Annotated in this window: 55 protein-coding genes and 2 pseudogenes; 31 read left to right on the plus strand and 26 right to left on the minus strand. The window is 70.5% G+C overall.

Going from position 1 to position 55,834, the window contains the following annotated elements; genetic code table 11:
• Positions 1-2,928, plus strand: a pseudogene (locus Ari01nite_RS11485) (hypothetical protein); the annotation flags it as partial.
• Complete coding sequence (locus Ari01nite_RS11490) at positions 2,925-3,764, plus strand: hypothetical protein (RefSeq protein WP_203781162.1); 840 nt, start codon at positions 2,925-2,927, stop codon at positions 3,762-3,764. The pseudogene Ari01nite_RS11485 and the gene Ari01nite_RS11490, both read left to right, overlap by 4 nt.
• A gap of 71 nt (positions 3,765-3,835) precedes the next feature.
• Here the strand turns inward: Ari01nite_RS11490 and Ari01nite_RS11495 are convergent, their stop codons facing one another.
• Positions 3,836-4,846, minus strand: a complete 1,011-nt coding sequence (locus tag Ari01nite_RS11495; protein ID WP_203781163.1) for a LacI family DNA-binding transcriptional regulator — start codon at positions 4,844-4,846, stop codon at positions 3,836-3,838.
• 168 nt (positions 4,847-5,014) lie between these two features.
• Between Ari01nite_RS11495 and Ari01nite_RS11500 the strand changes: the two genes are divergently transcribed.
• On the plus strand, positions 5,015-5,656 hold the full coding sequence (locus Ari01nite_RS11500; RefSeq protein WP_203781164.1) for a DUF4360 domain-containing protein: 642 nt from the start codon (positions 5,015-5,017) through the stop codon (positions 5,654-5,656).
• 98 nt (positions 5,657-5,754) lie between these two features.
• On the opposite strand, the gene Ari01nite_RS11505 is transcribed toward Ari01nite_RS11500, so the two are convergent.
• From Ari01nite_RS11505 to Ari01nite_RS11515, 3 genes are read right to left on the minus strand one after another with little or no spacing between them, the layout of a single operon-like run.
• Entirely contained in the window at positions 5,755-6,219 is a 465-nt protein-coding gene (locus tag Ari01nite_RS11505) for a DinB family protein (RefSeq protein ID WP_203781165.1), read from the minus strand.
• A complete protein-coding gene (locus Ari01nite_RS11510) occupies positions 6,216-7,283 on the minus strand; it encodes a glycoside hydrolase family 26 protein (RefSeq protein WP_203781166.1) in 1,068 nt (355 codons plus the stop codon). The genes Ari01nite_RS11505 and Ari01nite_RS11510 overlap by 4 nt, the downstream gene beginning before the upstream one ends.
• Positions 7,280-8,077 (minus strand): polysaccharide deacetylase family protein, encoded by a 798-nt coding sequence (locus Ari01nite_RS11515; protein ID WP_203781167.1) that lies wholly within the window; start codon positions 8,075-8,077, stop codon positions 7,280-7,282. The genes Ari01nite_RS11510 and Ari01nite_RS11515 overlap by 4 nt, the downstream gene beginning before the upstream one ends.
• A 164-nt stretch (positions 8,078-8,241) precedes the next feature.
• Here Ari01nite_RS11515 and Ari01nite_RS11520 point away from each other — a divergent pair, with 164 nt between their 5' ends.
• The 3 genes from Ari01nite_RS11520 (at position 8,242) to Ari01nite_RS11530 (ending at position 10,408) form a co-directional block, all read left to right on the plus strand.
• Complete coding sequence (locus Ari01nite_RS11520) at positions 8,242-8,481, plus strand: hypothetical protein (protein ID WP_203781168.1); 240 nt, start codon at positions 8,242-8,244, stop codon at positions 8,479-8,481.
• 69 nt (positions 8,482-8,550) lie between these two features.
• Entirely contained in the window at positions 8,551-9,210 is a 660-nt protein-coding gene (locus Ari01nite_RS11525) for a hypothetical protein (RefSeq protein WP_203781169.1), read from the plus strand.
• A gap of 16 nt (positions 9,211-9,226) precedes the next feature.
• Entirely contained in the window at positions 9,227-10,408 is a 1,182-nt protein-coding gene (locus tag Ari01nite_RS11530; protein WP_203781170.1) for a metallophosphoesterase, read from the plus strand.
• 45 nt (positions 10,409-10,453) lie between these two features.
• Here the strand turns inward: Ari01nite_RS11530 and Ari01nite_RS11535 are convergent, their stop codons facing one another.
• Entirely contained in the window at positions 10,454-11,356 is a 903-nt protein-coding gene (locus Ari01nite_RS11535) for an aminoglycoside phosphotransferase family protein (RefSeq protein WP_239162664.1), read from the minus strand.
• Positions 11,357-11,467: 111 nt separating this feature from the next.
• Here Ari01nite_RS11535 and Ari01nite_RS11540 point away from each other — a divergent pair, with 111 nt between their 5' ends.
• Complete coding sequence (locus Ari01nite_RS11540; RefSeq protein ID WP_203781171.1) at positions 11,468-14,968, plus strand: ATP-binding cassette domain-containing protein; 3,501 nt, start codon at positions 11,468-11,470, stop codon at positions 14,966-14,968.
• Here Ari01nite_RS11540 and Ari01nite_RS11545 read toward each other — a convergent pair.
• Complete coding sequence (locus Ari01nite_RS11545) at positions 14,889-16,598, minus strand: ATP-binding cassette domain-containing protein (RefSeq protein WP_239162665.1); 1,710 nt, start codon at positions 16,596-16,598, stop codon at positions 14,889-14,891. The genes Ari01nite_RS11540 and Ari01nite_RS11545 overlap by 80 nt on opposite strands.
• A 202-nt stretch (positions 16,599-16,800) precedes the next feature.
• Positions 16,801-17,709, minus strand: a complete 909-nt coding sequence (locus Ari01nite_RS11550) for a S1C family serine protease (protein ID WP_203781172.1) — start codon at positions 17,707-17,709, stop codon at positions 16,801-16,803.
• A gap of 409 nt (positions 17,710-18,118) precedes the next feature.
• On the opposite strand from Ari01nite_RS11550, the gene Ari01nite_RS11555 reads away from it, so the two are divergent.
• Positions 18,119-18,361: a peptidoglycan-binding protein gene (locus Ari01nite_RS11555; protein ID WP_239162666.1), complete on the plus strand. Its 243-nt coding sequence runs from the start codon at positions 18,119-18,121 to the stop codon at positions 18,359-18,361.
• 13 nt (positions 18,362-18,374) lie between these two features.
• Here the strand turns inward: Ari01nite_RS11555 and Ari01nite_RS11560 are convergent, their stop codons facing one another.
• Positions 18,375-18,917 (minus strand): RNA-guided endonuclease InsQ/TnpB family protein, encoded by a 543-nt coding sequence (locus Ari01nite_RS11560; RefSeq protein WP_203781174.1) that lies wholly within the window; start codon positions 18,915-18,917, stop codon positions 18,375-18,377.
• A 59-nt stretch (positions 18,918-18,976) separates the two neighbouring features.
• Here Ari01nite_RS11560 and Ari01nite_RS11565 point away from each other — a divergent pair, with 59 nt between their 5' ends.
• From Ari01nite_RS11565 to Ari01nite_RS11585, 5 genes are all read left to right on the plus strand, one after another.
• Positions 18,977-19,708 (plus strand): TIGR03089 family protein, encoded by a 732-nt coding sequence (locus Ari01nite_RS11565; protein ID WP_203781175.1) that lies wholly within the window; start codon positions 18,977-18,979, stop codon positions 19,706-19,708.
• 719 nt (positions 19,709-20,427) lie between these two features.
• The gene (locus Ari01nite_RS11570) at positions 20,428-20,694 is read left to right on the plus strand and encodes a hypothetical protein (RefSeq protein WP_203781176.1); all 267 of its coding nucleotides are present in this window, start codon (positions 20,428-20,430) and stop codon (positions 20,692-20,694) included.
• Positions 20,691-21,755 carry a nitroreductase family protein gene (locus Ari01nite_RS11575; protein WP_203781177.1) on the plus strand — a complete coding sequence of 355 codons (1,065 nt, stop codon included), beginning with the start codon at positions 20,691-20,693 and terminating at the stop codon, positions 21,753-21,755. Before Ari01nite_RS11570 ends, Ari01nite_RS11575 begins: the two co-directional genes overlap by 4 nt.
• Positions 21,756-22,036: 281 nt before the next feature.
• Positions 22,037-22,978, plus strand: a complete 942-nt coding sequence (locus Ari01nite_RS11580; RefSeq protein ID WP_203781178.1) for a nitroreductase family protein — start codon at positions 22,037-22,039, stop codon at positions 22,976-22,978.
• A 140-nt stretch (positions 22,979-23,118) separates the two neighbouring features.
• Positions 23,119-23,568 (plus strand): DUF5994 family protein, encoded by a 450-nt coding sequence (locus Ari01nite_RS11585; RefSeq protein ID WP_203781179.1) that lies wholly within the window; start codon positions 23,119-23,121, stop codon positions 23,566-23,568.
• A gap of 7 nt (positions 23,569-23,575) precedes the next feature.
• Here Ari01nite_RS11585 and Ari01nite_RS11590 read toward each other — a convergent pair whose 3' ends face one another.
• The 10 genes from Ari01nite_RS11590 to paaN form a co-directional block, all read right to left on the minus strand.
• The gene (locus Ari01nite_RS11590) at positions 23,576-24,316 is read right to left on the minus strand and encodes a maleylpyruvate isomerase family mycothiol-dependent enzyme (RefSeq protein WP_203781180.1); all 741 of its coding nucleotides are present in this window, start codon (positions 24,314-24,316) and stop codon (positions 23,576-23,578) included.
• A gap of 94 nt (positions 24,317-24,410) precedes the next feature.
• Positions 24,411-25,469, minus strand: coding sequence for a 1,2-phenylacetyl-CoA epoxidase subunit PaaE (paaE, locus tag Ari01nite_RS11595; protein WP_203781181.1), 1,059 nt, complete (start codon positions 25,467-25,469; stop codon positions 24,411-24,413).
• Between the two features lies 1 nt (position 25,470).
• Positions 25,471-25,962 carry a 1,2-phenylacetyl-CoA epoxidase subunit PaaD gene (gene paaD / locus Ari01nite_RS11600; RefSeq protein ID WP_438872163.1) on the minus strand — a complete coding sequence of 164 codons (492 nt, stop codon included), beginning with the start codon at positions 25,960-25,962 and terminating at the stop codon, positions 25,471-25,473.
• Positions 25,956-26,834, minus strand: a complete 879-nt coding sequence (paaC, locus tag Ari01nite_RS11605; protein ID WP_203781183.1) for a 1,2-phenylacetyl-CoA epoxidase subunit PaaC — start codon at positions 26,832-26,834, stop codon at positions 25,956-25,958. The genes paaD and paaC overlap by 7 nt, the downstream gene beginning before the upstream one ends.
• 8 nt (positions 26,835-26,842) lie before the next feature.
• Positions 26,843-27,139: a 1,2-phenylacetyl-CoA epoxidase subunit PaaB gene (paaB, locus tag Ari01nite_RS11610; RefSeq protein ID WP_239162667.1), complete on the minus strand. Its 297-nt coding sequence runs from the start codon at positions 27,137-27,139 to the stop codon at positions 26,843-26,845.
• Positions 27,136-28,080 carry a 1,2-phenylacetyl-CoA epoxidase subunit PaaA gene (gene paaA, locus Ari01nite_RS11615; RefSeq protein ID WP_203781184.1) on the minus strand — a complete coding sequence of 315 codons (945 nt, stop codon included), beginning with the start codon at positions 28,078-28,080 and terminating at the stop codon, positions 27,136-27,138. Before paaA ends, paaB begins: the two co-directional genes overlap by 4 nt.
• Positions 28,077-28,949: a 3-hydroxyacyl-CoA dehydrogenase family protein gene (locus tag Ari01nite_RS11620; protein ID WP_203781185.1), complete on the minus strand. Its 873-nt coding sequence runs from the start codon at positions 28,947-28,949 to the stop codon at positions 28,077-28,079. The genes paaA and Ari01nite_RS11620 overlap by 4 nt, the downstream gene beginning before the upstream one ends.
• Positions 28,946-29,689 (minus strand): enoyl-CoA hydratase/isomerase family protein, encoded by a 744-nt coding sequence (locus tag Ari01nite_RS11625; protein WP_203781186.1) that lies wholly within the window; start codon positions 29,687-29,689, stop codon positions 28,946-28,948. Before Ari01nite_RS11625 ends, Ari01nite_RS11620 begins: the two co-directional genes overlap by 4 nt.
• A complete protein-coding gene (locus Ari01nite_RS11630; protein WP_203781187.1) occupies positions 29,686-30,888 on the minus strand; it encodes a thiolase family protein in 1,203 nt (400 codons plus the stop codon). The genes Ari01nite_RS11625 and Ari01nite_RS11630 overlap by 4 nt, the downstream gene beginning before the upstream one ends.
• Positions 30,881-32,587, minus strand: a complete 1,707-nt coding sequence (gene paaN, locus Ari01nite_RS11635) for a phenylacetic acid degradation protein PaaN (RefSeq protein WP_203781188.1) — start codon at positions 32,585-32,587, stop codon at positions 30,881-30,883. The genes Ari01nite_RS11630 and paaN overlap by 8 nt, the downstream gene beginning before the upstream one ends.
• Before the next feature lie 128 nt (positions 32,588-32,715).
• On the opposite strand from paaN, the gene paaI reads away from it, so the two are divergent.
• From paaI to Ari01nite_RS11655, 6 genes are all read left to right on the plus strand, one after another.
• Positions 32,716-33,096 carry a hydroxyphenylacetyl-CoA thioesterase PaaI gene (paaI, locus tag Ari01nite_RS11640; protein WP_203781279.1) on the plus strand — a complete coding sequence of 127 codons (381 nt, stop codon included), beginning with the start codon at positions 32,716-32,718 and terminating at the stop codon, positions 33,094-33,096.
• On the plus strand, positions 33,093-33,689 hold the full coding sequence (locus Ari01nite_RS11645) for a TetR/AcrR family transcriptional regulator (protein WP_203781189.1): 597 nt from the start codon (positions 33,093-33,095) through the stop codon (positions 33,687-33,689). Before paaI ends, Ari01nite_RS11645 begins: the two co-directional genes overlap by 4 nt.
• Before the next feature lie 16 nt (positions 33,690-33,705).
• Positions 33,706-33,912, plus strand: coding sequence for a hypothetical protein (locus Ari01nite_RS49780; protein ID WP_239162668.1), 207 nt, complete (start codon positions 33,706-33,708; stop codon positions 33,910-33,912).
• Complete coding sequence (locus tag Ari01nite_RS49785) at positions 33,909-34,454, plus strand: AMP-binding protein (RefSeq protein ID WP_239162669.1); 546 nt, start codon at positions 33,909-33,911, stop codon at positions 34,452-34,454. Before Ari01nite_RS49780 ends, Ari01nite_RS49785 begins: the two co-directional genes overlap by 4 nt.
• Positions 34,364-34,711 (plus strand): phenylacetate--CoA ligase family protein, encoded by a 348-nt coding sequence (locus tag Ari01nite_RS49790; RefSeq protein WP_239162670.1) that lies wholly within the window; start codon positions 34,364-34,366, stop codon positions 34,709-34,711. The genes Ari01nite_RS49785 and Ari01nite_RS49790 overlap by 91 nt, the downstream gene beginning before the upstream one ends.
• A gap of 258 nt (positions 34,712-34,969) precedes the next feature.
• Positions 34,970-36,124, plus strand: coding sequence for a glycoside hydrolase family 3 N-terminal domain-containing protein (locus Ari01nite_RS11655; protein ID WP_239162671.1), 1,155 nt, complete (start codon positions 34,970-34,972; stop codon positions 36,122-36,124).
• Positions 36,125-36,145: 21 nt separating this feature from the next.
• Here Ari01nite_RS11655 and Ari01nite_RS11660 read toward each other — a convergent pair whose 3' ends face one another.
• A complete protein-coding gene (locus tag Ari01nite_RS11660; protein WP_203781191.1) occupies positions 36,146-37,138 on the minus strand; it encodes a LacI family DNA-binding transcriptional regulator in 993 nt (330 codons plus the stop codon).
• A gap of 98 nt (positions 37,139-37,236) precedes the next feature.
• Here Ari01nite_RS11660 and Ari01nite_RS11665 point away from each other — a divergent pair, with 98 nt between their 5' ends.
• The 3 genes from Ari01nite_RS11665 (at position 37,237) to Ari01nite_RS11675 (ending at position 39,827) form a co-directional block, all read left to right on the plus strand.
• Positions 37,237-38,442: a Gfo/Idh/MocA family protein gene (locus Ari01nite_RS11665; RefSeq protein WP_203781192.1), complete on the plus strand. Its 1,206-nt coding sequence runs from the start codon at positions 37,237-37,239 to the stop codon at positions 38,440-38,442.
• A 16-nt stretch (positions 38,443-38,458) separates the two neighbouring features.
• A complete protein-coding gene (locus Ari01nite_RS11670) occupies positions 38,459-39,460 on the plus strand; it encodes a sugar phosphate isomerase/epimerase family protein (protein ID WP_203781193.1) in 1,002 nt (333 codons plus the stop codon).
• A gap of 82 nt (positions 39,461-39,542) precedes the next feature.
• Positions 39,543-39,827, plus strand: a complete 285-nt coding sequence (locus Ari01nite_RS11675; RefSeq protein WP_203781194.1) for a hypothetical protein — start codon at positions 39,543-39,545, stop codon at positions 39,825-39,827.
• Positions 39,828-39,989: 162 nt separating this feature from the next.
• Here Ari01nite_RS11675 and Ari01nite_RS11680 read toward each other — a convergent pair whose 3' ends face one another.
• A complete protein-coding gene (locus Ari01nite_RS11680; RefSeq protein ID WP_203781195.1) occupies positions 39,990-41,237 on the minus strand; it encodes a vanadium-dependent haloperoxidase in 1,248 nt (415 codons plus the stop codon).
• Between the two features lie 283 nt (positions 41,238-41,520).
• Between Ari01nite_RS11680 and ppk2 the strand changes: the two genes are divergently transcribed.
• The 3 genes from ppk2 (at position 41,521) to Ari01nite_RS11695 (ending at position 44,019) form a co-directional block, all read left to right on the plus strand.
• Positions 41,521-42,387, plus strand: coding sequence for a polyphosphate kinase 2 (gene ppk2 / locus Ari01nite_RS11685; protein ID WP_203781196.1), 867 nt, complete (start codon positions 41,521-41,523; stop codon positions 42,385-42,387).
• An 855-nt stretch (positions 42,388-43,242) separates the two neighbouring features.
• On the plus strand, positions 43,243-43,503 hold the full coding sequence (locus Ari01nite_RS11690) for a hypothetical protein (RefSeq protein WP_203781197.1): 261 nt from the start codon (positions 43,243-43,245) through the stop codon (positions 43,501-43,503).
• A 303-nt stretch (positions 43,504-43,806) separates the two neighbouring features.
• On the plus strand, positions 43,807-44,019 hold the full coding sequence (locus Ari01nite_RS11695) for a hypothetical protein (protein ID WP_203781198.1): 213 nt from the start codon (positions 43,807-43,809) through the stop codon (positions 44,017-44,019).
• Positions 44,020-44,205: 186 nt separating this feature from the next.
• Here Ari01nite_RS11695 and Ari01nite_RS11700 read toward each other — a convergent pair whose 3' ends face one another.
• From Ari01nite_RS11700 to Ari01nite_RS11710, 3 genes and pseudogenes are all read right to left on the minus strand, one after another.
• The gene (locus Ari01nite_RS11700) at positions 44,206-45,582 is read right to left on the minus strand and encodes a PP2C family protein-serine/threonine phosphatase (RefSeq protein ID WP_239162687.1); all 1,377 of its coding nucleotides are present in this window, start codon (positions 45,580-45,582) and stop codon (positions 44,206-44,208) included.
• Between the two features lie 41 nt (positions 45,583-45,623).
• Positions 45,624-45,827 carry a cold-shock protein gene (locus Ari01nite_RS11705; RefSeq protein WP_203781199.1) on the minus strand — a complete coding sequence of 68 codons (204 nt, stop codon included), beginning with the start codon at positions 45,825-45,827 and terminating at the stop codon, positions 45,624-45,626.
• A gap of 183 nt (positions 45,828-46,010) precedes the next feature.
• Positions 46,011-46,345 (minus strand): annotated as a pseudogene (locus Ari01nite_RS11710) (fatty acid desaturase family protein); the annotation flags it as partial.
• 187 nt (positions 46,346-46,532) lie between these two features.
• On the opposite strand from Ari01nite_RS11710, the gene Ari01nite_RS11715 reads away from it, so the two are divergent.
• The gene (locus Ari01nite_RS11715) at positions 46,533-46,757 is read left to right on the plus strand and encodes a hypothetical protein (RefSeq protein WP_203781200.1); all 225 of its coding nucleotides are present in this window, start codon (positions 46,533-46,535) and stop codon (positions 46,755-46,757) included.
• 379 nt (positions 46,758-47,136) lie between these two features.
• Here Ari01nite_RS11715 and Ari01nite_RS11720 read toward each other — a convergent pair whose 3' ends face one another.
• On the minus strand, positions 47,137-47,295 hold the full coding sequence (locus Ari01nite_RS11720; protein ID WP_203781201.1) for a hypothetical protein: 159 nt from the start codon (positions 47,293-47,295) through the stop codon (positions 47,137-47,139).
• Positions 47,296-47,665: 370 nt separating this feature from the next.
• Here Ari01nite_RS11720 and Ari01nite_RS11725 point away from each other — a divergent pair, with 370 nt between their 5' ends.
• The 4 genes from Ari01nite_RS11725 to Ari01nite_RS11740 all read left to right on the plus strand — a co-directional run bounded on the left by Ari01nite_RS11725 (position 47,666) and on the right by Ari01nite_RS11740 (position 52,966).
• A complete protein-coding gene (locus Ari01nite_RS11725; RefSeq protein WP_203781202.1) occupies positions 47,666-48,370 on the plus strand; it encodes a hypothetical protein in 705 nt (234 codons plus the stop codon).
• A 144-nt stretch (positions 48,371-48,514) separates the two neighbouring features.
• Positions 48,515-49,519, plus strand: coding sequence for a diacylglycerol/lipid kinase family protein (locus tag Ari01nite_RS11730; protein ID WP_203781203.1), 1,005 nt, complete (start codon positions 48,515-48,517; stop codon positions 49,517-49,519).
• Between the two features lie 30 nt (positions 49,520-49,549).
• Entirely contained in the window at positions 49,550-51,019 is a 1,470-nt protein-coding gene (locus Ari01nite_RS11735; RefSeq protein ID WP_203781204.1) for a HAMP domain-containing methyl-accepting chemotaxis protein, read from the plus strand.
• Between the two features lie 708 nt (positions 51,020-51,727).
• Positions 51,728-52,966: a PP2C family protein-serine/threonine phosphatase gene (locus Ari01nite_RS11740; protein WP_203781205.1), complete on the plus strand. Its 1,239-nt coding sequence runs from the start codon at positions 51,728-51,730 to the stop codon at positions 52,964-52,966.
• On the opposite strand, the gene Ari01nite_RS11745 is transcribed toward Ari01nite_RS11740, so the two are convergent.
• Together Ari01nite_RS11745 and Ari01nite_RS11750 are read right to left on the minus strand one after the other, a co-directional pair.
• On the minus strand, positions 52,935-54,125 hold the full coding sequence (locus tag Ari01nite_RS11745) for a PP2C family protein-serine/threonine phosphatase (RefSeq protein ID WP_239162672.1): 1,191 nt from the start codon (positions 54,123-54,125) through the stop codon (positions 52,935-52,937). The genes Ari01nite_RS11740 and Ari01nite_RS11745 overlap by 32 nt on opposite strands.
• Positions 54,126-54,318: 193 nt before the next feature.
• Positions 54,319-55,311, minus strand: a complete 993-nt coding sequence (locus Ari01nite_RS11750) for an acyl-CoA desaturase (protein ID WP_203781207.1) — start codon at positions 55,309-55,311, stop codon at positions 54,319-54,321.
• A 142-nt stretch (positions 55,312-55,453) separates the two neighbouring features.
• On the opposite strand from Ari01nite_RS11750, the gene Ari01nite_RS11755 reads away from it, so the two are divergent.
• Positions 55,454-55,693 carry an ANTAR domain-containing protein gene (locus Ari01nite_RS11755; RefSeq protein WP_203781208.1) on the plus strand — a complete coding sequence of 80 codons (240 nt, stop codon included), beginning with the start codon at positions 55,454-55,456 and terminating at the stop codon, positions 55,691-55,693.
• The last annotated feature ends 141 nt before the right edge of the window (positions 55,694-55,834 follow it).

Consider the following 55,834-nt stretch of genomic DNA (forward strand, 5'->3'; position numbering starts at 1 on the left):
AAGGCGAACACCCAGACCCAACCCGACCCGGCCGACCAGGCAGCGGTCACGGCGGAGCCGGACACCCAGACCGAACCGGGACCGGCGGACAAAGCCGACAGCTCGCCGAATCCGGACGTCCGGGACCGGCCGGAAGCGGTCGCGCCCGAGAGCGAGGCCGCCTCCGCGACGCCGGACCTCGCCGAGGATGGGACGAAGTCCGACAAGGACGAAAAATCTGAAGAAGTCGAAGAGCCGGGCCGGTCAAAGGTGGTCGGCCCGGCCACGGACCAGCCGCTGCCGGACCCGCAGGACGACGCCGAACCGGCGAAGCCCGCCGTTTCCGGCACACCGGGTCCGGTGAAGGGGACGGCCCAGGTGCCACCGGCGCCCGCCAAGGCGGTGGCCAGGGTGCCGCAGCCGCCGGCCAAGGCCGCTGCTCAGGTGCCGCCGGCCGCGAAGGCCGCCGCCCAGGTGCCGCCGGCGGCCGCGAAGGGTTCGGCTCAGGTGCCGGCTAAGCCGGCCGGGCAGCAGCCGCCTGCGGTGGCTCAATCCACGCCGACGGCTCCGGCGAAAGCCTCTGCTCAGGTTCCGCGGGCGCCCGCGGGGCCGGCGCCGGCCAAACCGGGTGAGCCGAAAGCCAAGGCCAGCGCCCAGGTGCCCGCCAAGGCCAGCGCCCCGGTCCCGCCGGCCAAGGCGGTGCCGAAGGTCGTGGCCATGCCGATCCGGGAACCGGACATCCGGCTGCCGGAGCCGGCCGCGCCCACCGGGTCGGACACGGCTGTCATCAAGCTGCCCGACAAGCCCCGGAAGGTGACCGGCAAGGCTGCGCCCAAGGCGTTGGGCAAGGCCAAGCCGCAAGCCCCGCCCAAGAAGGAACCGCAGGCCAAGGTCGAGCAGGCACCGCTACGGCAGCCGGACATCCGGCTGCCCGAACCGGCGCCCCCGACCGGCACCCAGACCGCGGTCATCACGGTGCCGGAAAAGACGGCGCCCGGAAAGCCGGAAAAGACAGCGGAAGAGACGGCCGCCAAGGCCAAGGCGACATCGCTGCTCGATCCGCCGAAACCGCCGCGGCCGCTGGACGCGCTCGAGCCCAAGGAGGAACGCCGGCAACGCCCGCGCGCCAGTGGGCTCGGGCAGGCACCGTGGATTCTGGCGCTGTCCAGCCTCGGCGTCGTGCTCGTCGCGCTCGCCTACGCCGGTGGCCGGTACGAGACGCCGTACGCGATCGCCGCGTACTGGGTCGGTCAGGTGGTGGTCTTCACGCCGGTGGTGGTCCGGGTGCTCAGCCGGCGCCTCGCCGGGGTGGCCGAAGGCATCGTGCTGGTGCTCGGGCTCGCGCTCAACCAGTATCTGCTCAAGTGGTTCTACAGTCCGGACCAGTTCCGCTTCCCGGACGAACTGCAGCACTGGCTGGCCACGACGATCATCAACGACACCGGTGAGCTGTTCCAGCCGAACAACGCTCTGCCGCCCGCCGTGCACTTCCCGGGGCTGGCCGAGATGGGCGCGGGCGTCTCACAACTGACCGGGCTCTCGGTGTTCGCGTCCGGGATTCTGGTCGCGGGCGTGGCGCACCTGTGTTTCGTGGCGGCCCTGTTCGTGCTCGTGTTGCGGGCCAGCGGATCGCCGACCATCGCGGGAGTTTCCTGCGTGGTGTACGCGACCACGCTGCACTACCTGTTCTTCAACTCGATGTACCTGTACCAGACCGCCGCGCTGCCGTTCTTCATGATCACCATTTGGGCGGTACGGCGGTGGCGGTCCGGCGCGGGCTGGCCGTTCCTCGCGATCGCGGCCGTCGGCATCGGGCTCACCACGGCCAGCCACCACGTGACGGCGTTCGCGCTGGTGGCGACGCTCGGGCTGCTCGGGGTCACCGAGTTCTTCGTGTCCCGGGGCTGGCCGTGGCGGGCGTTCATCGCGCCGGTCCTGGCCGTGCTGGTGGTGGCCGGCTGGATCCTGCTGGTGGCCCGGGACGTCATCCCCTACCTGGAAGCGCCTCTCGACCGGCTGCTGGCGACCGCCTCCACACTGATGACCGACCACCAGGACGCCGGTGCCGTCGCCACCGACGTGCCGCTCTGGCAGCTCGGCGTACAGGGCCTGGGTCTGGTCTTTTTGCTCGTGCTCTTTCTGGCGCTGGCCCGGGACACCATCGCCCGCGGCGAGCGCGACCCCTGGCGCTGGTCGATCCTGGCCGGCACCGTGGTCTTCTTCGCCGGCAACGGGGTGCGGTTCCTCGGCTCGGGCGGACCGGAGATCGCCGGCCGGCTCTCCACCTTCACCTATGTGCCGATCGCCGTGGTGGCCGCGATCGCGCTGGTGCAGTCGCCCAAGCTCTTCCCGAAGAAGGACGCGCAGGGCAGGCGTTGGCTTGCGGTCTCACCGCTGCCGCCGGCCCGGCCGTCGGACCGGACCTTCACGGTACGCCTGCTGGCCGGCTCCGCGGTCGTGACGTTGCTGATGATCGGCGCTCGCGTCGGCGGGTGGCCACCCTCGGCGCAGGTGCTGCCCGGACCGTATCTGGCCGCCGGATTCGAGCGCTCGGTGGACGCGTACGGGATCACCTCTGCTCTTTATCAGCGGAACACCCTGGGCCCGGGCAATCGCGTCGGCGGCGACATGGTGTCGATCTCGCTGGCCTCCACCTACGGCCGGCAGAACCCGGTGCGCGAGGTGGGCGAGCTGTACTACGCCGACATGTGGACCGACGCCGAGGCCGCCCGGGTGGCCGGCCTCCAGGTCGGCTACCTGGTGGTGGACGAGCGGCTGTCCGAGCACCTGCCGACCAACGGGCAGTACTTCGAGGGCGACCCGCGGGCCGGCCGGATCACCGAGCCGCTCACCCTCGGCCAGCTGCACAAGTTCGACTCGCTGCCGCTGGTGTCCAAGCTGTACGACAACGGCGTGATCCGGATCTACCAGATGGGGGCGTCGTCGTGACCAGGAAGATGTCCGCCGTGCTGGCCGGCCTCACGCTCCTGGCCGGCGCCGGCGTGCTGACCGGCCCGGAGGTGCTGCGGATCGCGGGCGGCCTGGTGCTCGCATTCGTGCTGCCCGGCGTTGCACTGACCGCGGCCCTGTTCCGCAACCGGATCGCGCTCACCCCGGTCGAGCGGATCATGCTGGTGCCCGCGCTGAGCCTGGCCACCCTGGTGCTGGGCGGCCTGCTGGCCTGGGTGGCCGGCCTGCCGCTGGAGCGCGGAACCTGGCTAGGGGTCAGCGGCGTGATCACCATGCTCGCCCTGGCCACCATGCTGATCTGGCCGGTGGCCGCGCCGGTGAAGTCGCGCGGCCCGTCGAAGCTGCCGACGCCGACCGACGCCACCCTGATCCTGCCGGTCTTCCAGGCCCGCGAGGCCGCGGCCGCGGGCTGGTGGCGGCGACTGCTGCCGGCCCGCCCGCAGCACACGGTCCTGCCGCTGGTGCTGGCGGTGGCGATGCTGGGCGGGGCGAGCTGGTATTCGGTGCGCACCTCGGTGGACACCCACGACGTGACGGTGACCGAGCTGTCGGCCGCGCCGCCGTCGCCGGCCAACCCCCTGGGCGAGCGTTCGGTGGCGGTCTCGGCGAGCGGCCTGGCCGCGGGCGCCGGAGCGTACGCCCTGGTGGTGACCTCACCGGTCGGCACCGAGTCGTCCCGGCAGGAGCTGACCGCCGGCTCAGACGGCCGGTGGAGCGGCAACGTGACCGTACCCGGCGGGGAGCGAACCACGATCGGCCTGTACCGGGCCGGCGATTCACTCCCCTACCGCACGGTGATCGTCGCGGCCGGCTGAGCGCCCTTGGCTACCGCAATGCGGCAGCCCAAGAAGTTGCCGCCCGGGTAACGGACGGTGCACCGGGGAAGTCAGCCGGCGGTGCTTTCGCGTACCACCAGACGGTGCTGGACCCGCACCTCGCGGGCCGGTCCGGCGGCCGGCGCGCCGGCGCCGAGCCGCTCGGCGAGCAGTTCCACGGCCAGGTTGGCGATCCGCACCGCGTCCGGCGCGACGGTGCTCAGCGTGGGGGTCGAGAACCGGCCGTCCTCGATGTCGTCGAACCCGATCACCGCCACGTCGCCGGGCACCGCGAGGCCCCGGGACAGCAGCGTGCGCAGGGCGCCGAGGGCGAGCAGGTCGTTGAAGCAGAAGACGGCGTCCGGCGGGTCGCCGGAGTCGAGCAGCCGGGCCATGGCGGCCGCGCCGTCGGCCCGGTGGAAACCCGCGACGGTGGCCTCGATGTCCGGGCCGGGAGGCAACCCGGCCTCGGCCAGCGCCGCCCGGTAACCGGCCAGGCGTTGATGCGCGGTCACCGCCGAGGGCGCGTCCTGCACGCCGATCGCGGCGATCCGCCGCCGGCCGAGGTCGCACAGGTGCCGGGTGGCGTCGGCGGCGCCGGCGGTGTTGTCGATCGCCACGTGGTCGGCCGGCCCGTGCCAGACTCGCTCGCCGAGCAGCACCATCGGGATGTCGGTGCGGTGTTCGAGGTCCTCCCCCGCGAGCGCCAGCGGACTGAAGATCAGCCCGTCGATGGCGTGCCGGCGCAGGCCCGCGACCAGGTGGCGCTCGCGCTCCGCCTGCCCGTCGGTCTGGTCGATCAGCACGGTCCAGGACCGCCGCTCGGCGGCCTGCACGATCAGCCCGGCGAGTTCGGCGAAGTATGGTGACTGGAGCTCCGGCACGGCCACCGCGATCACGCCCGAGCGGCCGCTGCGCAACTGGCGCGCGGCCAGGTTGGGCACGTAGCCGAGTGCCTCGATGGCGGCCTGCACGCGGGCGCGGGTGTCCGGGGCCACGTGCACATAACCGTTGACGACGTTGGAGACCGTCTTGACGGAGACACCGGCCCGCGCGGCGACATCCTTCAGGCCGGGCGGCACGGTACAGGACTCTACAACGTTGAACACCCGTCCCGGAGGTACGCCGTCACGGCCGCGCCGAACGCCATCCGGACGTGGTCATCACATTGTGCCCGGCGGCCGGCCCAGGTCGGGCCGGCGCATTGACTACTATCAATGCCTTGACCGGTTGCACCGGGAGGCATCGTCATGATCTCCATTTCGTCCGCCGCGCGCTGGGCCACGGTCCTGGCATCGACGCTCGCCCTCGGCGCTCCGCCCGCCCCGCCCGCCCCGCCCGCTCCGCCCACCCCGCCGCTGGTCGTGGACGTGCTGGCGATGAACGGCTCGGGCTGCCGGCCCGGCTCGGTGTTCGTGGTCATCCCGCCGGACAACACCGGCTTCGATCTCGCCTACGACACCTTCATGGCCAGCACCGACGGTGTGGTGGAGTTCCGGAAGTCCTGCCAGGTCACCCTCCAGGTCCATCCGCCCGAGGGCATGACCTACGCGCTGACCCGCACCGACTTCCGCGGCTTCGCCCACCTCGAACCGGACGTCACCGCCCGGTTGCGCACCCGCCACAACTTCGCCGGTACGGCACCGGGCCCCTTCTCCGCACACCCCTTCACCGGCCCGATGGACGACGACTGGCAGGTGACCGAGGTCATCGAGCCCGCCGACCAGGTCGTCGCCCCCTGCGGCGAGCAGCCCGCACTCACCGTCTGGTCCGAACTGACAGTCGTCGACGGCACCGCCTCCGACCAGACCAGCTGGATCACGTTGCAGGCACTCAGCTGGCCGGCCTTCTCGACGTTCCACCTCACCTGGAGCGAATGCCCGGCGCCATGACCCCGGCCGACGCGCCCACCCACGGGTGCCGGTGGCCGCCGCGGACAGCGACCTGACGTTCCTACTGCACCGCCCTAATGCACCGCTGCTGAAAACCGTCACCGGCCGGTCGCGCCGTCGATCTGTTCGCGGATTATGTCGGCGTGCCCGGCGTGCCGGCCGGTCTCCTCGATCAGGTGGGTCAGCAGCCAGCGCATTGACGGCGCTGACTTCGCATTCGGCACCGTCCGGCTCAGATCCTGGTACGACTCGATGACCGCGTTAGCCTCGGTGACCGCCTGCCGATAACCGGCCAGCACGCCCTCGGCCGTCTCCTTCGCGGTCGGCTTGAAGGTGGCGGCCCAACTGCGGACCTCGGCACCCAGGAAGTAGTACCGCTCGACGTACGTCAAATGTTTGATCAGCCCCAGCAGGCTGGTGCCGGACGGCACGGCCGGCGCCCGCACCTCGGGTTCCGGCACGCCCTCGACCTTCGCCGCGATCGCGTCGCGCAGATAGTTGAGAAAGCCGGCCAGCGTCGTCTTCTCGTCGGCCTCGAGGCCCGGCGGCTTGCGGTCGGTCACCCGGCGAACCGCCTGCTCCGCGCCATCGCCTTGTACGTCGCCAGCGAGTGCGCATTCGTGTCCACCCGCCACGTCTCCGAATAGTTCCGGTGCGTGTCGGTGTCGAACCAGCAGACCGCCGCGATGTTCGGCCTCGATGCCACGTACTTGCCGAACTGGGTGTTCCAGTCGCCCTTGGAATTGCCGCCGTAGTCGACCGAGCCCACCTCGCTGATCATCATGGGCTTACGGGCCGCGTACTCCCGGTACAGTTCGTCGAACATCGTGGCCGGCCGCTCGCGGTGCAGGTTGTAACCGGAGATCGCCACCCAGTCCACGTGCTGGTCACCGGGATAATAGGCCTGGAACCGGTTGGCCGTGGTGTCCGGTTGCGAGTTCCAGTTGATGCTCCACACCCACGAGATGTTGTCGGCGCCCTCGTCCTTGAACAACTTCCGCAGGTATTTCCAGCACTCGACATACCCGGCCGGATTGTTGCCGTTCTTGGGACCGCTCCAGGCGTACCAGCTTCCGTTCATCTCCCAGCCCCAGCGCAGGAACTTGGGCTTACCGTCGCGGGCCAGCCGGCGCGCATTGGCCCGGATCAGCGAGTCGTGTTTCCCGCTCAGGATGTCGTCGTGATAGGTGCCGCGCCAGGACACCATCGGAATGGAGCCGGCCGGCGCGCCGTCCACACTGGCGGGCAGGCTGTCCGTCCAGGCGTAGAAGACATGGATGATTTTGTAGTCCCGGCCGAGCTGTTTCCTACGCAGGGCGACGGCCTCACGCAATGACATTCCCGACAGTTCCAGGTACGCGCCCAGCATGGTCTTGTTGCTGTATCCGACCACCGGGCCGCCGCCGATTTTCACCGGTGCCGGGAGGGTTTTCGCGGGCGCGGGTGATGCGGACGCCGCGGCGGCGGACGGCTGCGGCGTGGGCGGGCTGCCGGTGGTCGCCGACCGGCCGCCGGTCAGCAGCCGGACCAGGCCGAGCCCACCGGCGGTCATCAGCACGGCGGCGGCGCCACCGGCAAGCGCGGCACGGCGGCTGACCAGTGACTCCGCCCGGTGGGTTGGGCTCACGTGAGGTTCCAGCCGCCCGCGCGCGCGATCCGGCGCACCAGCCGCCACCCGGGCTGCGCGACCTGCTTGAGCCGGGACACCAGGCCGGTCTCGGCGGCCCCGACCAGGGCGACCAGATCGCCGCCGGAGTGCCCGGGGGTGGGCTGGAACCGGGGCACCGCGAACCGCTTCTCGGCCGGCGTGTGCATCCGGCGGCCCACCTCGGTGGCGTTGTCGTGCCCGGTGCTGGCCACCACCCCGCGGACCCGGCGGCTGTGGTAGCCGTGCGGGTAGGCGAACGAGCGCACCTTGAGTTGCAGGCGCTGCTCGAGTTCCTCGTGGCTGCGCACCACCTCGCGGCGCAACTGGTCGGACGGCAGGACGTCCAGCGGGTGGTGGATCATGCCGTGGTTGCCGATCTCGACGCCGGCGGCCGCCACCTCGGCCAGTTCGTCCCAGGTCAGCATCGGCCCGAAGGCGGGTGCCCAGCGGCCGAGCCAGCGGGCCTGGCTGCCGAGGTGGCCGACCGAGGCATAGAGGGTGGCGCCCGCGCCGGCCTTGCGGAGGGCGGGCACGCCGGCGGTGAGGAAGTCCCGGTAGCCGTCGTCGAAGGTGACCGCGAGCAGCTTGTCGGTGCTGCCGGCGTCCAGCAGGTCGAGTGCCTCGCTCAGCCCGACCAGCCGGTATCCCGCCTCGGTAAGCGCGTCCAACTGCTCCGCGAGCAGGCCCGGCGGCACGGCGAGGTCCCGCATCGGGCCCTCGACGGCCGACACGGAGTGGTACATCAGCGCCGGCATGGCGGTCCACACGGTCACGGGATCGTCCTTGTACGCCTCTGGTCCCTGTCGTCCCACGCTAGGCGGAACCCTCGTACGTATTGCGGGTTTTCTCCGTTTTTGGCCCTCTACCGAAAGTCATAGCCGCAGTTCCCGCTCCGGACCGAGGCGCGCCACCACCCCGAACCGGAAGGCTGAAGGGTATGTCACTTGATCAACTCCGGCTAGGTGAGGCGGCCGTCGAATCCGCTCTCGTGCTCGGCGTCAGCACCCTCCCGGCGGCCTGGCACGCGCTCGACTCGACGCTGGCGACGGTCTTCGCGGCGATGTGGCTGCTCCTGGCATCCGGCGTATATGCACTACACGCCGTAACCTTCGACTGCTTCCGGCTCACTGGTCAGCGCCGCAGGAGGATTTTTTCGTTCACTCGCAGTGAGGAGTGAACCGTGGCGTCGCCGTCTTCGTAGTCCCGGTCAACGACGTTGGCGCTTCAACCACCGGGAGCGACGAAGATGTTCCGACTGATCCAACTACACACCGAGAACGGCGTCCCCCGCATCGGGGTGGAGCCCGACGGTTACGTCAGCGCCCGTACCGCGCTCGCCCACTATCGCAGCCGCCCGGCCGCCTACTTCGGCGTTGGCCGCTTCGACCACGAGGGCACCCTCGCCGAGATCATCCTGGACCGGCTGTGCGGCCCGCTCGGCGACTGCCCACGGCCAGCCTCCGTCGTGCACGCCACCACGTACCAGCGCCTCTGCGCCTCCTGCTCGCTCGGCCTCGACGTGCTCACCGTCCCGGAACTGGCCCGGATGCTCGGGATCGCCTGCCGTCTCGCCCCCGTCCTGGCCCGCTCCGGCCGGCACGCGCGGCTGGAGATGGCCTCCCCGTCCGGCAACCGGATCGCCCGCGAGTTCGCCACCCACGTGCACGACCCGATCTGGCGGATGGAACTCTGCGCCGAACTGGCCCGCGACCCCGGCGCGATCAACGGCCTGCTCATCGGTGTCGGCGCGCTGACCCACCGCGACGTGCTCGACCTCTACCCACGCTTGCGCACGCTCGCCGACGAGTTACCGGCGTCGGTCCGCGAGGAACTCAACCGCGCCACCGCCCGTCCGCTCTCCCCCGCCGGTGTGGCGGGCCTGCGCCTGGGACTTGCCCCCGCCTGAGTGGCATGCTTCAACGGTGTCTGTTGGTGAAACGGTGGAGGCCGAACCGCGCCGGCGCCGTCCCCGCGTTGTCAGGTTCGGACTGACCCTGACCGCGATTCTGTTACTGCTGTTCGGCGTGCCGTGGGCGACCCTGATCGCCGGGGGCAACCACTGGCCCACTCCCGTAGTCGTCGCCGGCACGATCCTCTTCGCGCTCGCGCTGGTCCTCTTCCCCGCGCTGATGTTCGCCGGGCACGGCCGCCGCCATCTGGACGGCGCCGCCCGGATCGCCGACGCCATGCTCGGCATCATCTGGGTGTTGTTCGTCTGGTCGCTGCTCGGCCAACTGCTGGCGGTGGTCCTCGGGCTGGCCGGCGTCGGTGAGCCGGCTCGCTACCGCATCGCCACCGCGGTGGTCACCCTGATCGCGCTGGTCCTGCTCCTTTGGGGGTACGCCGAAGCGATGCGTGTCCCGCGCATCCGGCGGGTCGACGTCACGCTGCCCCGCCTCGGCCCCGCCCTGGACGGTCTGCGGGTGGTGCTGCTCACCGATACCCACTACGGCCCGATCAACCGGGCCCGCTGGTCCCAGGGCGTCACCGCGGCCGTGAACGCGCTCGACCCCGACGTGGTGGCCCACACCGGCGACATAGCCGACGGCGAGGTGTCCCAGCGCCGCGAACAGGCCGCCCCACTCGGCGACATCCGCGCCGACTTGGCCCGCGTCTACGTGACCGGCAACCACGAATACTTCAGCGGCGCCCAGCGCTGGGTGGAGCACATGGCCGCCCTGGGCTGGGAGGCCCTGCACAACCGCCACGTAGTGGTCCAGCGAGGCGACGACGCCCTGGTCGTAGCCGGCGTCGACGACCGGACCGCAGCCGGCTCCGGCGTCCCCGGCCACCACGCTGACCACGAGGCGGCCCTGGCCGGCACCGACCCCGACCTCCCGGTCCTGCTGCTGGCCCACCAGCCCGCCCAGATCCAGGGCGCCGTGGCCCACGGCATAGACCTGCAAATCTCCGGCCACACCCACGGCGGCCAGATCTGGCCCTTCCACTACCTGGTCCGCCTCGACCAGCCCGTCCTGCAGGGCCTGACCCGCCACTCCGCCCGGACCCAGCTCTACACCAGCCGGGGCACCGGCTTCTGGGGCCCACCGTTCCGCGTCTTCGCCCCCAGCGAAATAACCCTCCTGACCCTCCACACCGCCTGACCCTCCACACCGCCTGACCAGCCCGGCCCTGCGCGGCCCGCCCGCTCAGGCGCCGCGGCGGCTGATCTCGTCGGCGGCGGCCAGCATGCGGGTGCCGATCGGCTCGACGCCTACGGCGGTCAGGACCAGGCCGCAGCACACCCGTTCGGCCAGGCCCCACTCCCAGACCGCCTGGGCGTCCGTGCCGGTGCGGGCCGCCAGCCATCGGGCCCGGTCGCGCGGGTCGCCCGCCAGCAACTCGTCCGGGTCCTCGCGCATCAGCACGCCGAGGTCGTATTCCGGCTCGGCCCACAGCCCGTCGGGGTCGACCAGCTTGAAGCCGTCACCGGAGCTCATCGCGTTCCACTGGTGGACGTCGCCGTGCGACAGCACCGCACGCCGCGGGTCGAAGGCACGCCGCCGGCTCTCCGCGGCGACGAGAGCGTCGTCGACCGCCCGGCGCGTGCACGGCTCACCCAGTTCCGTCCACAACCGACGAATCTTGTCGATCAGAAACTCGGCCTTTGTCTCCCCATCAGGAAGGCCGGCGCCCACGCTACCCCCGGTTTGCCAGATCGCGCGTGCCAGATCGCAGAGGATCTCCAGGCGGCGCGGTTGCGGCAGGTTGAGCTGCGACATCGCCGGGCCGAGCCGCTCCAGCAGCAGGGCGCCGCGCTCCTCGTCACACCGCAGCAGCCGGCAACAGCTCGCGGCGTGCCGGAGCACGGTGATCTCGTTGCGCGCCGCCGCTCCCCCGCGACGCGGAACGGGCAGCTTGAGCACCCCGGGCGTGCCGTCGCCCTGCGTCACTCGTACGACGTACGCCTCGGTGGCATCGCCGAACGCCTCACCCAGCGTGAGATCCCACTCGCGGGCGAGGTCGCAGACGAGCCCGGGCAAATCGGCGAGCCAGTCGTGGGCGCAAACACCCTGCGCGGTCGCTCGCACCGGAGCCGGAAGATCTCGCACGGGCGACAGGGTGACACACGTGATATCCGGCAGCCACGTAATTCCGTTGAAGACCCTCCGGCCGCCACCGCAGGATGGGGGTACCGCCGATTCCGCCGAGAGGTTGTCTTCATGCGTCTGCTCCGCGACCTGTGGGCCACGTCCCGCAGCCGCACCACGCTGGTGGCAGCGCTGATCGTGCTCGGCGCCGCCGGGCAGGCCGGCGCACTCGCGCTGGCCGGTGCCGTCCTGGTCGACCGGTCCGCCACCCTGTTCGTGGTGCTCGCCGCCGCCCTCGTCGCATCGGTGCTCAGCGATGTCGTGGTCGGCCTCGTCGCCGCCCGTCTCACCGCCGACTGGGCCGCCCGGGTGCGGCGCGGGCTCAACCGGGTGGCGTTCGGTCAAGATCTGCCCACGCTGGAGAACACGCCGGTCGGCGAGTTGCTCGACCGGATCGACTCGGACGTCTACCAGGTCGGTTCGGAACTGCGCGGCAGCGGCATCCGGATCACCCAGTCCATCGCCGTGGCCACGCTCTCCATCGTCACCGCGTTCATCGCCTGGTGGCCGGCCGGCGTCGGCATGGTGATCGTGTCGATCCTGCTCTTCCTGACCATGCACAAGCCGATCCGCCGGATCTCCCCGCTCCGGATCTCGGAGGAGGAGGCGTGGTCCGACCTGGCCGCCGTGATGGAGGAGTCCATCCACGGCCAGGACGACGTACGCACGAGCCTGGCCGCACCGTACGTCCTCAGGTTGTATGCCCAGCGCGCCAGCGCGGTCCTGTCCCGCGGTCGCAAGGTCTGGACGTCCTCGGCCCGGATCACCATGGGCGCCGGCGCCATCACCCGGAGCCTGATCGCGGTGCTCGTGGTGACCGGCGCCTGGGCGCTGATGACCGGGCACATCGACGGCGCCCGGCTGACCGCGGTGTGGCTGCTCGCGCTCGGCTTCGGCGGCACCCTCGAGCACGTCACCCGGATGGTGCCCGAGCTGCAGAACGCGCTCGGTGCCTGGAGCCGGGTCCAGATGCTCCAGGACGTGCCGCAGGAACCCACCGAGGGCGTGCCGCCGGCCGACGGCGACCTGACCGTCCGCAACCTCACGTTCCGGTACGCCGAGTCGGACAACGCCCGCCCGCCGGCGTTGCGCGACGTCAGCCTCACCTTCGCGCGCGGTCGCTCGTACGCGCTCATCGGCCGGACCGGTTCCGGCAAGTCCACTCTCGCCAAGGTCCTCACCCGCGCGGTCGACGTGCCGCGCGGCACCGTGTTCCTCGGCGCCCTCGACCTCAACGACCTGGACGTCGAGGGCCTGCGCCGGTGGACCGCGATCGTGCCGCAGCGCACCGAGATCCTGGCCGGCACGCTGGCCGAGAACATCGCGCTGTTCGACCCCGAACTGCTGCCCAGGGCGGCCGGCGCGCTCGACGAGTTGGGCCTCACCCCGTGGGCGTCCAGCCTGCCCGACGGCATCGACACCAAACTCGGCGAGGGCGGCTACAAGTTGTCCGCCGGGCAGGAGCAGCTGGTCGCGTTCGCCCGCATCCTGGTCCGCGACCCGCAGGTGGTGATCCTCGACGAGGCCACCGCCCGGATGGACCCGGTCACCGAGACCTGGGTGCAGCGGGCCACCGACCGGCTGCTCGACGGCCGGATCGGCGTGATCGTGGCGCACCGGCTCTCCTCGGTGCAGCGCTGCGACGAGGTGGTCGTGCTGGCCGACGGCGAAGTGCTCGAGGCCGGCCCGATGGCCGAGTCGCGCCGGTTCGCCGAGCTGATGGCCAGCAGCAACCTGACCGTGCCGGCCACCGGCGCGAGCAGCGGCGGGGTCTTGGTCGCGGAGCGCGACTGGGCCAATCGATGGGAGCTCGGGGCGGCGCAGGTCGAGCTGGGTGCCGAGGCACTGGCCAACACGCTGACCCCGGTCGACCCGCCGCCGCTGCCGGAACCGCCGCGCGACCGCACCATGCGCGAGATCGTGCGGCTGGCGTTCAACGATCCGCGGTACGGGCTGGCGGCCGTCGGGATCTTCGTGGTGCTGGTGATGCTGGGCCTGGACGGCGCGATCCTGCCGCTGCTCTGGGCGCACGTGGTGGACGGCGTCGGCAACCCGATGCTGCCCGCCATCGGCATCGCGACCGGCCTGATCGTGGCGATCCCGACGCTGTACTACACCAGCGCCTGGTTCCCCGAGTGGTGGGTCCGCCAGATGCTGCGGATCAGCCTGCGCCTGGTGCGCGGGCAGATCGGGCCGCGCCGGGTCAGCAAGCACACCCCGGCCGAGGTGGTCGCCCAGGGCGGCGACACCGAGCGGGTGGTCATGCTGGCCGACAACCTGATCGACAACTTCACCAGCCTGATCCTGATCGGGGTCATGACGGCGGCAGCCCAGTCGATCGTGCCGGCCCTGTTCTTCGTCGGCACCATGGTGGTCTCCGGCCTGGCCGCGACCCTGTTCGGCCCGCGGCTGGAAAAGGCGGCCCGGCGGACCGTGGCGGCCCGGGCGGCGTTCGCAACCGCGCTGGTGTCGTCGCTGTCGGCAGCGCGTACGGTCAAACTGGCCGGCGCCACCGTGCCGGTGCTCGCCCACCTGGCCCGGCTCGACACGGTCCGCAGCGAGCGGCAGCGCCGCGAGATCGCGATCCAGGTGTGGGCGCGCTCCACCCCCTCGATCGTCAGCGGCCTGCTGCCGATCGCGGCCTGGTCGCTCTATCTCGACGGCCGGCTGTCCGCGGCGGCCACCCTGATCGCGGTGGCCACCCTGGGCGCGGCCCGCTGGTTCGCCTGGACCACCGCGTCGCTGGTGTCCCAGTTCCCGTCGGCCCGGGTGTGGACCAGGCGCACGGTGGCCATGTCGGGCATCGCCGAATACTCCTCCGAGGTGCCCGGCGTCGACCTGGCGGCCGGCACCGCACCGGCGCCGCCGACCGCGGCCCGCAACCCGCTGGAACGGTTGGAACTGTGCCGGTTCAGCGCCGTGCACGAGAACGGCACGGTCGGCGCGCAGGACGTCGACCTGACCGTCGACCGCGGCCAGTTGGTGCTGGTGGTCGGCCCGGTCGGGTCGGGCAAGTCGTCGCTGCTGCGCGCCCTGGCCGGCATCGTGCACCACACCGGCGAGCTGCGCTGGAACGGCAGCCTGGTCGACGAGCCCGAGCTGTTCCTGCGGCCCAACCAGGTCGGGTACGTCGCCCAACTGCCCCGGGTGCTTTCCGGAACGGTGGCCGACAACATCCGGCTCGGCCACGAGCAACTGGACGCGGCCGACGCGGTGTCGACCGCGCAGCTGGAGCACGACCTGGCCGCGTCGGGCGGCGGGCTCCAGCTGCTGATCGGCCACAAGGGCACCCGGCTGTCCGGCGGTCAGCTCCAGCGGCTGGCGCTGGCCCGGGCGCTGGCTCCGCGCACCGAGTTGCTGATCGCCGACGACGTGTCCTCGGCCCTGGACGTGACCACCGAGCTGGAGCTGTGGCAGGCCCTGCGCGGCCACGGCGTCACGGTGGTCGGCTCAACGTCTAAGCGGGCGGCGCTGAGCCAGGCCGACAAGGTGGTCATCCTGATCGGCGGCCGGGTCGAGGACCAGGGCACGTGGCAGGAACTGGCGGACCGCTGGGGTCACCTGGCCGGCTGAGCCCCAGCTGCGGGGCCGGCTGACCGCCGGGGTCACCTGGCCGGCTGAGCCCCAGCGCCGGGCCCGGCTGACCGCCGGGGTCATCTGGCCGGCTGAGCCGCAGCACCGGCCAGTCGGCGAGGTCGGCCAGCATCTGCCGGTCGTGGGTGGCGATCACGATCGCGGCTCCGGTCTCCCGCAGAGCCGCGGTCAGGTCGTCCACCAGCGTGGCCGCCAGGTGGTTGGTCGGCTCGTCCAGGATCAGCAGGTTGGGACCCCCGGCCAGCTGCCTGGTGAGGTCGAGCCGGCGCTGCTGCCCCAGCGACAGCCTGTCGTGCGGCAGCCGGCCGTCAGGCAGCCGCTCGGCACCCGTGGTCTCCTGCCGCAGATGCCCGATGCGCGCCGCACCCGTCGCACGGACCTCCCCGGTCGACGGCGTCAGCTCGCCGGCCAGCAGGGCGAGCAGCGTCGACTTGCCGGCGCCGTTCGGCCCGGTCACCAGCAGCCGGTCGCCGGCGTCGAGCACGAGACTGACCGGCCGGTCCAGTCGTCCCGCCAAGGTGATCCCGTCGCACCGCAGCAACGGCTCGCCGGCCCGTCCGCCCAGCTCCGGCAGATGCAGCCGGCGCGGCGGTTCGGGCACGGTGATCCGATGGCGATCAAGCTCCTCCTGCCGGCGCCGGAACGCCTGCACCACACCCGGCGCGCGACTCTGCCGCTGGTGTCTCCCGGTGCCCTTGTCGGGGCGCCAGCCAGTGCTGAGCCTGCCACGCGCCTCGTCCGCCGCCACGGCAAGACGCTGGTGCTCGTCGCGTTGAGCCTCAAACTCCGCGACCCAACCGGCCCAGACTTTCGCTCGTCCGTCCTGCCAGCCGCGGTAGCCACCAGAATAGCCGCGGGGCCGGCCGTCCGGCGTGGGGTCCAGGTCGAGGAACTCCTCCGCCACGTCCCGCAGCAGCGCCCGATCGTGCGTCACGAGTGCAAAGCCGCCCCGATGCTGCTGCAACCGCGAGGTCAGGAACGACAGGCCGTCGGCGTCCAGATGGTTGGTCGGCTCGTCCAGCAGCAAAAGGTCAAAATCCGACCCCAACCGACAGGCAAGCCGTACGCGGTACCGCTGCCCGACGGACAGAGTGGACAGAGGCCGGGCCCGGTCGGTGCACGCATCGAGCCCGGCCAGGGCCACACCGACGCGACGGTCGGCGTCCCAGGCGTCCAGCCGGGTGGCCGCGTCGAGAGCCGCCGCATATCCGGCGTCGGCCCCGTCCCGGCCCTCGACCAGCGCGTCGGCCGCGGCGTCGAGCGCCCGCAACGCCAGCCGGGAGGCCCGGGTGGCGCCGTCGATCACGGCGCCGACGGTCTCGCCGTCGCTCGCGTCGAGGGCCTGCTGGACCAGCCCGATGGTGCCGGCGCGCTGCACCGTTCCGTGGTCGGGCACGGTCAGACCGGCCAGCACGCGCAGCAGGGTGGTCTTGCCCCGCCCGTTCTCGCCGACCACGGCCAGCCGCGAACCCGCGGAAACGGTCACGGTGACGTCGGAGAGAACGACCCGGCCGCCCAGCACCACCCGCAGGTTGCCGGCCCGGATGTGCGCACGGTCGCCGGCCGGGAGGTCGCCACCCTGGGCCAAATCCCGTTCAAGTTCGGTCACGATTCTGCTTTCGGCTCGTCATGGAGCCGGGCAGCGAGAGAAAGCCGCCCGGCGTAGGAACGCCCAGGACGGCAAGGCAGAGCTAGATCAGTTCACCAGGACCCTGCCGCCGTCAGCGGCCGGTCCACGGCTTCATGTATGTGCGACACATGCACCCAGCATAACGGTGGGGTCGCCGGGCGGCGGCCCCACCGTTCCGGTGTCAGATCTGGCTTTCCAGCTGTTTCACGACCTGGGTCACCTTGTCCGACGGGATCGCGAAGCCGACGCCGATGCTGCCGGTGTTGTCCTCGCCGGCCGTGGCAATCGCGACGTTGATGCCGACCACGTGACCGGAGGCGTCGACCAGCGCGCCACCGGAGTTGCCCTGGTTGATCGCGGCGTCGGTCTGCAGCAGGCCGGACAGCCGGTCGCTCTCGGTGTTGATGCTGCGGTCCAGGGCCGAGACGATGCCCGAGGTGACCGTGTTCTCCAGCCCGAGCGGCGCGCCGAAGGCCAACACCGTGTCACCGACCGCGACGGTCGAGCTGTCGCCGAACGTCACCGGAGTGAGCCCCGACAACCCGCGCGCCTGCACCAGGGCGAGGTCGTTGCTGGGGTCGGTGGCCACCACCTCGGCGGGCACGGTCCGGCCGGTGGACAGCCGCACGCTGACGGTGCCGGAAGTCGCGACGACGTGGTTGTTGGTGAGCACCAGGCCGTCCGCGCTGAGCACCACGCCGGAGCCGAGCGAGGAGGCCCGGTTGCTGTCGACCAGGACCGTCACGATGCTGGGCTGCACGGTCTTGACGACGGCGGCCAGGTCGTTGCTCTCCGCGATCGGGGTGGTCGTGGTAGCCCCGCTGCTGCTGGCGGCGACGGCCGCCGGGTGGTCGATCAGGTAGCGGTCCGCGAGCACGCCACCGGCGGTGCCGGCACCCGCGACCAGCGCGACCAGGGCGGCCCCGCCGGCTACCCGGCGCGGCCACCGCCGCGGATTGGGTGAGGAGGGCGGGAAATAGTACGGCGGGGACGGGGGCGGCGGCGGAGCGGTGTGGTCGTAGCGGTCGGCGCCGGCGTACTGCTCGTCGTCGTAGTGGTAATACCTGGGCCGGGACATCATGTCGGTCATGGCGCCGCCTCGCTTCGGTTTGGCTGATGCGTCAACAGTTGCGCGAGAACTTGTTCGCCACCGGTGAAGCATCTGTGGATTCGCTGTACACCGTCCGGGTCGCATCAGCCACACGCCGGTGGGCGAGCCGCCGGTTCACCGGCTCGCGTGCCAGTAGGGTCCACGGGTGCTTTTCACCCGATTGGTCCCCGTGGCGGCTCCGGCCGGATGCGTGCTGCTGACCCTGGCCGGACGCGCCACCGCCACCGCACCGCCGTCGGCCGAACCCGCCCTACCCCCACCGCCCGAAACCCGTTCGCCGGGGCGGCCGCATCGGCCGAAAGTCGCATACCCGCCGCGCACTTCGGTACCTCGGTCTGATGCCACTCCGTGCCACCCCGCGGATCCTGGAAGCATGTCCCCCAAACGAATGCTCAGCGTGGTCGGCACGGCGGTTGGTGGCATCATCGGCTGGTCCGTGCCGCCCCCGCCGGTCGATCCGGTGACCCTGCGTGCCCTGCTCGCCGATGTGGGTCCGCCGCCCGGCGAGGATCTCGCCGCGGCGGTCCGCGCCTTTCAGGTCCGCACCGGCCTCGAACCCGACGGCGTCGCCGGACCCCGGACCGTTCATCTGCTGGTGCGGTGCGCAAACCGGTTAAAGTTTGCCGCTTGACATCCTCTCCGCCCTAAAGGACGGGGATTCCCGTGGTCGCCCTCGGGGTTTCCTGCTTCACCGTCGGTCGTCTTGTCCGAGAGGACTCTCGTTGAGGTCTTACACCGTCTCCACAGGCTGTCACCGCCAGTCCGGCGGCCAGTATGTTGCGGGCCGCGTTGACGTCGCGGTCGTGGACGGTGCCGCACCGGCAGGTCCACGACCGCACGTTCAGCGGCATCCGCTCAGCGAGGGCACCACACGTCGAGCACAGGTTCTCACGAACGAGTCGGGCGGTCAGTTTGTGCAGATGGTCACGGCGACGGTCGGTGATCCGGGCATGGACGCGAGCGACCTTCAGAGCGGCTTTCGCCCGGTTCTTCCGGTCCTGGCCCTTCTCCTTCCTCGCCAGAGCCCGCTGGGCACGGGCCAGCCGCTTACGGTCGGCCCGCTCGAACCGCGGGTTGACGACCTTCTCCCCGGTCGACAGGGCGAGCAACGAGGCGAGACCGGCGTCGATGAGCCGGCCGTCCTTCCAGCGGAACCATCTTGTGAAGACGGAGGAGACACGCCGCACGGCCATATCCTCCGTCTCCTCCCGGCCCTGAACAGCCGGGTATCCACGGAGGAGATCCGATGACGCATAGCCTCCACCGCACCGACGTCGACGAGCTGATCACCTACTACGACGATGCGACCGGCGAGCGCGCCGGCCTCACCGCCGCGGAGCTCGGCGGCTGGTCGGCGGCAACGGCAGCCCTGCTCACCGAGGGCTGCGGGCTCGGACCGGGCAGCCGGGTCGCGGTGCTGCTGCCGGCACACTGGCAGACCGCCGCGGTTCTGCTCGGCGCCTGGTCGGCCGGCGTCGAGGTGTCGTTCCGCGGCTGGTCGACGGCCGGCCTGGAGCCCGCCGGCGACCCGCTCGACGCGACGTTCGTGGCACTCAACCGGGCCGGCAGCTGGCTCGACGAGGTTCCCGCGGGCTGCCACCAGTTCGTGCTCGGGTTCGCCCCCGAGGCCGGTCCGGCGCCGCAGATCCCCGAGGGCTACCGCGACTTCGCCACCGAGATCCGGCCCTACCTGGGCGCCGCCCCGCCCACGGCCACCGTGGGCTGGAGCGACGCGGCCACCGTGGACGGCTCCACCTACGGGGAGTACGAATCGGTCGCCGTCGGCATCGCCGAGTCCCGCGGCCTGCAGCCCGGCGACCGCGTGCTGATCGACGTGACAACCCGCGAGCACCCACTGATCTGGCTGCTGGCACCGCTGACGGTCGGCGCGTCCATCGTGCTCTGCGCCAACCTCGACCGGTCCCGGTTGGACGACCGGGTCACCCGCGAACGCGTGACGCACATCTTCGGCGACTAGCCCACACGGTGCCGGTTCAGCTGTTCCAAAGCTGGCACAGCTGATGGCAAGCCCGATGAACTGAACCGTCGGCGAACGCGCTGAACGGTGCGCGGTCGGCGCCGGTGTCGTCGGGTCATCAGTCGTTCCGCGCTGCAGAACGCCGCGTCGATCGCCGCGTTGTTCCTCACCACCGAGGTACTCGTCGCCGACAAACCCTGACAATCGGACAGGGCCAACAGGCCACTGAGTCGGCGGCGCCGCCAGTCAGCCGTTCATGACAGAAATCTCGAGTGGGTCAGGCTTGCTCGCAGACGGCGCGGGCCACCCGGGCCGCCCGTCGTGCGGTTCGAGCTGGTTCGACCAGGCGGCAGCCTGGATGCGGAGCAACCCGGCCCCTGACCGGCGAACGCCGGGCAGGGTCGATGCTGGCGCGATCGAGGTTGATTGCCGGCTCGGTGTCGACAAATCGGTCACTCTGACTCCTCACCGTACGCGCCTCGGGGGCCGACGGCGCGTACAGTGGGTGGTGACCGGTGGCTTCGTCATCGGTGCCGGCCTCGGCCGGTGTGCGGCGCCCGGCGCTGCCGGATGCCGCACCTTTCACCGGCCTCGGTGGACCTCGTCTCGCCCTTGTCATCGGGTTGGGCCCGCGCCTGCGTTGGTCCCGACGACGGGAACGCCCCATGGCATCACTCAGTTATCAGCCCGAATCACCGGCCTGTCCCGAGCCGCCTCCGGTGCAGCTCGAGCCACACCGATTCCTTGAGCCGCTGCCTCGCCGGATCATCACCGATGGCCGTACGGCCAGCATCGGCTATGCGGCCGGCCAGCCCTCGACGATGGTCAAGGTGTTCTGCACGGACGGCGGCACGTTCACGATGCGCGTGGCCCCGCCCGGTCCGGCACCCGGCGCACCGGACCCGCCAGGAACCGGGCAGGACGAGAACGTGTGGGAGGACGAGGGCGGCGGGCTCGGCCCGCTGCGGAATCGGACAGTCCGATGACAGCGGCCTCGCCCAGCGCGGTAGGCGCGGTCAGCCGTCGCACCGCCAACGAGGCCTTCTACCGGGCGGTCGTCGCGGCCGGAAGGGCGCCCTCGGCGCACAACGCACAGCCGTGGCGATGGCGGCTGGGCGACGGGGTTCTGGACCTTTTCCTGGACCCCGGGCAAACGTCCGAGTTCGCCGACCTCGCCGGTCGCCTCGCCACGATCAGCTGCGGGGCTGCCCTGCACCACGCCCGCCTCACCCTTGCCGCGCGAGGCTGGCGGGTGACAGTGACCCGCCGGCCCGACGCCGCCGACCCGGCCCACCTGGCACGCCTGCACATCGACGGCGCCGCCCCGGTCAGTCCGGACACCGCCAATTTGGCCCGTGCCATCAAGCTGCGTCACACCGACCTGCGCCCGGTCACCGGCGGCCCGATCGAGCCGAGGCGTCTACGGACCATCTGTACCGCCTTCGAGGCCCAGCACGTCCGCCTCGCGGTGCTCCGGCCGGACCAGATTCTCGGACTCACCGTGGCGACCGCGAACGCCGACAACACCGAACCCGCCAATGCGCAATGGCACACGGAACTGGCACTTTGGGCCGGCGGCGACCGCATCGCCGGCGCCCTGGACGACCTGAGATTGCCGATCGCCCGCGGCGAGCACGACCGGGCCGCGACCTTCGCGGTGCTGCACGGTCCCCACGATCGGAACCTGGACTGGCTCCATGCCGGTGAGGCACTTTCCGCCGGTTCCCTGGTGGCCACCGGGCTCAAGGTGTCGATCCTACCGTTCAGCGCGCCGATCGAGCACGCCGACGCCCGCGAGATCCTGCGCCGGGCGGTACCCGACCTGGGCTATCCATATCTGATGATGCGCCTGGGCCACCACGCGACCGAAACGGCCCGCGCCGCACACACCTCACGGCTGACGGCCGTACAGACCATCGAGCGCCCTGACCACGCCGACACCCCGTGGGCGGCGTCGCATTCCGGCATCCACGAGAACCTGCGTGCGACACCGCCGTCGGCCACTCCGACCACGGCTCTCCTTGTTCCCGAACCCCGCCCTCGTTGATCATCGCCTGCCTGTCCGGCAGCGCCACGACGCGCCAGGTCAGGCGGAACCCTGGTGGCAGCCGGCCTGGGATGCCTGCAATAGCCGCGATACGACCTGATGTCCGGCGCTTCACCAGAGGTGCCGCCCACTACCTCCCGGCCTGGCCGGCCATGCCACCGCGCTGCACCAACTGATGGTCGACAACGCATCTAGTAGCAACGCCGGCATCCGCCGCACCGTGAAGACCCGCCCGGACCGGACCTGACCGACAGCGTGACCACATCGCAAGGACGCCCATCATGGACATCGACGCGCTGACCCACCTCACCGACACCCGATCCGCCGCCAAGGCTCTCGTCGAAGCGGCCACAACCGCCGGACACGCCCCCTCGATCCACAACACCCAACCCTGGCGGTGGCGGCTCACCGGCAACACGCTCGACCTGCATCTGGTCCGCAGCCGCATCATGCGGACCTCCGATCCCGACGGCCGGCTGGCGACATTGAGCTGTGGCGCGGCACTCCACCACGCCCGCGTCACGATGGCCGCGCACGGCTGGCAGATCACGGTGACCCGAATGCTGCAGGGCGCCGACGCTGACCTGCTCGCCCGGCTCCACGTCGATCGCAGGTCACCGATCGACCTCATGTCCGTGAGACTTCTGCACATCATCTCGTCGCGGTACACCGACCAGGGGTCAGTCACCGACACACCACCCGGCCCCGAAGCCCTGACTGCCATCACCGCTGCCATCGAGGCACAGGGCACCCGACTGCACACCTTTCGACCCGATCAGCTCCTCGAACTGGTCGCCGCTGCCGACCACGCCCAACGCACCCAAGCGGCAGACCTCGCCTGGCAGGCTGGACGCATCTGCTGGACCAGCATCCCCGATGCCACCGCACCCGGCCGGGACTTCGGCGGCCACACCGATCTGCCGATCACCGCCCGACGCGACAAGGCCGCGGTGTTCGTCATGCTTCACGACAGCGCCGACGAACCGCTCAACTGGCTACGCGCGGGGGAAGCACTCTCCGCCGGCTGGCTCACCGCGACCTGCCACGGCGTCTCGGTTATGCCGCACAGCGCACCGATCGAAACCATCGCCACCCGCCAGGCGATGCGCGCGATGATCGCCAGCATCGGCTACCCCTACCTGGTGCTCCGCCTCCGCACTGTCGACCCGGCCGACGGCGGCACACGACGCCTACCCGCCGGCCAGATCATCGAACGGTACTGACCTCCGAGAACGGCGGCCGGCTCCGCAGACGAGCCGCAGGTGCACGACAGGAACCCCGGCCGAGGTTCCCGCGCAACACAAAGCCTCAGGTAACACCGGCGGCTGTGCCCCCAGCGACGCCCGAGAGGAAGAAGTTTGTCATGACCGGCACCACGACCAGACCAGCACCAGCACCAGCAGCCCTACGACTCAAGCTCGGCGACGGGCCGTCCCGCAAAGCCGCCCTCGACGGAGCCTGGTGGCCCCGCACCACCGACGCCCAAGCCGAACTCCCCCTGCTGCTCCAAGCCCTTGCCGGCCTTCGCGGCGAGATCACCCACGTACTGCTCGGCACCACCGAATGGGACCTACCCCATCCTCGCCGGCTGCTGCTAGGACGGACCGCACCCAGGCTCGGCTGGTATACCTCACAACCGGCCGGGCTGGTCACCATCATGACCGAGTTCGGCCGCGACCGTTTCGACCTGCTGGTAGTGCCGCCCGACGCGACACCAGCCGCAGCCGATACCGCTTTGGCCGCCGCGACGGACGCCTACGACAAAACCGCGCGCGCCGAACTCGCCGACCCCGTCACCGACGGTGCCGGCTGACGCGGCACTAGACGTCGGCGTAGTTCCGGAGCAGTCGCAGGACCGTTTCCCCGTACGGGCCACGGGTTTGCAGCCCTGATTCCTCAGGTGCCAGGCGCTGCGCCCCGACCCGGCAGAACGCGGCGGCCGGGCCCGCGATCACCGACTCGGCCGACGGGTCGCCGAACTGCCACGGTGACCCGTCCGGCGCGACCAGGTCGCAGAACACCGCGGGCGGCTGTTCGCCGGCGATCCGGAAGGCGTAGGGCAGCGTGCTGAAGCCCAGCCAGGCCACGTGCCGCAGCCGCATGGTGTCCGGATAGTCGAGGCCGAGCGGGATGGCGATGTCGAGCGCGTGCGCCCAGTGTTCGGCCAGCCGCGTCGTTGCCAGGGTCCGGGGCTTGAGCGCCGCGGCCACCCACGGCACCGGCTGTTGCGGATCGGCGGCCCGCAGCGCCCGGACCGAGGCCCGCCGCGCGGCTTGCCAGCGCGGGAACACCGCGGTCGGCTCGCCCCGCTCAGCCTCGACCATCGCGGCCATGGCGCCGTCGACGTTGCTGCCGTAGCCCCGCCAGTCGACCGCTGCGCCCTCCCCCAGCGCCGTGGCCACCGCCTCCTCGGTCTGCGCGAGGTGCAGCAGCACGTCCGCCATGCTCCACCCGGCGGCCGCCGACAGGCTCGCCCAGTCGGCGGGCGTCAGCTTTCCGAGAAGCGCCTCGAGCTGATCCTGCTCCGCCTCGAGATCGTCAAAGACGTCACCGTGAGACACCGCACCCCCTCAACCCGGCCGGCCGAGCGCCGGCACACGTCTCATCCTGCGCCGCCGGTCCGGCCCGGGTCTGCCCCGAAAGCTGCGGAATCGCTCACTCGTCGTAGGTCACCACCACCTTTTCGGTTGCTGGCCTGGACTGGCAGGTGAGGACGAAGCCGGCCGCCAGTTCGGCCGGCTCCAGGGCGAAGTTACGGCGCATCGCCACCTCGCCCTCGATCACTCGTCCCCGGCAGGTGCCGCACACGCCGCCCTTGCAGGCGAACGGCAGATCGGGCCGGGCTCGCTGGGCGCCCTCGAGCACGGTGGTGTCCTCGGGGACCGGCACCGTGGTGGAGCGGCCGTCCAGGATGACGGTGACCTCGCTGACCGGCCCGTCGAAGGTGCGCTCGGCGCGCTGCGGCTCGGGTGGCGCCTCGTCGACCCAGAAGAGCTCGCGATGGATCCGCTCGGGTGGCACCGCCGACTCGGTGAGCACCTCGACGGCGTCGGTGACCAGGCCGAACGGTCCGCACAGCCACCAGTGGTCGACGGCCGGCACGTCGATCAGCAACGGCAGCAGGGTGCGCAGCTTGGCGGCGTCCAGCCGGCCGCTCAGCAGGTCGACCTCGCGCGCCTCCCGGGACAGCAGGTGCACCAGTTCGAGCCGGGAGGGGTGCGAGTCCTTGAGGTCGGCCAGTTCCTCGGCGAACATCACCGTCGCGGCGTGCCGGTTCCCGTACAGGATGCTGATCTGCGCGGCGGGATGCCGCAGCAGCGACGTCGCGATCGACAGCACCGGCGTGATCCCCGAGCCGGCCGCGATCATCACGTGCCGGCCGCCCGCATCGAGGTCGGGCGTGAACGTGCCGGACGGCGGCGCGACCTCGACCTCGTCGCCGACCCGCAGCTCCCGCACCAGCCAGCTGGAGATCACGCCGCCGGGCACCTCGCGCACCCCGATCCGCGGCCGGGCACCGACCGGAGCGCAGATCGAATAGCTGCGCCGCTCGTCGCGCTCGTCGGCGGGCCGCCGCACGGTCAGCGACTGCCCGGCCCGGAACGAATATGCTGCGGCCAGCGAGTCGGGCACGTCGAAGGTGACCGCCACGGCGTCGTCGCACAACCGCTCGATCGCGGCGACCCGCAGCGGGTGGAAGTCGCGCCCGGCCACGTCAGATCTCCTTCACGTGCTCGAACGGCTCGTAGCACGCGGGACACCGCCGCAGCTCACGACAGGCGGTGGCGCTGAACGCCGCGATCTGTTCGGTCTCGAGCTGCCCGCACCGGGGGCAGGTCACGTCGGCGGGCCGGGCGCCCAGCCGCAGCGGCACCGGTCCCGAGCCGCGCCGCGGTGCCGCGCCCGGCGGCGCGATGCCCGCGGCCGCGAGTTTCGCCCGGCCGGTTTCGCTGATCCAGTCGGTGGTCCAGGCCGGTGCGAGGACGGTACGCACCTCCGCCCGCGCGAACCCGGCGCCGCGCAGCGCGGTCACGATGTCGTCCCGGATCGCTTCCATCGCCGGACACCCCGAATAGGTCGGCGTGATCGCGACGACCACCCCGTCCGTGCTCTCCCGGACCTCGCGCACGATGCCCAACTCGGCCAGCGTGACCATCGGCAACTCCGGATCGGTGACCCGCCCGACGACGTCGGCCGCGCTCACCACACACCACCCGGCACGTCCCGCGCGAGGCCCTGCATCTCGGCGAGGATCGCCCCCAGCTCGTCTCCGTGCTGCCCGTCGCGCCCACCGGTCACGGCTGGAGCGGCAGGCGCCGGCGGAGGAAGGGCGGCGACGCGACAAACCTCGGTCAGGACGTCGTCGAACTCGGCGCGCAGGGTCGACGGGTCGACCGCCACGCCGGACAAAGCCAGCCGCACCTCGATCTCGTGCGGCTGGAAAAGCTCACCCACCAGCGGCTGCACCGCCGTCACGGCGGCCGCCATCCGGGAGTGGGACAGATCGGTGCCGTCGCCGAGGCGCACGACCCAGCCGGCCGCGTACTCGCGGTGGTAGGTCAGCTCCTTGACGCCCTTGGCGCCGATCGCGGCCAGCACCGGGTCGCGCGAGGTGGCCAGGCGGTCGAGCAGGGCCAGCCGCCAGGTGGCGAAGACCAGCAGCCGCGCCACCAGGTGGGCGAAGTCGGCGTCGGCGCGTTCGGCCAGGCGCACGTTGCGGAACTCGGCCGGCTCGCGCAGGTAGGCCAGGGCGTCCTCGTCGCGGTCGCGGCCCTCGGCCTCGCCGGCCCGGGTCAGCAGCAGCCGGGCCTGGCCGAGCAGGTCGAGGCCGATGTTGGCGATCGCCAACTCGTCCTCCAGTTCGGGCGCGCGGGTCACCCACTGCTGGAGGCGGTGCGACATGATCAGCGCGTCGTCGCCGAGCATGAGGCAGTACGCCGCGAGGTCGGCGCGGTCGACGTCGTCGGGAACGGCGGTGGGCACCCCGGCCAGCGGGTCGGCAAAGCCGGTGCCGTACGCCCAGCGGGCGTCGTCCTCGTGGTCGGTGAGGGCTTCGTAAGCGGCGGCGTCGAAGGGCATGTCGGACCTCAGATGTGCGGAACCGAGTCGGGGATGGCGTAGTACGTGGGGTGGCGGTAGACCTTGTCACCGCTGGGCGCGAAGAACGCGTCCTTGTCATCCGGCCCGGACGAGACCACGTCGTCGGAGCGCACCACCCAGATGCTGACCCCCTCGTTGCGCCGGGTGTACAGGTCGCGGGCGTGGTGCAGCGCCATCTCGTGGTCGGCCGCGCGCAGCGACCCGACGTGCACGTGGTTGAGGCCGCGCTTAGCCCGCACGAACACCTCGAACAGCGGCCACTCGTGCCGGATCTCGTCGCTCACGAGCGGGCTCCCCTCTTCTTGGCGGCGTGCGCCGCGGCCGCCTCGCGCACCCAGGCACCGTCCTCGTCGGCCCGCCGCCGGTGCGCGATCCGTTCCGCGTTCATCGGGCCGCCACCGGAGATGACCTTTTTGAACTCGACCCAGTCGATATCGCCGAAGTCGTGGTGGCCACGCTCGGAGTTCCAGCGCAGCGCCGGGTCGGGCAGCGTGACACCGAGCGCCTCAGCCTGCGGCACGGTCATGTCGACGAAGCGCTGCCGCAACTCGTCGTTGCTGTGCCGCTTGATCTTCCAGGCCATCGACTGGGCGCTGTTGGGCGAGTCGTGGTCGGGCGGGCCGAACATCATCAACGACGGCCACCACCAACGGTCCACCGCGTCCTGCACCATGGCGCGCTGCGCGCCGGTGCCGCCCATCATGGTCATCAGGAGCTCGTAGCCCTGCCGCTGATGGAAGGACTCCTCCTTGCAGATGCGGATCATGGCGCGCGCGTAGGGGCCGTACGAGCTGCGGCACAGCGGCACCTGGTTGCAGATGGCCGCGCCGTCGACCAGCCAGCCGATCACCCCGACGTCGGCGAAGGTGAGCGTCGGATAGTTGAAGATGGACGAGTATTTCTGGCGGCCCTCGATCAGGCGCCGGGTCAGGTCACCCCGGTCGGCGCCGAGCGTCTCGGCCGCGGAGTAGAGGTAAAGGCCGTGTCCGGCCTCGTCCTGCACCTTGGCCAGCAGGATCGCCTTGCGGCGCAGCGACGGCGCGCGGGTGATCCAGGCGCCCTCGGGCTGCATGCCGATGATCTCGGAGTGCGCGTGCTGGGCGATCTGCCGGATCATCGTCTTGCGGTAGCCGTCCGGCATCCAGTCGCGCGGCTCGACCCGCTGGTCACGCTCGATGGTCTCGGTGAAGGCGCGCTCGACGTCGGCGGGAACGGTCGCGGTCATGATGTCTCCCAGGTGAAGAAGCCCTGCCCGGTCTTGCGGCCCAACTCGCCCCGGGCCACCTTGTCTCGCAGCAGGCGCGGCGGCGCGAACCGTTCGCCCAGCTCGCGGGTCAGGTGCTCGGCGATGGCGAGCCGGACGTCGAGACCGATCAGGTCGGTGGAGCGCAGCGGGCCCATCGGATGCCGGTAGCCGAGTTCCATGGCCCGGTCGATGGATGCGGCGTCGGCCACGCCCTCCTCGAGCATGCGGATCGCCTCGAGCCCCAGCAGCACACCGAGCCGGCTGGTGGCGAAGCCCGGCGAGTCGCGCACCACCACCTCGGACTTGCCCAGACCGGCCACCCAGGACCGGGCCGCGTCGCGCACCGGCTCGGCGGTCTGCGGCCCGAGCACGACCTCGACCAGGCTGCTGGCCGGAACGGGGTTGAAGAAGTGCAGACCGACGAAGCGGGTGGGCCGGCTCAGGCCGTCGGCCAGGCCGCCTATGGACAGCGAACTGGTGTTGCTGGCCAGCACCGTGTGCTCGCCGACGACCTGTTCGACCGCGGCCAGTACCCGGATCTTGAGGGCGGCGTCCTCGGGCACGGCCTCGACCACCAGATCGGAGCCGGCCGGCAGCGCGGCCACGTCGTCGACCAGGATGAGGCGTTCGAGAACGGTGTCGGCCGACTCGGCCAGCTTGCCCTTTTCGGCCGCGCGCAGCAGCCCCATGGCCACCCGGTCGCGGGCCGCCACGGCCGCGGCCGGATCACGTTCGGCCAGGCAGACCACGGCGCCCGCCACCGCGAAGACCTGGGCGATGCCGGAGCCCATCCGGCCGCCGCCGATGACACCGACCGTCTTGGGAACCGACGCCTCCACCGCCGTCATGACCGGCCCCCGGCGAGGAACGCGTCCATCCGATCGCGCTTGTCGGCGGACTCGAACAGGATCGCCTGGGCCAGGTCGTCGGTGACCGGGTGCCCGCCGGGGGCGTCGGCCACCAGCTTGGTCAGGCGCAGCGCGAGCGGGCCGGACTGGGCCATCCGGTCGAGCAGCGCGTGCGCCCGCTTGAGCAGATCGCCGGCCGGGACCACCTCGGCGACCAGGCCGAGCCGGTATGCGTCGTCGGCGTCCAGCCGCCGGCCGGCCAGCAGCACCTGCTTGGCGACCGAGGCGCCGACCAGCTCGCGCAGCCGCCAGCACGCGCCGGCCGCGGCCAGGATGCCGAGGCCCGGCTCGGGGTTACCGAAAATCGCGGCCGGGGACGCCAGCCGGAGGTCGCACGCGTACGCGAGCTCGGCACCGCCGCCCAGCGCGTAACCGTCGACGGCCGCGACCGTCGGCAGCGGCAGCCGGGCGATCCGGTCGAACAGCCGGCTGTTGATGCCCCGCAGCGCCTGGTCGCGCCCGCGGTCCCGCAGCTCGCCGATGTCGGCACCGGCCGCGAACGTGCCGCCGTCCCCGGTGACCAGCAGCAACCGCGGTCGCTCCTCGAGGCCCGCGCACACGTCGTGCAGCTCACGGATCATGGCCGCGTTGATCGCGTTGCGCGCCTCGGGGCGGCACAGCGTCACCACGACCCGGTCGTCGCGGTCGTCGATCACGAGCGTGGACGGGCCCCCGGTCATGGCCGCTCCACCAGCAGCGCAACGCCCTGGCCGACGCCGACGCAGAGCGTGGCCAACCCGCGACGGGCGTCCTCGCGCTCCATCCGGCCGAGCAGGGTGACGGTGAGCCGGGCGCCGGAACAGCCGAGCGGGTGCCCCAGCGCGATGGCGCCGCCGTCGGCGTTGACCCGCTCCTCGTCGAGCTTGAGCCGGCGGATCACGCCGAGCGACTGCACCGCGAACGCCTCGTTGAGCTCGACGGCGTCCAGGTCACCGGCCTGCCAGCCGGCCCGGGCCAGCGCCTTTTCGGTGGCCGGGACCGGGCCCAGACCCATGAGCTGCGGCGCCACCCCGGCACTCGCGCCCGTCACGATGCGGGCGCGCGGCACCAGGCCGTACCGCTCGACGGCGGCCCGGCTCGCCACCACCAGCGCGGCTGCGCCGTCGGAGAGCGGCGACGAGGAGCCGGCCGTCACCACGCCGCCGGAGCGGAACACCGGCTTGAGGCCGGCCAGCTTGTCGAGCGTCGAGCCGCGCCGCGGGATCTCGTCGGTGGTCATCTCGCCGACCGGCGTGATCTCGGCATCGAACCGGCCGGCGTCGATGGCCGCGATCGCCCGCTCGTGGCTGCGCAGCGCGAACGCGTCGCTGTCGGCCCGGGTGATGCCGTCGAGGGCGGCCACCTCCTCGGCGGTCTCGCCCATGCTGAGCGTGACCCGCCTGTCCTCGGGGCCGCTGCCGGCGGACTGGTCGTGCTCCTTGAACCGCGGGTTGACGAAGCGCCAGCCCAGCGACGAGTCGACCACCTCACCGGGCCGGGCCCACGGGGTGCCGGGCTTCTGCATGACCCAGGGCGCCCGGGTCATCGACTCGACGCCGCCGGCCACCACGATGTCGGCCTCGCCGACCCGGACCGTGTTGGCGGCCGCGATGACGGCGGTGAGGCCGCTCGCGCAGAGCCGGTTGACCGTGTAGCCGGGGACGGTGTCGGGCAGGCCGGCCAGCAGCGCCGCCATCCGGGCGACGTTGCGGTTGTCCTCGCCGGCCTGGTTGGCGGCGCCGAGCACCACCTCGTCGACGGCCTCGGCCGGCACGCCGGCACGGGCCACGGCCTCGCGCACCACCTGGGCCGCGAGGTCGTCGGGGCGGACCCCGGCGAGCCCGCCCCCGTACTTACCCTGGGGGGTGCGGACGCCGCCGACGAGGTATGCCTCAGACATTTGTGGGTTCCTCCGGCCTCGGTTGCTCAGAAACGTGGTGACGGGACTGCAGCGTGAAGAACCGTCCGGTGACGAAGTAGTCGTCGGTCAGCGACGCGGTCGCGGCCGGGTTGGCCCCGGTGCCGTGCAGGTCGCTGAACGCCGCCGTCTGGTTGACGAACACGCCGCCCGTCAAGTTTTCCGAGAGGTGCACGCCGGCGTCGAGCGCTGCCTCCCGGGCAGCGGAAAGGACGTCGGGTGAGGTCGAATACACCGAGGCGCTGAGCGCGCCGTGCGCCCGGACCGTCTCGACGAAGACCTCGAGGCTGCGCGGGGTGGACTCGGTGGTGATGAGGAACGAGACCGGGCCGAACCACTCCCGGGTGTAAACCTTGTCGTCGGCCGCGTCGAGCCGCACCACCACCGGGGTGCGGATGGTCGCCTGCGGGAACTGCTCGTCGGCCACCGTGCCGGACGGGTGGATGACGCTCGCCGACCCGCTCGCCTCGGTGAGCCGGCCCAGCACCCCGTCGTTCACGATGGCGCCGAGCGTGCCGGCCGCTCGTTTCGGGTCGCCCAGCAGCTTGTCGATCGCGGCGGCCAGGTCGGCGCCGAACTCCTCGGCGCTGCGGTGGCCGGCGTCGGTCTCGATGCCGTCCCGCGGCACCAGCAGGTTTTGCGGTGTGGTGCACATCTGGCCGCTGTAGAGCGAGAGCGAGAATGCTAGGTTGCGCAGCAGGCCCTTGTAGTCGTCGGTGGAGTCGACGATCACTGTGTTGAGGCCGGATTTCTCGGTGTAGACCACGGCCTGCCGGGCGTTGGCCTCGAGCCAGTTGCCGAACTCGCTGGATCCGGTGAAGTCGACGATCCGGACGTCGGGGTGGGTGGCCAGGCTGGCCGCAATGCCCTCGCCCGGCTCTTCGACGGCGAGCGTGACCAGGTCGGGATTTTGCCCCGCCTCGGCCAGCACCTCGCGGCAGATCTGCACCGTGATGGCCAGCGGCAGCACCGCGCCCGGATGCGGCTTGACGATCACCGGGTTGCCGGTGACCAGGCTCGCGAACAGGCCGGGATAGCTGTTCCAGGTGGGGAAGGTGGTGCAGCCGATCATCAGGGACACGCCGCGGCCCACCACCGTGCTGGTCTTGGCCAGGCGCAGCGGGTCGGCGCCACGCTGCGGTTTGGCCCAGCCCGCGGTGCCGGGCAACCGGGTGGCGGCGGACAGAGCGTAGGCCACCGCCTCGAGCGCGCGGTCCTGCGCGTGGGTGCCGCCGGCCTGGAACGCCATGACGAACGCCTGACCCGTGGTGTGCTGCACGGCGTGCGCCAGCTCGAAGGTGCGCGCGTTGATCCGCTTGATGATCTCGACGGCCACGCCGGCCCGGCCCGGGGTGCCGACGGCCCGCCAGGCGGGCGTGGCGGCGCGGGCGGCCGCCACCAGCGCGTGCGGATCGGCCTTGGGATAGCTGACGCCCAGCTCGAGACCGAACGGCGAGCGCTCGGTGGACACCGTGCCGGTGGCGCCCGGCACGTCGATCGGGAACGTCTTGCCCAGTAGTGCGGCGAAGGCCCGCTCGCCGGCGGGTGCCGCGTCCTCACCGTAGACAGACTTGCTCGGCGACTCGGGGAAGGCGGACCAGTAGTCGCGGTCGTGTGCGGCCTGGATGGCCCGGTCGAGCAGCTCGCGATGCGTGTCGTACAACTCGGTGGGGGTTGTCATCTGCGCTCCATTGCGGTTGGCTGTCCTCATTATCTACCGTCCGTTCGGTCGGTAATCAACCCTCGGGAGAAGCTTTGGCACGGCCCAATGCGACGAACACTGCGGCGACGAACACTGCGGCGCACGAGATGTTCGACCGGGACCAGGCCTCCCACGCCGCCGGCATCGAGCTGATCGACGCCGGCGACGGGCAGGCCACCGTGCGCATGCGGGTCACCGGCGACATGGTCAACGGGCACGCGATGACGCACGGCGGCTATGTCTTCATGCTCGCCGATACGGCCTTCGCATGTGCCTGCAACAGCCATGGTCCGGTGACCGTGGCCGCCGGCGCCGACATCGTGTTCCTGCGCCCCACCGGCACCGGCGACGTGCTCACGGCGTACGCCCGAGAAAGGGTGACCAGCGGCCGGAGCGGGATCTACGACGCGACGGTGACCCACGACGGCGAGGTGGTTGCGGAATTTCGCGGCCGGAGCCGCGTGATCGACCCGGGGAGGCCGGCATGACCGCGCCCGCCGCACCCCGCAAGCGCGGACGACCGGGCCATGACCAGGACGCCGTGCTCACCGCCGCGGTCCGTCTGTTCAACGAACGGGGGTACGACGCCACCAGCATGTTCGACATCGCCGAGTCGCTCGGCATCACCAAATCGAGCGTTTATCACCACATCAGCGGCAAGGAGCAGTTGCTGCAGATGGCGATGGATCGGGCACTCGACGGGCTCTTCGAAGCGGCCGGCGAGGTGCGCGCCCTCGACCTGCCCGCGATCGACCGGCTGGAACGCCTCATCCGGCGTAGCGTTCTCGTCCTGGCCGAGCGATTCGAGTTCGTGACCGTGCTGCTGCGGGTCCGCGGCAACACCGTGGTCGAGCAGCACGCGCTGGCCCGCCGCCGCGAGTTCGACACCCTGGTCACCGACCTGGTCAAACAGGCGCAGGCGGAGGGTGGCGTGCGACCCGACGTCGACCCCGCGACGGCGGCCCGCCTGCTGCTCGGCATGGTCAACTCGCTGACCGAGTGGTACCGCCCGCGCACCGGCGGCGCCGACGCCATCGCCGACGCGGTGGCCACCATCGCCTTCGAAGGGTTGCGCCGATAGGAGGTACGAAACGTAGGTGCACCCCGACGACCTGCGCGACCTGGCCGACCTCGGCAGGTTCCCGTGCACCGACAAGGCGGTGCTGCGCGACAACTATCCGTTCGGTATGTTCGCCGTGCCGCGCGAGCAGATCTCCTGGCTGCACGCCTCGTCCGGCACCACCGGCCGGCCCACCGTGGTCGGCTACACCCGCGACGACCTGCAAGTCTGGGCGGCGGCATGACCGAGCGCCAGGTCATGCTGATCCGCGACTTCCGGCCCGAGATCATCATGGTGACACCCACCTACCTGCTCGCGATCGTCGACGAGATGGAGCGGCAGGGCATCGACCCGCGCTCGACATCCCTCGAAATCGGCATCTTCGGCGCCGAACCGTGGACGCAGGACCTGCGCCGCGAGATCGAGGAGCGGCTCGACATGCACGCGCTCGACATCTACGGCCTGTCCGAGGTGATGGGCCCGGGCGTGGCCACCGAGTGCATCGAGACCAAGGACGGCCCGCACGTCTGGGAAGACCACTTCTACCCCGAGATCATCGACCCGGTGACGGGCGCCGTGCTGCCCGACGGCGAGATCGGTGAGCTGGTCTTCACCTCGCTGACCAAGCAGGCCATGCCGGTGGTGCGCTACCGGACCCGCGATCTCACCCGCCTGCTGCCCGGCACCGCCGCCCGATGCGCCGGATCGAAAAGATCACCGGCCGCACCGACGACACGATCATCCTGCGCGGCGTCAACCTCTTCCCCACCCAGATCGAGGAACTGATCCTGCGCACCCCCGACCTGACACCGCATTTCCCGTGCGTGCTGACCCGCGACGGCCGCCTCGACGCGCTAACCGTCCGGGTGGAACGCCGCCCCGAAACCCCTCCCGCGACGGCCGAGCAGGCAGGTCAAGGGCTGACTTCAAAGATCAAAAACAACATCGGGGTCTCCGTACGCGTGGAAGTACTCGAACCGGACGGCGTGGAGCGCTCGATGGGCAAGATGCGACGGATCGTGGACCGGCGCTCCGGTGGCTGAGCGGCCACGCACCGACTAGCCTGAGCGCCGATGGCGGACCGGATCATCCCGAATGGCAGTGGCGCCTGGAGTCATGGCGGCGCCTGGAGTCATGGCGGCGCCTGGAGTCATGGCGGCGCCTGGAGTCATGGCGGCGCCTGGAGCCGTGGCGGCGCCTGGAGCCGTGGCGGCGCCTGGAGCCGTGGCGGCGCCCGGCCCGGCTGTGGCTCTCGAGGCGAGCTTCCGCGGCGGCGCGTGTGCGCGGTCGCCTTCGCGTCCGTGCTGAGCCTTGCCGCGTGCGGGTCGCCGCCACCGGCCGCGGCGCCGACGCCACCGGTCTCCTCGCCGGCAGCCGTCCCGTCCGCCGTGCCCTCGTCCGCGTCCTCGCCGTCGGCCGTGCCCGGCGCGGACTGTGTCGGCCGGACTCTCGGCCGGATGTCGCTCGCCGACCGGGCCGGGCAGGTCCTGATGGTGGGCACCTCGGTGAACGCGCCCGGCGGCCTGGCCAACGCGGTGCAGAAGTACCGCCTCGGCGGGGTCTTCCTGCACGGCCGCAGCACGCACTCGGCCAAGCAACTGCGCACCGGCGTCGCCGCACTCCAGAAGCGGGCCGCCCACCCGCTCCTGATTTCGCTGGACCAGGAGGGCGGCAACGTCCAGACGCTCAAGGGCCGCGACTTCCCGCGCCGGCCCACGGCCGAGAAGCTCGGCGCCGGCCCGGCGAGCAGACTGCGCGACGCCACCAGCGACGAGGCCCGCCGCCTGGCCGCCATCGGCGTGACGATGAACCTGGCCCCGGTGGCCGACACGGTCCCGGCCGCACTGGGCGAAGGCAACCCGCCCATCGGCTTCTGGCACCGCCAGTACGGCTCCGACCCCGCCAAGGTCGCCGCCGCCGTCCGCACCGTGGTGCCGGCCAGCCAGGACGCGGGCGTGCTGACCGTCCTCAAACACTTCCCCGGTCTCGGCCGGGTGCGCGCCAACACGGACACGTCGACCAAGGCCGTGGACAAGACCGCGACCGTCGACGACCCCTACCTGCAGCCGTTCAAGGCCGGCATTCAAGCGGGCTCGGCGGCCGTGATGATGTCGTCCGCGTCCTACCCGGCCCTGGACCGCTCGGCGATCGCCGCCTTCTCCCGGCCGATCGTCACCGGCCTGCTGCGCGACCGCCTCGGCTACCGCGGCCTGATCATGTCGGACGACCTGGGCGCCGGCGTGGCCGTGTTCGCGGTGCCGCCGGGCCAGCGCGCGGTGCGCTTCGTGGCCGCGGGCGGCGACCTGGTGCTCACGATCCGCCCGGCCGACGCGGCCACGATGACCCGCGCACTGACCGAACGAGCCGAGGACGACCCGGCCTTCGACAAGCGACTGACCGAAGCCACCCAGAACGTCCTGCGTACCAAGGAACGGGCCGGTCTGCTCCGCTGCTGAATCCTGTTTGACTCCTCTCGGTCAGCGGTTGGGCGGGGCCGTGCTGCCCCGCACCACGAGTCTCGGGACCAGGACCGTTTCGATGCGCTGGGTGCGGTCCTCGTCCAGGCGGGAGACGGCGGCCAGCACGGCGTTGCGAGCCTGGGCGGGGGCGTCCTGGTTGACCGAGGTCAGGTCGATGTGTGCCAGGCGGGCCAGGGTGCTGTCGTCATACCCGACCACGGAAACATCGCCGGGGACCTCGACGCCGGCCCGGACGAACGCGTCCATCAAACCCACGGCGAGCCGGTCGTTGGATGCCACCACGGCGGTCGGCAGGTCGCCGCTCGTCACCAGCTGGCGGCCCGCGCGTACGCCTCCCTCCTCGGTGTGATCGCCCGGAATGACCTCGCCGCGGAGCCCGGCCCCGCGCATGGCCCGGCGATAGCCGCGACGCCGGGTCGCGGCGACCGCACCGCGACCGCCGTCGACAAAAGCGATCTGGCGGTGTCCGAGATCGATCAGATGGTTGAGCGCCAGGTCGACGCCCACGTCGTCGGCCGGGCGCACGACATCCACCTCGGCGTCGCCGACCATGCGACCGATCACCACACACGGCACCTGGATGGCGAGCCGGTCGAGCACGGCGTCGGAGCAATCGGGACCGAGCAGGATGAGCGCCTCGCAGCGGAAGTCGAGCAGGGTCTCCACGGCACGGTCCTCGTCGCGGTCGCGGGTCAAAGTGGAGAGCACCACCTCGTAACCCGCCTTGTCGGCCTCGGCGTGCAGTTCCTCGACCAGCTCGGCATGGAACGGGTTGCGGACGTCGAGCATCACGCCGAGCAGGTGCCGGCGGCGGCGGGCAAGCAGGCTGGCGGTGCGGTCGGCACGGTAGGCCAGCTCGGCGGCGGCGGACAGGACGCGCTCTCTCGTCTCCGCGCTCGGACCCGGCGCCCCCCGCAGCACCAGGGACACCGACGCCGTCGAGACGCCGGCGCGGGCGGCGACGTCGGCGAGGCGCGGACGCTGATCCACTAAATCACCCCCGGTGACACTCTTGACACGCATCGAGATCGACTCAGATAGTACAGGGGATTTAAAGCGCTTTAAAGACCCCCTCGGAGGTACCCCTCATGACCCAGCAACCCATCGGCGTGGCGGTCATCGGGGCCGGCATGGTCGGCCGCGCACACGCCAACGCCTACCGGAACGCCGCCACCGTCTACGGCCTCGGCCGGCCCGCACCGCGCCTGGTGGCGATCGCCGACCTGCACGAACCGTTCGCCGCCGACGCGGCAGCCCGATACGGCTTCGCACGCGCCGAGACCGACTGGCGGACCGTGGTCGAGGCGCCCGACGTCGACGCGGTCAGCGTGGCCGTGGCCAACAGCCTGCACCGCGAGATCACCGAGGCCGCGCTGGCCGCCGGCAAACACGTGCTCTGCGAGAAGCCGCTGGCGCCGACGATCGCCGAAGCGCAGTCCATGGTGGAGGCCGCGGCCGCCGCGCCCGGGCTGGTCGGCGCGGTCGGTTTCACCTTCCGCCGCTCCCCCGCGATCAATGCGATCAAGCAGCAGGTCGAGCAGAGCCTTGGTCCGGTACGCCACTTCGTCGGCAACTACTGGTGCGACTACGGCTTCGACCCGCAGCGCCCGATGAGCTGGCGATATCTCGGCGGCCCCGGTTCCGGCGTGCTGGCCGACATCGGTAGTCACCTGGTCGACCTGGCCGAGTTCTTCTGCGGCCCGACCTCCGGCGTCCAGGGCACCACCATGGCCACCCTGGTGAAAGACCGGCCCAAGCCGCTCGGGGTCGCGGTCGGCCATGCCGGCGGGGTGCGGGTCAGCACCGAGCGCGCCCCGGTGGAGAACGAGGACGTCTGCACCTTCACCACGGCGTACGCAAACGGCGCGGTCGGCACCTTCTCGCTGTCCAGGGTCGCCTTCGGGCACGCCAACACGCTGCGGTTCGACCTGTTCTGCGAGCGGGGCACGGCCTCGTTCGACCTGACCCGGCCGGCCGAGTTCAGCATCGTCGACCCCGGACCGGCGGCCGAGACCAACGGCGCCCGCACGGTCTTCGTCGGGCCGTGGCACCCCTATCTCGCCGGCGGCCTGCCGATGGACTTCCCGACCGTCGGCCACGGGCAGAACGACTTCTTCGTCTACCAGGCCCGGGCCTTCCTCGACCAGATCGCCGGCCCCGACCAGATCACGGGCCCCGACCAGGTCGCCGGCGACCCGGCGCTGCCGCCCTGCCCCGACCTGGCGCACGGCCTGCACAACCTGCGCGTTCTCGACGCCGTCGTCTCCGCCACCGACAAGCCCGTCCAACTCTGAAGAGGACCGATCCCCCATGAAACTCGGCGCCTACACCGCCTGCCTGCACGACCGTTCCCTCGACGAAACCCTCAAGATCCTCGGTGAGCTCGGCCTGACCAGCGCCGAGATCAACACCGGCGGCTTCATCGCGGCCCCGCACATCCCGATCGACGACATCCTGTCCAGCGCCGCCGCCCGCGAGGACTATCTGGGCCGGTTCACTCAGGCCGGCATCACGTTGACCGGGCTCAACGTCAACGGCAACCCGCTCAACCCCGACCCGCTGGTCGGCCCCAAGCACGCGGCCGACCTGCACCGCACCATCGAGCTGGCGGCGCTGCTCGGCGTCAAGCGGGTGGTCACCATGTCCGGCCTGCCCGGCGCGCACCCCGGTGCCACCGCGGCCAACTGGGTGGTCAACCCCTGGGACAGCCAGTGGCTCAACGTTCTCGACCACCAGTGGAACGAGGTCGCCGTCCCGTTCTGGCGCGACATCCAGGCCCGCGCGGCCGCCGCCGACGTCAAGGTGTGCATCGAGATGCACCCGCACAACCTGGTCTTCAACCCGCCGACCCTGCAGCGCCTCGTCGAGCAGACCGGCGCCACCCACATCGGCGCCGAGATGGACCCGAGCCACCTCTTCTGGCAGGGCATCGACCCGGTGGCCGCGATCGAACACCTGGGCGACCTGGTGTTCCACGCCGCCGCCAAGGACACCCGGATCAACGAGGACAACGTCCGGCTATTCGGCGTGCTCGACGACCGCTTCACCCGCACGTCCGCCGACCGCAATCCGCTCAGCCTGGGCGGCAACAACACCCTCAACCAGTGGCCGGAACGCCCGTCGTGGCAGTTCGTCGCGGTCGGCCGGGGCCACGGCGACGAGTTCTGGGTGCCTTTCCTCCGGGCGCTGCACGCCGTAGACCCCGACATGGCGGTCAACATCGAACACGAGGACACCGAACTCGACCAGTTCGAAGGCCTGCGCGCCGCGGCCGAAAGCCTGACCGCGGCCGCCGGAAAGGCCGGTATCTAGGGCGCGCCGCCGGTTACGCCGAAAACGCCGCCCCTGCAACCTGACAGCCGTAGCGTCGGGAGCCGTGCAACCGCGATCCCCTATGTTCCGGCACGGAGCCGACCTTCCGCGCAACGCCGCCGTGGTCTTCGAGGTGATCAGCTGGATCACCGTGGCCGTCTGCCTCCTGGCCGGGCTGGTCTTCGCCAGCCAGGGCGGCCCCGGCGTGATCGTCGGCATCACCGTGGTCCTCTCGGGATTCGTCTCCGCGGCCCTGTTCCGGGCGATCGCGATCGCGATGCGCTGGATGGCGGCTATGTACGAACTCGCGTCGCGCGGTTTCGAACCGGAGGAGAGCCTCGAACGCCCCCACCGCCGGGCGGCATGACCGGAGAGTGCGGCCACCCACCGGTCTCAGCCTGACCGGCCGTGCGGCGTCGCGCCCTATGCGGACGCGCGCCAGCCGGACCGCCGCGGCCGGGCGGCCGGCCGCGGCCGCCGCGGCGGCCGGCTTTCGCCGGCGCCTCGGCGTGCCGGGTGGGCGGTCTGGTCAGCGGAGGAGTTCGTGGGCTCGGGTCAGGGTGTTGGTGGCTACGTCCCGGCCCAGCCGGATGCCGGCCTCGTCGGCGCTTCGGGTGTGGATGCCGGACCAGACTCGGGCGTCGATGTTCTCCAGACTGGGGAGGTGCCAGTCGGTGTAGGTGCGGGTGACGCCGGGGGCCGACGGGCTGGGGATCGTGTAGGGCTGACGGGCCCGGGGACCGAACAGCACGGTGAGGATCTGTTCGGCCGCGCCGGAGTAGGTGTTGTGGCCGCTCGGGAAGTCGGGATGGGCGGGGGTGTTGTGCAGCGGAAGCCAGGACGGGTCGGGGTTGACGGCCGCGTTGCGGATCGCGGTCACCGGGCGCCAGGTCTGGTAGTGGTACTTCGCTTCCGAGGTGGCGATCTGCGTGTCCACCAGGGCTACGTGGAACAGGGCCACCAGCCGGGTCCGGCTGAGTGTCGACGTGGGTGACTGTTCGACGGCGGCGCGCAACACCGGGGTGTAGAGCACGAAGGACGAGCCGAGCCAGAACGTGGCGGTGTCGGTCTGCGCCTGTGTGCGGGCCGTACTGCCGGCCGCGCCGTAGGTGCGGACCTCCGCCAGGTCGGCCTCGTAGCGCGCCGAACCGAGAGCCGGCGGCGGTGCGGGGCGGAACTGGGCGGCGCCGCGCAACAGGAACGGGCGGGCCAGCCGGTTGCCGTACTGGGTCGCGGCGGCGTAGGCGGACGGGGTCGGCTGCCACACGCCGGGCGCGGGCGGTGGCACCGGGAACGCGGCGTTCACCGAGGCCGAGTCCAGGCCGTCGCCGGTCCGCTCCTCGATCAGGCGGTCCGCGGCGGCACGGCCGGCGGCCAGACCGCGGTCCTTGGCCTTGCCGTCCGGCAGGGCGGCCAGGTCGGCTTCGAGTACCGCGTCCACCGCCGCCGCCTGGGTCGGCACGAGCGCCACCAGCGACTCGTGAACGGCACCGGCCAGTGCGGCACGGCGGTACACCGGCGAGGACGAGCCGGTCTGCGCGCGGGCGGCGGCCAGCCACGCGATCGCCCAGGTCCGGCTGTTGGTGACCTGCGTCGTCGCTCCGCCCGCGGCAATCGCCGCGGCGGTCGCGTCATACCAGGTCAGCACCGCATGGCCAGCCCGAGAAGCCGATCCGGCGACGACCGATCCCGCGGCGGCCGGCCCGGCGGCCGTGGTGGCGGCCAAGGCCACCGCGCCCAGCAGCACCACGGCGGCGCGCAGTGGCCGGGAACTCATGGAGAGCATTCGTATTACCTCCTGCATCTATGGGAGATGTAGGCGATAGCTTTCTATCGATACCGCCAGGAGGTCAACGGCCCGCGCGAAACTGTATAAATTGGAACATCGACTCAACACTGTCCCCGCCTCCGGCCCATCCGTGACCACCGGGCTGACGGCCCCGGCCACACGAAGATCTCCAGCCCGAGCTGGCATAAGGCCGACCTGGAGAATGGGAACGAAGTCACCGAAGTCGCACTACAGTCCGAGGTAGGGACGGGCTCGAAGAAGGTGGGCTGAGGTGACCAAGTCGGCACGGATCGAGCGACTACCGAAGAAAATCTACGAGGCAGAGCTGTTCCGTCTGCAAGGTGAACTCGTCAAGCTGCAGGAATGGGTCAAGGTCGAGGGCGCCCGGGTCGTGGTCGTCTTCGAGGGCCGGGATGCGGCCGGCAAGGGCAGCACGATCAAGCGGGTCGCCGAGTATCTCAATCCACGCCTTGCGCGCATCGCCGCGTTGCCGGCGCCGACCGAGCGCGAACGCGGCCAATGGTATTTCCAGCGCTACATCGAGCACTTCCCGGCCGCTGGGCAGATCGTGCTGTTCGACCGGAGCTGGTACAACCGGGCCGGAGTAGAGCGGGTGATGGGCTTCTGCAGCAAGGAAGAGTACATGCGCTTCCTGCATCAGTGCCCGATCTTCGAACGACTGCTGACCGAGGACGGGATCCTGCTCCGCAAGTACTGGTTCTCAGTCAGCGATCACGAGCAGGAGGAGCGGTTCCGCTCCCGGCTGCAGGACCCGATGCGGCGCTGGAAACTTTCCCCGATGGACCTCGAATCGATCAGCCGATGGGAGGACTACTCCCGGGCCAAGGACGAGATGTTCATGCACACCGACATCCCCGAGGCGCCCTGGCACGTCGTCGAGAGCGAGGACAAACGCCGAGCCCGGATAAACATGATCGCCCACCTGCTATCCACGATCCGCTACCACGAGGTGCAACGAGTGCCGCTGTCGCTGCCACCCCGGCCACCGTCGAGCGGCTATCGCCGGACCCCGCGCGAAATGCAAACGCTCGTGCCGGACCATGCCGCATCGTTGCCGGCGGTCGCTGAGCCCTCAGCCAAGTCGAAGAGCAGACAGTCGCGCCGACGACACCCATGAAAGCCGCTTCCAGAACCGGTTCGTGACGGTTGCTGGTGCTGTGCTGCCGGTGCGGGCGCGTCAGAGATCCGGCAGATAGCCGCCGAGGACCTGGGCGCCGGTTACATGGATGTCGTCGAGTGTCCGGAAGGGCCCGCCGGGAGGTTGGCTGCCGCCCGAGGGCCAGAGGCTGACGGGGCGACGATCGCTGGACATGGCGGTGGCCGACCAGGGCCCGGAGCCGTTTCTACGGTGACGTGAACGGATGGCGAAGTCGATGCATCGCCTCCTGACCGCGGTCCGAGGCGCGCAGCACTGGTGTGATGTCCTCAGCGGCGGGTGGAGCGAGGAACGGTGTCAACCTTCCGCCGGCCGCGATCGGGGTCGAGGATCGGAAACGCGAAGGGTCGGAAAGCGGGCGGGGAACGAGCGCGTACGGCGCCTTGGTGGTCATCGTCATTGAGCCTTCCTCGAACGGTACGTCGCAGCGGAGCGCGGGCCACAAAAAGGTCCGTGAATCAAGTCGGAAAGGATAGGAATATCGATGTGGAAGCCGCACGCCGAGAATTGGGCGAAAGTCGGGGCCGCCTATATCCTGACTGATGAGCGACTTCACGATGCAGCAATGTCTTTTCTTGGCGAGCTGTCAGAATCCGCACTGTGCGGACTCTCACGCCGCCGCGTTGATCACCCGCGTCGCCTCGACGCGGACAACGAGAAAGCGCCTGGACGGGCTTTAGACAACCCATCAGGCGCTGGGAACGTCTACGGAAATCACAACCGCAACGTGGCAACGGTAGCACATAAATCGGCGGGGCTGCTCCGGCATTTCGCCAGCGGCATCGGGTATGCGGGAAACAACGTGAGGAGACGACCATGTCTGACAACCCTGAAATGATCATTCGGTTCCACCCGGTGGGCGGTGAGGACGTGGCCGTGCTGACCAGTGACTTTCCGGGGCGGGACGAAGCGATCGAGGCGATCGCCCGGGCGCTGGACGAGCGACGTGCCTTGATCCTCACCCGTGCCAGGTACAACCGGGAGGGGGACGAGAACGCTGTACTCGTCAACCTGGCCAACGTGGTCTCGGTTCGGGTGGCACGACAGGACAGCGCGACGAGCGGCCACTACCTGTAGCTACGTGATCCAGCTCGGGACATGGCTCCCACCCCAGGCTACCGAGTGGCAGGCGAGGGCAGCCGCAGCGGTGGCCGACGCGGTGGCCACCGTGTCGGCGGTCGCGGCGCGTCACGGGCCACGTTGGCCATGGATTCGCGCATCCGGCGGCACGCGTGGCCGACAGCGGCACGCCTGTCGAGCGGAGCGCTCAGAGTAGGCTGAGGATTTTCGAGGCGCTGCGGAAACCGCGATCTCATCGGTATCCCGATCGCCTCATCGACATCCGCCAGGCCGTCTCCCCGGACAGGAATGAGTCGCCTCATGCGCTATCTCAGCGACGTCAACTTGCGTGCTGTTCTCAGTATCCTGGTGGCCCGCGGGGGCGGAACGGTTGACATTTCGAACGCGGAACTGTATGACGCGATGCTGCCCGGCGACGGACGAAGCGAAGGATTCGCAATCAAGGAGACGAGCACGGGGATTCGGATCTCTCTGGCCACCGGCCGGGACACCGAAACGCCCGGCCGGCAATGAGCCGCCAGGTCGCCCGGGGATCGCGCGGCACCGACCGGATCGCCCCGCCAGGGGGCTTGCTCATCCTCCCACTACCCGACGGCGAACGGGATCGACCCTGAGCAGAATCGAAATCGGCGGCATGCGGGACGCCTCGGCGTGCCGGCCCCTGCGTCTCGTGCCCCGTACCTGCGGCCTGGCGCCCGTTCAGCTGACCGTGCCGAGAGGCTCCTGGTTGTCGGACTCCGGCAGTTCGGTGTCGGAACGGGCCGGAGCCGGGCTGATCCACTGAGCAAGCAGCACGGTGGCGTCGTCCTGGAGGCAGTCGTCCTGATGGTCGAGGATCGCGTGGACCAGCCGGCGGGTGGTCTCCGGCAACGGCAGTTGGTCGGCGATGGCCTTGACCGTGAAGTCGACGAGCCGGTCGATGCCGAACGGCTCCCCGTCGCTGGAGCGGGCCTCGATGATGCCGTCGGTGTAGAGCAGAACGTGGTCACCCGGCTCGAGGGCCTCCTCGACGACGAGCGGCGGCCGGTGATGACCGAGCGAGACGGGCAAGGCGGTCGGAGTTGGTAGCACCTTGACCGCCCTGCCTTGGCGGATGACCACACCGCTGGGGTGCCCGGCGGAGATCACCCGCAGCTCCCCGGTACGCTGGTCGAGTTCCGCCAGCACAGCGGTGATCAGGCCCCACCGGTCATGGTCCTGAACGGCCCGGTCGATGCGGTGATACGTACCTATCAGATCAAGGCCTGCGCGGCGCGCGTTGCGGTAGGCCGCCAGCGCGAGCGAAGCCAGCATGACCGCCCGCATCCCGCCCGACGAGCCGTGGCCCACGGCGTCGAACAGCGCCAAATGCGCGATGTCGCCGTTGACGGCGTAGTCGAAGGCGTCACCGCCGACGTCGTAGCACGGCTCCAGGATCCCGCTGATCATCAGATGGCCGGTGGAGAACGTCAGCGGCGGTAACTGGGCGCGCAACATCTCCGCCGCCAACAGCATTGGCTCCCGGCGGCGCAGCCGTTCGATGGTGTCGCTGTAGAGGTCGCGAGTGACAAGTAACTCGGCCAGCAACGCCGCGACCGTCGCGCAGTCCTCCACCGTCGGCTCCCCCAGGGGGCCGGCAAGCACGACTTCCAGGACACCGAGGCGTTCGGCTCCGTTGATCAGCGGCACCCACAGCCGGACACCGCCGGCTGTGGCATCGCTCACGCAGGCGGCGACCGTGGTGAACGCGCGCCCCGCGAAGGTCCCGTCGATCATGAACCGATCGCGGGCCGGGGCTTCCCCGGCAACCAGGGGCAGCAGCTCACGCTGCTGGTGATCCACCAGATAAATGATCATGGCGGTAGCGCCGACGAGCGGGGCGGCTCGCATCGCCATCTGCGGAAGGTCGTCCGGCCGGGCATGGTGCGACTGCCGCAGTAGCCGGCCCAGGGCTTCGATCCCGCTCACTGAAACCCTCCTGAACACGACGCCAGCAGTCGCCGGCCGGCACGACCGCACGCGGACGGAGACGGCCGGCCGCCCCGGGAGATCACGCGGGTAAACGCGGATCGTCAACCGTGAGCAGCCGGCCGCCACCAAGCCCGGCGACTCCGAACCGGAGGAACCGGGCCGCTTGGTTACAGCGGGCGGATGTTCGCCGCCTGCAGGCCCTTGGCGCCCTGCTCGACGTCGAACTCGACACGCTGGTTCTCGTCGAGACTGCGGAAACCGGACGTCGCGATCGCCGAGAAATGCGCGAACACGTCGGCGCCGCCGTCATCCTGAGTGATGAAACCGAATCCCTTGTCGCCGTTGAACCACTTGACGGTGCCGGTGGCCATGCTTTTCTCCTGTCGACTCGTGAAGAGGCGCACCTTGCGCCACCTCGCGTCGCCGCGCTGATCACCGTGTACCGACGAAACCAAAAACGCCTGACGGGCTGAGACCCATCAGGCGTTGAAAACGTCCAAGGAAATCAATACTGCAACTTGGTCAACGTAGCACAGGAACGACTCACCCGGTAATCAGGCGCGTGCCACGCGCAACGGGGCGCCCACTCGTGGAGATACCGCAGCGCCTGCCGGTAGGACGCGACGAGGCTGGTCTCCTCGTACGGCACCCCGATGTCGGCGCAGTACTGCCGCACGATCGGCTGAGCCTTCCGCAGGTTCGGCGTGGGCATGCCAGGGAACAGGTGGTGTTCGATCTGATAGTTGAGGCCGCCGAGGGCAATGTCGGTGAACCGGCCGCCGCGTACGTTGCGGGAGGTGAGCACCTGCTTGCGCAGGTAGTCCTCGTCGCCTGCCGGGTGCGGCATGCCGTTGTGGTTGGGCGCGAACGTCATGCCCAGGTAGACGCCGGAGGCCTTCGACGTCGACGTGGTCGATGCGATCGACAACGGGCCGGCGCTGACAAGGTGGTGAGCAAGCACATCAACAACATCTTCGCCAAGCTCGGGATGACGCCGTCCGACGACGACAACCGCCGGGTCATGGCCAGGCCTCGGCGCGGCGAATGGTGCGCTCGGCTGGTCTAGATTGGATGACATGGCGGATACGGTGTTGCGTGTCAGACTCATCGGCGGCGACCGTATGGACATCGCATACGACGAACCGGGCGCCTCCGACGAAAACGAGGTCGTTGAACACGTCATCTCGACGTTGGCGCAGGATTCGGGGGTGCTGCGCGGCAAACACGGTGATCGGCTCATCGTGCTCTACGGCCGAGGCGTCGCCGCCGTCGAGGTTGCACCTCGCGGTGCGGTGCTCTGACGGACGTCCGGAACGTCATCTGCTCGGCTGAGCCTCCAGCTTCAGCGGGTGCCGGCCCCGGCATCGTCACCGGCGCCCCGGTCGCCGGGCAGCCGGTAGGCGTGGGGCCCGGTCACCGACCGATCACCCAGCAACCGTTCGGCCGGACGCCGAAGTAGGGCGGCGAGCTCCAGTTCCGCGTAACTGGGCCGCGAATGTTCAACCTGATCCGGTACGTCGTAGTCAACGTCACACCCCGACTCGAGCCGGACGTCGGCGACCCGCCGCCGGACAATGTCCAGAATCCAATTCGTGACGCCGGATCCGGATTCCCTGTGACAGCCCGCCAGCAGCCGGGGTGGCCGCCTGAGCGTCGATCTCCCGCTGGTCAGCCTCCTTCTCACGCCGCCCGGCCCTGCAGGTCGATCTCCCAATGATCGGCTTCAGCCTCCCGCCCGCCCGTCAGCGGCACGCTCGCGGCCGGCGAGGCGCTGCTCACGCTCGTCCAGAAGCCGCACGCGCCGGCCGAGTCCTCGCCGTCGACCGGACCGGTACCCATGCACTCACGGTAGTCCAGAACGGGCCCGATCACTCCGTCGGCGTCCGCGCATATGGTTTCGCACTCCCGCGCCGGCCCCGGCCGGTCTTCCTTTCGCGCCGGGCTCCAGACGGAGGCGACGGGCCGGCACTCCAGCGTGCGTTCACGGCTACGAAGAGTAGAGTTCGGCTGGTCATGGTATCGCCGTGGCAAACCTGTCGGCTATGCCGCCCCGTGCCCGACGCGGGCGCCCTCAGGATCCGCCCTGGCCGACCCCCGATCATCATGACTTTCGCCGTTCTCATCGCTTCCGCTCCTGCTGGCGTATCGAGTCACCAGACGTGACCGGGCCGGGACGAGCCATCCCGCCCGACCGACTCTGGAGGCTGAGATGCCTGTCGTCCCGGACTGTTCCCGACCGGGCGAGCCCGCGCCGCGTGCCGGCCGCCGCTCGCTTCGCCTGTCCAGGCTGATGCTGCTGGCCGGGGCTTTGTCGGCAACTGCCGGGACTGGGAACCCCGACCAGCCGGCGGTCACCGGCGACCGCTCCGCCGACGAGGCCATGAGCATCCCGGACCGGGCGATGCTGCAGGCCACCGAGCTGTACGGCGCCACGACCGCGGTGCTCGACGACGACCGCTGGGCGCACGTCCGGCCTCCCCAGCCGTGCGCCGACGGCGCCTACCCCAGTGCGGTGCTGTGCCGGGGCTCGCGCGCCGTCACGGCCGTCGTCGAGGTCAACGGAACACCCGCCGTCGCCGTGGAGTATGTGGCCGTCTTCCGGTCCAACGGCGCCCGCCGATACGTCCGCGATCTGCACCGGGCGCTGGACGGCTGCCGCGGTATCGACGCACAGGGCACCTGGAAGATCCTTGACACCGGGTTGGCGAGCCGGGAGTCGCTGCTGCTGCGGCTACGCCAGAAGTGGGAGCATGCCGGAGAGACCGCGACGAAGAACACCTTCGTCGCCGTGGCTCGGGTCGGACGCGTACTTGTGGTGGTCGCCGACGTCGGGTGGGAAGCCGGCGACGGCCACCGTGACCTGGTGGAGGCGTTGATCGGTCCGGCATTGCGGCGCGCGAACCTCCTTCTCTGACGGCGAGCTACGCAGCCAGGCTCGTCCACCGCAGCGGCCTACCCGTGCCGGCAGCGGCAACGGCGGTTGGGCGGTCTTCGCCCGGGCATGCAACGGCTCGCTGAAGTCCGGTAGACGCACCCCCATTGATGCGAGGTTCAGACCATGCGCGCACCGACATCATCCCTCCACCCAAGAACCGGTGCGTTGCGGTCGGCTGTCATCGTCAACCCCGTGAAGGTGCCGGACCGGGATGTCCTGCACCGGACCATCGTCGACGCGCTGACTGCCGCTGGATGGCCGGAGCCGATGTGGTTGGAGACCACGGTCGGCGATCCAGGATCCGGCCAGGCACGCCAAGCCGTCCGGGACGGTGCCGAACTCGTCTTCGCCTGCGGCGGCGACGGCACGGTGATGTCCTGTGTGACGGTCCTGGCAGGAACCGACATCGCCCTTGCCGTGCTCCCCGCCGGCATCAGCAATCTGCTGGCCGCCAGCCTCGGGCTCACCGGCGACGTCGCAGCCGGCATCGAGGTCGTACTCCAAGGCGGACGCCGCCGCATCGACGTCGGCTGCGTCGGCGAGCAGAGCTTCGCCGTGATGGCCGGGATGGGTTTCGACGTCCAGATGCTCGTCGCGACCAACGACGACACCGCGAGCAAACCCGTAGGCTGGCTCGCCTGGTTTGCCGGGGCGGTCCGGCACCTGCGGGATCGTCCCATGCGGATCCGGCTCATCCTCGATGACCGGCTGTCGTTCAACCGCCGCCCCTGCGCCGTGATCGTCGGCAACGCCGGGCGGCTCCGAGGCGGGATGCGGCTGCTCGACGATGCCCCACCCGAAGACGGGCTCCTCGACGTGACCGTTCTGAGCCCGAGAACCCTTGGACATTGGCTCTCACCCGGCTGGGCCGTGCTCCGCCGCAAGGAAGTCGTCCCCTGCATGGAGACCTTCACCGCCAGCCGGGTGGAGATCCGCAGCAACCGGGTCCAGCCACGCCAGCTCGACGGCGACCCGATCGAGTCCGGCAAGCAACTGCTCGTCACCGTACGGCCCCAAGCTTTGCTGCTCTGCGTGCCGTGCCCCACCACCGATCCCGGCGTCGCGACTGCGGGTGGCGACCCGAGCGCGATTCAGCATCGCGTCCATCGCGTCGATAAGAGGATGTGATGTCTGCGGGGACGGCAAGGGAGCTCAGCGATGACGGGTAGAAGCACCTTCAGCAGCCATCTTCTCGCCGGATTCGCATTGACCGTGGGATTGACCGTGCTGATGGGAGCGGCATCGGTGACCGCCTTGACGACGGTGACCCGCAGCAAGGATGCCGTGGTCACCTCTGCTATCCGTCAGCTGTCCCACGGACGGCAACTGAGCACGGCCGCAGAACAGCGCATTGGCAACTTCCGGATCTTTCTGCTCACCGGAGCGGCCGAGGATCTGGCGGCCATCGCGGAGAACCGCAGCCAGTTCCACCGCCAAGCCGCCGAGCTCGGCACCCTGTTCACCGATCCGGTGAAGCTGGGATTACTCAACGAGGTCGCCGACGCGGAGACAACCTACACGGCCGCGCTGGACCGCACCATCGAACTGCGTAAAGCGATCACGAACCTCGAGCAGGTCGCACAGCTCAACGCCGAGCAGGTCTCGCCGGCTCGCCGCGGCCTGCAGCAGGCCATCGGTAACCTCATCAACCGGGTCCAAGCCGACCTTAGCACCGCACGCGAGGCTTCCTCACGAACCGCCACCGAAGCCATAGCGGTGATCTGCGCCTTGGGCACCGCGGCCGTCATCTGCGCCGTGGTGATCGCACGGCGGCTCAACCGGGGACTGCGCCGCAAGGTGGGCGCCGCGGTCGGGCAGATCCAAAGCTCGTCCCAGGAGCTCGAAACGACCGCCGAGCGACAGGCCTCCGGCAGCCGGGACCAGGCCGGCGCGATGAACGAGATCACTACGACGATCACCGAGCTGCTGATCACCTCGCGGCAGATCGCGGACAACGCCCACCGAGTCTCCAAGATCGCCGAGGACACTGCTCAGGCGGCGCAGAACGGCGGCGCGACCATCGACCAGACCCGGGCCTCGATCGCTGCCATCCGCACCCAGATGGACCAGATCGTGCAGCACATGCTCGTACTCGGCGAGAAGTCACAGCAGATCGGCGGCGTCGTCGACCTCGTCTCCGAGCTGGCCGAACAGACCAACATCCTGGCCATCAACGCCGCCATCGAGGCCAGCGGCGCCGGCGAGCACGGCCGCCGGTTCGCGGTAGTGGCGGAGGAGATACGCAAACTCGCCGACCGCACCACCGAATCAGCCAAACAGATCCGCACCCTCATCGACGACGTACGCGGCGCCGTCAACACGACCGTCACGGCCACCGAGATCGGCACCGGGGCCGTCGACACCGGCGTGCGGCAGTTCGGCGACGCGACCACAGCCTTCCGCCGCATCACCCACCTGGTATCCACGGCCAACGACGCCAGCCGCGAGATAGAACTGTCCACCAAGCAGCAGAGCTCCGCCGTCGAACAGGTCAACACGGCCGCCGCCGACACCGCCCGGGTGACGCGGGAAACCCAGACCACCGCCGTCCAGACCAAGCACACCGCGACCCACCTGTCGTCTCTTTCCAACGACCTGCAGAAACTCGTCGGCACCGGCTACCGCTGAACGCCACTCCGGCATACGGCCCAGCGGGTCATCGGGCGGGAACGTGACCGGGCGTCTGGCCTCACGCGACGTTGCGTGCATGACCTGGTACGGGAAGTGCAACCGCACGCACGTACGGGCTGACGTCGAATTTGTGAGAACGGAGTCGGCGAGTTGCCAGGCCACCCACATCCGGCGACTGCCAGGCGTGACATCGGCCGGTTCGCCGGCGAACTGGTGATCGACGGCCCAGGTGTGCAGCACCGAGCGCAGGCGGCTGGGACCGGCAACCCCGGACAGAACCAGCTCGTGGTCGATGTCTCGGCGTGCGCTTACCTCGGACAACACAACTGCGTCTACCCCTGCACAGGCACCTACACCAGACTGGGGAATCCGCTCGGACCGGACCTAGCGCGGCGACTTTGACGGTGACGCGGTCGTGGGCGTACGGCTGGGGTTCGAAGGGTGTCGCAGCCGCCGCATCGTCTCGGTAATGCGGTCGGACCGGCGGTCCGGGTAGCGCAGCAGCAGTTGTCCGTTCGCCCGTTCGCTGCGTCATACTGACGTCGACCGGCCATCGCGATCATCATGGCCTACTGGCGCGGGTTCCTGGCCACGGCGTACACACGCCGCCCTGCAGACGGCGAGGAAGAGGTAGGTACCGTGACTGCTGACGGACCTGGAGCCGTCACGTCGCTGCCAGCCCACGACGGCCAACCCGCCGGTCCCGTGGCTGACTCATCGGTGGCAGGCATCGTCATCCTGCTGATCGAGGACGACCCCGGTGACGCTGTCCTGGTCCGGGAGTACCTCGCCGACAGCGACCTCGACGCCCGCCTGCACCATGTCGGCACCCTCGCCCAAGCCACCGGCATCGAGTACGAGCCGGAGTGCATCCTGCTGGACCTGCACCTGCCGGACGGTCAAGGACTCGACGCGCTGCGCCACGTCTTGCACCGGTGGCCGCACACCGCCCTGCTGGTGCTCACCGGCCTCAACGACACTGCGATGGGCTCCGCCGCGGTCGCCGCCGGCGCCCAGGACTACCTGCTCAAAAGTCAGGTCGACGCAGCGGTTCTGGCACGAACCGTCCGATATGCGGTGCAGCGTAAACGCGTCCAGACCGCCGAACGCACGCTGCGCGACAGCCGGCTGCAAGCAGACGAGAACACCCGCCTGCAACGCGGCCTGCTCCCCAAACCGTTACTGGCCGACGCGACCGTGACCGTGGTCAGCCGCTACCTGCCCGGCCAGCAGCGCTCCCTGCTCGGCGGCGACTTCTACGACGTCGTGCAGACACCCGACGGGATCATCCACGCCCTCATCGGCGACGTCTGCGGCAACGGGCCTGACGAAGCCGCGCTCGGCGTCGGCCTGCGGTTCGGCTGGCGCACTCTGACCCTGGCCGGCGTGCGCAAGGCCGACCGGATGCGCCTGCTCGAGCAGGTTCTGGTCGCCGAACGACCACACGACGGCATGTTCGCCACCGTCTGCACCGTCGGCATCACCCCCGGCCGCCCCGGCATCATCCTGCTCAGCGCCGGGCATCCCGCCCCACTGATCATCACCCGGGACGGCGCCTACCCCGCCCCGATCGCCTACGGCACCGGCCTGGGCATGGCACCCGGACGGGGACGATGGCAAGAGTCATCGATCACCGTGCCCGCCGGTGCCGGACTGCTGCTGTACACCGACGGCGTCATCGAAAGCTTCTGCGACGACGGCACCCGCCTCGGGGAGGAACGCTTCGTCCAGCTCGCGACCCGCCTGACCACCATCGAAGACCCCGACCAGTACATCGATGCGCTACTCACCGAGATCCAACACTCCGATGCAGGCCGGCACAGCGACGACACTGCCGTGCTCTACCTAAGATGGCCCCACCAGCCGGCCACTACGGCAGAGGCGGACGAGCCGCTGACGGCTACCACCCGGCTCAGTGACGCGGGTGCGGACCTGCCGGAGTAGGGATATGCCTGCCAGGCACGCTCAATGCCATGACGGCGACGTCGTCCTCAACTTCCTCGAAGGTGGCGAGAAGCTCGACGAGGGCGCGAACGGCGGCGGCGGCCTCGGTCGGGCCCTGATTCCGGACGTAGTCCCGCAATGCTTCGTCGCCGAAGCGTTCGCCGTGCGGTCCGGTTCGCGCCTCGGTCAGTCCGTCGCTGTACAGGATGAGCGTGTCACCCGGATCCAGCCGCACCGTGCGGGTCGCCAGACGAGGTTCGGCCATGATGCCGATCAGGGCGCCGCCTTCGGTCAACTGGTAATCGGTGGCGCCGTTCGCCCGGCTCAGGAGGGCGGGTGGATGTCCGCCGGCGGCGATCGTGGCTCGGTAGCCGACGCCCTGCTTCTCGAGGACACCGAAGATGACGGTGCAGTGCCGGTGCGCCTGGGTGCGGTACTCCTGGAACAGCACGGCGTTGAGGTTCGCCAAGACCGCGGTGGGGTCGGGATCGTAGACGGCGGCGGCGCGCAGCGTGTACCTGGCGGCGGCTGTCACGGCCGCGGCCCCGATGCCTTTGCCGCGTACGTCTCCAAGAAAGAAAGCCCACCGGTCGCCGGGCAGGGGGAACAGATCGTAGAAGTCGCCGCCCACCTCGTCGGGCGAAGCCATGTGGTAATGAGCAGCGGTCGCCATACCGGGCGGAACCGCCAGCGTGGCGGGCAGCAAACTGCGCTGTAATCCGGTCACGAGTAGGCGCAGCCGTGCCCGGTCTTGATCAGCACGGTGTCGCGCGCTGAGCAACTCCTGCTCATAGGCCCGCCGTTCGCGGGCGTCGAAAACGGTGGTCCGAATCAGCCGGGGCTCACCGTCGCCGCCGGTTTTGACGGTGGAGGTGACCAGCACCGGCACCGGGGTTCCGTCGGCGGTGAGCAGTTCCAGCGCAATGCCGCTGACCTGGCCCTGCATCCGCAGCAGGGGGGCGAGATGCGTCTCATGGTAGAGGCGGCTGCCAACCGCCAGCAGGTCGACGAAACGGCGCCGGCCGACCACGTCTTCGCGGGCGTGGCCCAGCCAGTCGAGCAAGGTGGCGTTGACCTTGGCGATCGTGCCGTCCAGCAGGGTGGAGAGAAAGCCGCACGGTGCGTTGTCGTACAGGTCGTCGATGTCGTCCTCCAGCAACGCCGGGAACCTGACGTCATCGGGTGACCGACGTATCGCCGGCGGCGTGGGGTCATGGTGCCGCCGAGCGGACTCGCTCATGATCCTCCCGCGCGTGCGGCGGGCCGGCGATGTCGCTTCACCATACGATCTTTGCACCGGCCGCACCCACGGTCGACACCTCGACCCAACGAACGCACTCACGCCCAGCCGGTCATCGGGCCGCCACGCGCAGAGCGGCGGCGGAGCTGTCATTACGTTTCGCGGCGAGGCGGACAGGGTCGGGCCAGCGCACGTCGTGGACCCAGCCGAGTTTCTCGAAAACCCAGATCAGGCGGGCACCCGGGTCGATCTGGCCGCGCAGGACGCCGTGCCGGGCGCCCGTCGGATCGGCGTGATGGCTGTTGTGCCAGCTCTCCCCGAACGACAGGATCGCCAGAGGCCAGAAGTTGGTGGCCTTGTCCTTGCTGTTGAACGGGCGCTCACCGACGACGTGGCAGATGGAGTTCACCGACCAGGTCACGTGATGCAGCAGAGCCATGCGCACCAGCCCGGCCCAGAAGAAGCCGGTGAGCGCACCGGTCCAACTGCTTGTCACCAGGCCACCGATCAGAGCAGGCAGCAGCAGAGAGACGGCGAACAGCGGAAGGAAGAGCCGGTCGACGATGCGGATGCCGCGATCGGCCAGCAAATCCGGTGCGAACCGGGCCTTGTTGGTGACTTCCTTGTTGAAGAACCAGCCGCAATGCGCATAGAACAGGCCCTTGGCGAGGGCACGGACGCCGGTGCCGTACCGCCACGGGGAATGCGGGTCGCCTTCGCGGTCGGTGAAAGCGTGATGCCGGCGGTGGTCGGCGACCCATTCGGTCGGCGGTCCCTCCACGGCGAGGGATCCGGCGACGGCGAGCACGAGGCGCAGCGGCCGGTTGGCTTTGAACGAGCCGTGCGTCAGATAACGGTGGAAACCGACGGTGACCCCGGCCACGGCGATCAGGTAGCCGGCGACGGCCATTCCGGCGTCCAGAGCGGAAAGGCCCCAGCCCCAGGCGACCGGGATGGCGGCGAGCAACGCGACGAACGGAGCGACGACGAAGACCCACAACATCGCCACCGCCGCGGTGGACTGCGTCGCCTCGATCATCGGCTTGGGACCGGGCTGGATGCCATCACCGCGGACGGCGGCTGGGACAGAAACGGATGCGCTCATCGCGCGACTCCTCAGATCTGGCCGGCCTCGCACGTCGACGCCTCTCGTCGCGTCGAACGGTTAGACCGGTACGACAGGTACAGATGGGCCGCGGGAGTCTGGGCGGCCGCCGGACGGCTGTGCAGCGAGGCCGGCGTTCAGCGTGGTAGCGCTTTCGTACCCCGCCTCGACCGCCGCAAACGGCCGCTCGTGGAGGAATCGTCGCTTCGCCACCATCATCGAACAGGCCAAAGGCATCGTGGCTCAAGCTCGCGGCGTCAGTCCCGAGGAAGCGTTCGTGCTGATCCGTGACTTCTCGCGCCGCAACAACCGACGTTTGGGCGAGGTGGCGGACACCATCGTCACCGCACTTCCCGGCCTCCCGGACCTGGGGAGTCCGTAGCTCTGCGGCCGTGCCGGTCACCCCTGCAGCAAGTCGTCGACCGGTTCAGGCGCGTACGGTGGGAGGACACCGGCTTCTCGACGTCTCCTCCGACGAGCGCATCGCGCGCCCGCCTTCGATGGCGCGGATGTCGCCGACAGG

Origin of the sequence: Paractinoplanes rishiriensis, from assembly GCF_016862375.1 — a bacterium.
Lineage (GTDB): Bacteria > Actinomycetota > Actinomycetes > Mycobacteriales > Micromonosporaceae > Actinoplanes > Actinoplanes rishiriensis.

Bases quoted from the DNA above. Each gene is read 5' to 3' on its own strand.
- Ari01nite_RS11500 (WP_203781164.1), top strand. From the start codon at position 5,015: ATGATCTCCATTTCGTCCGCCGCGCGCTGGGCCACGGTCCTGGCATCG.
- Ari01nite_RS11520 (WP_203781168.1), top strand. From the start codon at position 8,242: ATGTCACTTGATCAACTCCGGCTAGGTGAGGCGGCCGTCGAATCCGCT.
- Ari01nite_RS11525 (WP_203781169.1), top strand. From the start codon at position 8,551: ATGTTCCGACTGATCCAACTACACACCGAGAACGGCGTCCCCCGCATC.
- Ari01nite_RS11540 (WP_203781171.1), top strand. From the start codon at position 11,468: ATGCGTCTGCTCCGCGACCTGTGGGCCACGTCCCGCAGCCGCACCACG.
- Ari01nite_RS11550 (WP_203781172.1), bottom strand. From the start codon at position 17,709: ATGACCGACATGATGTCCCGGCCCAGGTATTACCACTACGACGACGAG.
- Ari01nite_RS11555 (WP_239162666.1), top strand. From the start codon at position 18,119: ATGCTCAGCGTGGTCGGCACGGCGGTTGGTGGCATCATCGGCTGGTCC.
- Ari01nite_RS11565 (WP_203781175.1), top strand. From the start codon at position 18,977: ATGACGCATAGCCTCCACCGCACCGACGTCGACGAGCTGATCACCTAC.
- Ari01nite_RS11575 (WP_203781177.1), top strand. From the start codon at position 20,691: ATGACAGCGGCCTCGCCCAGCGCGGTAGGCGCGGTCAGCCGTCGCACC.
- Ari01nite_RS11580 (WP_203781178.1), top strand. From the start codon at position 22,037: ATGGACATCGACGCGCTGACCCACCTCACCGACACCCGATCCGCCGCC.
- Ari01nite_RS11585 (WP_203781179.1), top strand. From the start codon at position 23,119: ATGACCGGCACCACGACCAGACCAGCACCAGCACCAGCAGCCCTACGA.
- paaC (WP_203781183.1), bottom strand. From the start codon at position 26,834: ATGCCCTTCGACGCCGCCGCTTACGAAGCCCTCACCGACCACGAGGAC.
- paaA (WP_203781184.1), bottom strand. From the start codon at position 28,080: ATGACCGCGACCGTTCCCGCCGACGTCGAGCGCGCCTTCACCGAGACC.
- Ari01nite_RS11620 (WP_203781185.1), bottom strand. From the start codon at position 28,949: ATGACGGCGGTGGAGGCGTCGGTTCCCAAGACGGTCGGTGTCATCGGC.
- Ari01nite_RS11625 (WP_203781186.1), bottom strand. From the start codon at position 29,689: ATGACCGGGGGCCCGTCCACGCTCGTGATCGACGACCGCGACGACCGG.
- Ari01nite_RS11630 (WP_203781187.1), bottom strand. From the start codon at position 30,888: ATGTCTGAGGCATACCTCGTCGGCGGCGTCCGCACCCCCCAGGGTAAG.
- paaN (WP_203781188.1), bottom strand. From the start codon at position 32,587: ATGACAACCCCCACCGAGTTGTACGACACGCATCGCGAGCTGCTCGAC.
- paaI (WP_203781279.1), top strand. From the start codon at position 32,716: ATGTTCGACCGGGACCAGGCCTCCCACGCCGCCGGCATCGAGCTGATC.
- Ari01nite_RS11645 (WP_203781189.1), top strand. From the start codon at position 33,093: ATGACCGCGCCCGCCGCACCCCGCAAGCGCGGACGACCGGGCCATGAC.
- Ari01nite_RS49785 (WP_239162669.1), top strand. From the start codon at position 33,909: ATGACCGAGCGCCAGGTCATGCTGATCCGCGACTTCCGGCCCGAGATC.
- Ari01nite_RS49790 (WP_239162670.1), top strand. From the start codon at position 34,364: ATGCGCCGGATCGAAAAGATCACCGGCCGCACCGACGACACGATCATC.
- Ari01nite_RS11665 (WP_203781192.1), top strand. From the start codon at position 37,237: ATGACCCAGCAACCCATCGGCGTGGCGGTCATCGGGGCCGGCATGGTC.
- Ari01nite_RS11670 (WP_203781193.1), top strand. From the start codon at position 38,459: ATGAAACTCGGCGCCTACACCGCCTGCCTGCACGACCGTTCCCTCGAC.
- Ari01nite_RS11675 (WP_203781194.1), top strand. From the start codon at position 39,543: ATGTTCCGGCACGGAGCCGACCTTCCGCGCAACGCCGCCGTGGTCTTC.
- Ari01nite_RS11680 (WP_203781195.1), bottom strand. From the start codon at position 41,237: ATGAGTTCCCGGCCACTGCGCGCCGCCGTGGTGCTGCTGGGCGCGGTG.
- Ari01nite_RS11690 (WP_203781197.1), top strand. From the start codon at position 43,243: ATGTCTGACAACCCTGAAATGATCATTCGGTTCCACCCGGTGGGCGGT.
- Ari01nite_RS11695 (WP_203781198.1), top strand. From the start codon at position 43,807: ATGCGCTATCTCAGCGACGTCAACTTGCGTGCTGTTCTCAGTATCCTG.
- Ari01nite_RS11705 (WP_203781199.1), bottom strand. From the start codon at position 45,827: ATGGCCACCGGCACCGTCAAGTGGTTCAACGGCGACAAGGGATTCGGT.
- Ari01nite_RS11715 (WP_203781200.1), top strand. From the start codon at position 46,533: ATGGCGGATACGGTGTTGCGTGTCAGACTCATCGGCGGCGACCGTATG.
- Ari01nite_RS11720 (WP_203781201.1), bottom strand. From the start codon at position 47,295: ATGGGTACCGGTCCGGTCGACGGCGAGGACTCGGCCGGCGCGTGCGGC.
- Ari01nite_RS11725 (WP_203781202.1), top strand. From the start codon at position 47,666: ATGCCTGTCGTCCCGGACTGTTCCCGACCGGGCGAGCCCGCGCCGCGT.
- Ari01nite_RS11730 (WP_203781203.1), top strand. From the start codon at position 48,515: ATGCGCGCACCGACATCATCCCTCCACCCAAGAACCGGTGCGTTGCGG.
- Ari01nite_RS11735 (WP_203781204.1), top strand. From the start codon at position 49,550: ATGACGGGTAGAAGCACCTTCAGCAGCCATCTTCTCGCCGGATTCGCA.
- Ari01nite_RS11750 (WP_203781207.1), bottom strand. From the start codon at position 55,311: ATGAGCGCATCCGTTTCTGTCCCAGCCGCCGTCCGCGGTGATGGCATC.